The sequence below is a fragment of the Sporosalibacterium faouarense genome, assembly GCF_016765695.1.
Taxonomy (GTDB): Bacteria; Bacillota; Clostridia; order Tissierellales; family VENL01; genus Sporosalibacterium; species Sporosalibacterium faouarense.
Genome location: NZ_JAETGO010000017.1, coordinates 1 through 57,671 on the forward strand (window position 1 = coordinate 1; position 57,671 = coordinate 57,671).

General features: G+C 30.2%; 57 protein-coding genes and 1 riboswitch (1 of these 58 running past the window's edge). Of the genes, 43 read left to right on the forward strand and 14 right to left on the reverse strand.

Annotated features, from left to right (window positions below):
- Positions 1-157: 157 nt before the first annotated feature.
- Together JMO20_RS01775 and JMO20_RS01780 are read right to left on the reverse strand one after the other, a co-directional pair.
- Entirely contained in the window at positions 158-1,153 is a 996-nt protein-coding gene (locus JMO20_RS01775; protein ID WP_202707591.1) for an ATP-binding protein, read from the reverse strand.
- Positions 1,154-1,174: 21 nt separating this feature from the next.
- Positions 1,175-2,269, reverse strand: a complete 1,095-nt coding sequence (locus JMO20_RS01780) for a DnaD domain-containing protein (protein WP_202707593.1) — start codon at positions 2,267-2,269, stop codon at positions 1,175-1,177.
- A 212-nt stretch (positions 2,270-2,481) separates the two neighbouring features.
- Between JMO20_RS01780 and JMO20_RS01785 the strand changes: the two genes are divergently transcribed.
- Both JMO20_RS01785 and JMO20_RS01790 read left to right on the forward strand, forming a co-directional pair.
- The gene (locus tag JMO20_RS01785) at positions 2,482-3,201 is read left to right on the forward strand and encodes a gluzincin family metallopeptidase (protein WP_202707595.1); all 720 of its coding nucleotides are present in this window, start codon (positions 2,482-2,484) and stop codon (positions 3,199-3,201) included.
- A 274-nt stretch (positions 3,202-3,475) separates the two neighbouring features.
- Positions 3,476-4,954, forward strand: a complete 1,479-nt coding sequence (locus JMO20_RS01790) for a peptidoglycan DD-metalloendopeptidase family protein (protein WP_202707597.1) — start codon at positions 3,476-3,478, stop codon at positions 4,952-4,954.
- Between the two features lie 23 nt (positions 4,955-4,977).
- Here the strand turns inward: JMO20_RS01790 and JMO20_RS01795 are convergent, their stop codons facing one another.
- From JMO20_RS01795 to JMO20_RS01805, 3 genes are all read right to left on the reverse strand, one after another.
- Positions 4,978-5,841 carry an HDOD domain-containing protein gene (locus JMO20_RS01795; RefSeq protein ID WP_202707598.1) on the reverse strand — a complete coding sequence of 288 codons (864 nt, stop codon included), beginning with the start codon at positions 5,839-5,841 and terminating at the stop codon, positions 4,978-4,980.
- Positions 5,842-5,953: 112 nt separating this feature from the next.
- Positions 5,954-7,135, reverse strand: coding sequence for an HD-GYP domain-containing protein (locus JMO20_RS01800; protein ID WP_202707599.1), 1,182 nt, complete (start codon positions 7,133-7,135; stop codon positions 5,954-5,956).
- Positions 7,136-7,507: 372 nt separating this feature from the next.
- Positions 7,508-8,203 (reverse strand): S8 family serine peptidase, encoded by a 696-nt coding sequence (locus JMO20_RS01805; protein WP_202707824.1) that lies wholly within the window; start codon positions 8,201-8,203, stop codon positions 7,508-7,510.
- A gap of 494 nt (positions 8,204-8,697) precedes the next feature.
- On the opposite strand from JMO20_RS01805, the gene JMO20_RS01810 reads away from it, so the two are divergent.
- Positions 8,698-10,023 carry a methyl-accepting chemotaxis protein gene (locus JMO20_RS01810; RefSeq protein WP_202707600.1) on the forward strand — a complete coding sequence of 442 codons (1,326 nt, stop codon included), beginning with the start codon at positions 8,698-8,700 and terminating at the stop codon, positions 10,021-10,023.
- 244 nt (positions 10,024-10,267) lie between these two features.
- Here the strand turns inward: JMO20_RS01810 and JMO20_RS01815 are convergent, their stop codons facing one another.
- From JMO20_RS01815 to JMO20_RS01830, 4 genes are all read right to left on the reverse strand, one after another.
- Positions 10,268-11,401: a Ger(x)C family spore germination protein gene (locus tag JMO20_RS01815; protein WP_202707602.1), complete on the reverse strand. Its 1,134-nt coding sequence runs from the start codon at positions 11,399-11,401 to the stop codon at positions 10,268-10,270.
- Positions 11,398-12,480 (reverse strand): GerAB/ArcD/ProY family transporter, encoded by a 1,083-nt coding sequence (locus JMO20_RS01820; RefSeq protein ID WP_202707604.1) that lies wholly within the window; start codon positions 12,478-12,480, stop codon positions 11,398-11,400. The genes JMO20_RS01815 and JMO20_RS01820 overlap by 4 nt, the downstream gene beginning before the upstream one ends.
- A complete protein-coding gene (locus JMO20_RS01825; protein WP_202707606.1) occupies positions 12,477-14,021 on the reverse strand; it encodes a spore germination protein in 1,545 nt (514 codons plus the stop codon). The genes JMO20_RS01820 and JMO20_RS01825 overlap by 4 nt, the downstream gene beginning before the upstream one ends.
- 116 nt (positions 14,022-14,137) lie before the next feature.
- On the reverse strand, positions 14,138-15,328 hold the full coding sequence (locus tag JMO20_RS01830; protein WP_202707608.1) for an HD-GYP domain-containing protein: 1,191 nt from the start codon (positions 15,326-15,328) through the stop codon (positions 14,138-14,140).
- Positions 15,329-15,727: 399 nt separating this feature from the next.
- A riboswitch (cyclic di-AMP (ydaO/yuaA leader) is annotated at positions 15,728-15,855 on the forward strand.
- Between the two features lie 100 nt (positions 15,856-15,955).
- On the opposite strand from JMO20_RS01830, the gene JMO20_RS01835 reads away from it, so the two are divergent.
- From JMO20_RS01835 to JMO20_RS01865, 7 genes are read left to right on the forward strand one after another with little or no spacing between them, the layout of a single operon-like run.
- Positions 15,956-17,809 carry an ATP-binding protein gene (locus JMO20_RS01835; RefSeq protein WP_202707609.1) on the forward strand — a complete coding sequence of 618 codons (1,854 nt, stop codon included), beginning with the start codon at positions 15,956-15,958 and terminating at the stop codon, positions 17,807-17,809.
- Positions 17,810-17,821: 12 nt separating this feature from the next.
- The gene (locus JMO20_RS01840) at positions 17,822-18,193 is read left to right on the forward strand and encodes a response regulator (protein WP_202707610.1); all 372 of its coding nucleotides are present in this window, start codon (positions 17,822-17,824) and stop codon (positions 18,191-18,193) included.
- A gap of 1 nt (position 18,194) precedes the next feature.
- Positions 18,195-18,881 carry a response regulator gene (locus JMO20_RS01845; protein WP_202707611.1) on the forward strand — a complete coding sequence of 229 codons (687 nt, stop codon included), beginning with the start codon at positions 18,195-18,197 and terminating at the stop codon, positions 18,879-18,881.
- Positions 18,868-19,299, forward strand: coding sequence for a potassium channel family protein (locus JMO20_RS01850; protein WP_202707614.1), 432 nt, complete (start codon positions 18,868-18,870; stop codon positions 19,297-19,299). The genes JMO20_RS01845 and JMO20_RS01850 overlap by 14 nt, the downstream gene beginning before the upstream one ends.
- Before the next feature lies 1 nt (position 19,300).
- Positions 19,301-19,969 carry a potassium channel family protein gene (locus JMO20_RS01855; RefSeq protein WP_202707616.1) on the forward strand — a complete coding sequence of 223 codons (669 nt, stop codon included), beginning with the start codon at positions 19,301-19,303 and terminating at the stop codon, positions 19,967-19,969.
- Position 19,970: 1 nt separating this feature from the next.
- Entirely contained in the window at positions 19,971-21,452 is a 1,482-nt protein-coding gene (locus JMO20_RS01860; protein ID WP_202707618.1) for a TrkH family potassium uptake protein, read from the forward strand.
- Between the two features lie 26 nt (positions 21,453-21,478).
- Positions 21,479-21,619: a hypothetical protein gene (locus JMO20_RS01865; RefSeq protein WP_202707620.1), complete on the forward strand. Its 141-nt coding sequence runs from the start codon at positions 21,479-21,481 to the stop codon at positions 21,617-21,619.
- 123 nt (positions 21,620-21,742) lie between these two features.
- Here the strand turns inward: JMO20_RS01865 and JMO20_RS01870 are convergent, their stop codons facing one another.
- Positions 21,743-23,359 (reverse strand): recombinase family protein, encoded by a 1,617-nt coding sequence (locus JMO20_RS01870; RefSeq protein ID WP_202707622.1) that lies wholly within the window; start codon positions 23,357-23,359, stop codon positions 21,743-21,745.
- 304 nt (positions 23,360-23,663) lie between these two features.
- On the opposite strand from JMO20_RS01870, the gene JMO20_RS01875 reads away from it, so the two are divergent.
- The gene (locus JMO20_RS01875) at positions 23,664-24,944 is read left to right on the forward strand and encodes a hypothetical protein (protein ID WP_202707624.1); all 1,281 of its coding nucleotides are present in this window, start codon (positions 23,664-23,666) and stop codon (positions 24,942-24,944) included.
- 401 nt (positions 24,945-25,345) lie between these two features.
- Complete coding sequence (locus tag JMO20_RS01880) at positions 25,346-27,016, forward strand: GIY-YIG nuclease family protein (RefSeq protein ID WP_202707626.1); 1,671 nt, start codon at positions 25,346-25,348, stop codon at positions 27,014-27,016.
- Positions 27,017-27,281: 265 nt separating this feature from the next.
- Here the strand turns inward: JMO20_RS01880 and JMO20_RS01885 are convergent, their stop codons facing one another.
- The 3 genes from JMO20_RS01885 to JMO20_RS01895 form a co-directional block, all read right to left on the reverse strand.
- A complete protein-coding gene (locus JMO20_RS01885; RefSeq protein ID WP_202707628.1) occupies positions 27,282-28,694 on the reverse strand; it encodes a nuclease-related domain-containing protein in 1,413 nt (470 codons plus the stop codon).
- Positions 28,695-28,780: 86 nt separating this feature from the next.
- Positions 28,781-29,290 (reverse strand): ImmA/IrrE family metallo-endopeptidase, encoded by a 510-nt coding sequence (locus tag JMO20_RS01890; protein WP_202707630.1) that lies wholly within the window; start codon positions 29,288-29,290, stop codon positions 28,781-28,783.
- 69 nt (positions 29,291-29,359) lie between these two features.
- The gene (locus tag JMO20_RS01895) at positions 29,360-29,695 is read right to left on the reverse strand and encodes a helix-turn-helix domain-containing protein (protein WP_202707632.1); all 336 of its coding nucleotides are present in this window, start codon (positions 29,693-29,695) and stop codon (positions 29,360-29,362) included.
- 161 nt (positions 29,696-29,856) lie between these two features.
- Here JMO20_RS01895 and JMO20_RS01900 point away from each other — a divergent pair, with 161 nt between their 5' ends.
- The 27 genes from JMO20_RS01900 (at position 29,857) to JMO20_RS02025 (ending at position 53,945) form a co-directional block, all read left to right on the forward strand.
- Positions 29,857-30,090: a helix-turn-helix domain-containing protein gene (locus JMO20_RS01900; RefSeq protein ID WP_202707634.1), complete on the forward strand. Its 234-nt coding sequence runs from the start codon at positions 29,857-29,859 to the stop codon at positions 30,088-30,090.
- A 131-nt stretch (positions 30,091-30,221) separates the two neighbouring features.
- Complete coding sequence (locus JMO20_RS01905; protein ID WP_202707636.1) at positions 30,222-30,470, forward strand: hypothetical protein; 249 nt, start codon at positions 30,222-30,224, stop codon at positions 30,468-30,470.
- Positions 30,413-31,081, forward strand: a complete 669-nt coding sequence (locus JMO20_RS01910) for a hypothetical protein (RefSeq protein ID WP_202707638.1) — start codon at positions 30,413-30,415, stop codon at positions 31,079-31,081. The genes JMO20_RS01905 and JMO20_RS01910 overlap by 58 nt, the downstream gene beginning before the upstream one ends.
- A 57-nt stretch (positions 31,082-31,138) precedes the next feature.
- On the forward strand, positions 31,139-32,125 hold the full coding sequence (locus JMO20_RS01915) for a ParM/StbA family protein (protein WP_202707640.1): 987 nt from the start codon (positions 31,139-31,141) through the stop codon (positions 32,123-32,125).
- On the forward strand, positions 32,109-32,441 hold the full coding sequence (locus JMO20_RS01920; RefSeq protein WP_202707642.1) for a hypothetical protein: 333 nt from the start codon (positions 32,109-32,111) through the stop codon (positions 32,439-32,441). Before JMO20_RS01915 ends, JMO20_RS01920 begins: the two co-directional genes overlap by 17 nt.
- A gap of 128 nt (positions 32,442-32,569) precedes the next feature.
- Positions 32,570-33,493, forward strand: a complete 924-nt coding sequence (locus JMO20_RS01925; protein ID WP_202707644.1) for a hypothetical protein — start codon at positions 32,570-32,572, stop codon at positions 33,491-33,493.
- A 26-nt stretch (positions 33,494-33,519) separates the two neighbouring features.
- Positions 33,520-33,687 (forward strand): Spo0E family sporulation regulatory protein-aspartic acid phosphatase, encoded by a 168-nt coding sequence (locus JMO20_RS01930; RefSeq protein WP_202707649.1) that lies wholly within the window; start codon positions 33,520-33,522, stop codon positions 33,685-33,687.
- Positions 33,680-34,243, forward strand: coding sequence for a sigma factor-like helix-turn-helix DNA-binding protein (locus tag JMO20_RS01935; RefSeq protein ID WP_202707651.1), 564 nt, complete (start codon positions 33,680-33,682; stop codon positions 34,241-34,243). The genes JMO20_RS01930 and JMO20_RS01935 overlap by 8 nt, the downstream gene beginning before the upstream one ends.
- Before the next feature lie 99 nt (positions 34,244-34,342).
- A complete protein-coding gene (locus tag JMO20_RS01940) occupies positions 34,343-34,813 on the forward strand; it encodes a hypothetical protein (protein ID WP_202707653.1) in 471 nt (156 codons plus the stop codon).
- Positions 34,814-34,835: 22 nt separating this feature from the next.
- On the forward strand, positions 34,836-35,195 hold the full coding sequence (locus JMO20_RS01945) for a hypothetical protein (protein WP_202707655.1): 360 nt from the start codon (positions 34,836-34,838) through the stop codon (positions 35,193-35,195).
- Between the two features lie 7 nt (positions 35,196-35,202).
- On the forward strand, positions 35,203-36,624 hold the full coding sequence (locus tag JMO20_RS01950) for a hypothetical protein (RefSeq protein ID WP_202707657.1): 1,422 nt from the start codon (positions 35,203-35,205) through the stop codon (positions 36,622-36,624).
- Positions 36,625-36,636: 12 nt separating this feature from the next.
- Positions 36,637-36,768 (forward strand): hypothetical protein, encoded by a 132-nt coding sequence (locus tag JMO20_RS20245; RefSeq protein WP_279380035.1) that lies wholly within the window; start codon positions 36,637-36,639, stop codon positions 36,766-36,768.
- Positions 36,761-37,504 carry a P-loop NTPase family protein gene (locus JMO20_RS01955; protein WP_202707659.1) on the forward strand — a complete coding sequence of 248 codons (744 nt, stop codon included), beginning with the start codon at positions 36,761-36,763 and terminating at the stop codon, positions 37,502-37,504. The genes JMO20_RS20245 and JMO20_RS01955 overlap by 8 nt, the downstream gene beginning before the upstream one ends.
- Positions 37,505-37,516: 12 nt before the next feature.
- On the forward strand, positions 37,517-38,365 hold the full coding sequence (locus JMO20_RS01960) for a hypothetical protein (RefSeq protein ID WP_202707661.1): 849 nt from the start codon (positions 37,517-37,519) through the stop codon (positions 38,363-38,365).
- Positions 38,366-38,379: 14 nt separating this feature from the next.
- Entirely contained in the window at positions 38,380-38,595 is a 216-nt protein-coding gene (locus JMO20_RS01965) for a hypothetical protein (protein WP_202707663.1), read from the forward strand.
- 19 nt (positions 38,596-38,614) lie between these two features.
- Positions 38,615-39,421, forward strand: coding sequence for an AAA family ATPase (locus JMO20_RS01970; protein WP_202707665.1), 807 nt, complete (start codon positions 38,615-38,617; stop codon positions 39,419-39,421).
- Positions 39,422-39,437: 16 nt separating this feature from the next.
- Positions 39,438-41,408 carry a P-loop NTPase family protein gene (locus JMO20_RS01975; protein ID WP_202707668.1) on the forward strand — a complete coding sequence of 657 codons (1,971 nt, stop codon included), beginning with the start codon at positions 39,438-39,440 and terminating at the stop codon, positions 41,406-41,408.
- A gap of 3 nt (positions 41,409-41,411) precedes the next feature.
- A complete protein-coding gene (locus JMO20_RS01980) occupies positions 41,412-43,517 on the forward strand; it encodes a hypothetical protein (RefSeq protein WP_202707669.1) in 2,106 nt (701 codons plus the stop codon).
- 24 nt (positions 43,518-43,541) lie between these two features.
- Complete coding sequence (locus JMO20_RS01985) at positions 43,542-43,715, forward strand: hypothetical protein (RefSeq protein WP_202707670.1); 174 nt, start codon at positions 43,542-43,544, stop codon at positions 43,713-43,715.
- Between the two features lie 112 nt (positions 43,716-43,827).
- A complete protein-coding gene (locus JMO20_RS01990; protein WP_202707671.1) occupies positions 43,828-44,265 on the forward strand; it encodes a hypothetical protein in 438 nt (145 codons plus the stop codon).
- Between the two features lie 60 nt (positions 44,266-44,325).
- Positions 44,326-44,496, forward strand: a complete 171-nt coding sequence (locus tag JMO20_RS01995; RefSeq protein WP_202707672.1) for a hypothetical protein — start codon at positions 44,326-44,328, stop codon at positions 44,494-44,496.
- A 23-nt stretch (positions 44,497-44,519) separates the two neighbouring features.
- The gene (locus JMO20_RS02000) at positions 44,520-44,999 is read left to right on the forward strand and encodes a hypothetical protein (protein WP_202707674.1); all 480 of its coding nucleotides are present in this window, start codon (positions 44,520-44,522) and stop codon (positions 44,997-44,999) included.
- On the forward strand, positions 44,983-45,819 hold the full coding sequence (locus tag JMO20_RS02005; protein ID WP_202707675.1) for a hypothetical protein: 837 nt from the start codon (positions 44,983-44,985) through the stop codon (positions 45,817-45,819). Before JMO20_RS02000 ends, JMO20_RS02005 begins: the two co-directional genes overlap by 17 nt.
- A gap of 74 nt (positions 45,820-45,893) precedes the next feature.
- Entirely contained in the window at positions 45,894-46,124 is a 231-nt protein-coding gene (locus JMO20_RS02010; protein ID WP_202707677.1) for a hypothetical protein, read from the forward strand.
- Between the two features lie 19 nt (positions 46,125-46,143).
- The gene (locus tag JMO20_RS02015; RefSeq protein ID WP_202707678.1) at positions 46,144-47,337 is read left to right on the forward strand and encodes an S-layer homology domain-containing protein; all 1,194 of its coding nucleotides are present in this window, start codon (positions 46,144-46,146) and stop codon (positions 47,335-47,337) included.
- 46 nt (positions 47,338-47,383) lie between these two features.
- Positions 47,384-52,792, forward strand: coding sequence for an Athe_2463 domain-containing protein (locus JMO20_RS02020; RefSeq protein WP_202707679.1), 5,409 nt, complete (start codon positions 47,384-47,386; stop codon positions 52,790-52,792).
- 88 nt (positions 52,793-52,880) lie between these two features.
- Complete coding sequence (locus tag JMO20_RS02025) at positions 52,881-53,945, forward strand: sensor domain-containing diguanylate cyclase (RefSeq protein ID WP_202707681.1); 1,065 nt, start codon at positions 52,881-52,883, stop codon at positions 53,943-53,945.
- A 27-nt stretch (positions 53,946-53,972) separates the two neighbouring features.
- On the opposite strand, the gene JMO20_RS02030 is transcribed toward JMO20_RS02025, so the two are convergent.
- On the reverse strand, positions 53,973-54,566 hold the full coding sequence (locus JMO20_RS02030) for a CBO0543 family protein (protein WP_202707683.1): 594 nt from the start codon (positions 54,564-54,566) through the stop codon (positions 53,973-53,975).
- Positions 54,567-54,804: 238 nt separating this feature from the next.
- On the opposite strand from JMO20_RS02030, the gene JMO20_RS02035 reads away from it, so the two are divergent.
- The 4 genes from JMO20_RS02035 to JMO20_RS02050 all read left to right on the forward strand — a co-directional run.
- On the forward strand, positions 54,805-55,092 hold the full coding sequence (locus JMO20_RS02035; protein WP_202707685.1) for a hypothetical protein: 288 nt from the start codon (positions 54,805-54,807) through the stop codon (positions 55,090-55,092).
- 96 nt (positions 55,093-55,188) lie between these two features.
- Positions 55,189-57,000 carry a C39 family peptidase gene (locus JMO20_RS02040; RefSeq protein ID WP_202707687.1) on the forward strand — a complete coding sequence of 604 codons (1,812 nt, stop codon included), beginning with the start codon at positions 55,189-55,191 and terminating at the stop codon, positions 56,998-57,000.
- Positions 57,001-57,175: 175 nt separating this feature from the next.
- The gene (locus tag JMO20_RS02045; protein ID WP_202707689.1) at positions 57,176-57,451 is read left to right on the forward strand and encodes a hypothetical protein; all 276 of its coding nucleotides are present in this window, start codon (positions 57,176-57,178) and stop codon (positions 57,449-57,451) included.
- 39 nt (positions 57,452-57,490) lie between these two features.
- Positions 57,491-57,671, forward strand: the 5' portion of a protein-coding gene (locus tag JMO20_RS02050) for a hypothetical protein (protein WP_202707690.1). The gene runs 47 nt beyond the window's last position; 181 of the gene's 228 nt are visible here — the first part of the coding sequence; the start codon lies at positions 57,491-57,493; the stop codon falls past the right edge of the window.

The window sequence follows — 57,671 nt, forward strand, 5'->3', positions numbered from 1 at the left end:
TGGTAGAGCAACTGACTTGTAATCAGTAGGTTGGGGGTTCAAGTCCTCTCGCCAGCTCCATAATGAGAACAGCAGAGATTTTGAATATCTTTGTTGTTTTTTTATTTTTTCTAAAACACAAACCCTGTACATTTAAATCTAAATGCACAGGGTTTTATTATTCTTCATAAGGTTGCCATCTTAAATCTGGACCAAAAAATTTAAGAGGAGTAAACTTACTAAAGATTCTAGAGAAAATTCTCTCTGTATAGATATTTGCAATTTCTATTGGTGAAAGATTAGTAGAAATAATAGTTTTATTCCCTTTTATTAATCTTGAGTTCACAATATTAAAGATTTCTGTGTTAGTAAATGAATTTGTAAGCTCAGTTCCTAAATCATCAATAATTAGTAAGTCAGCTTCAAATAAAAGATTATAGTCCTCTTTACTAATCTTACCGTTATAGTCCTTGTTAAACCTATGACTCTCTACTATCTCTAGTATCTTGAAGGCCGTTTGATAGATTACTATTTTTCCTTTATCAAGTAAAGCTTTTGCAATACAGTTTGACATAAAAGTTTTACCTAATCCTGTTGTACCATAGAATAGCAGATTTTCATCATTATCCTGATCAAAGTTAAAACAGAATCCTTCACATATATTAAGAATTTCCATCATATTTTGTCTAGGAGTCAAATCTTCTTCATTAAAATGCTCAGGTGAAAATAGGGATATGTCAAAGTTTTGGAAATTTTCTTTTCTTAAGGTAGCTTGTAAATTTGACATTTTATAAGCTTCATTTATAAGAGCTTGCTTAAAGCAACTACATTTTTTCCCATTTTCTAAAAAACCTGTATCGTTACATTTGTTGCATTTATAATTGATATCTAAATATTCTAAAGGGATATTATTTTCTGTCATTAGAAAGGCTTTCTCTGCCTTAAGATTATCCATTTTATTTTTTATAATCTGGACATTTTTTTCATAGCTATCTGGATTTTTAAGAATTTCCTTAGAAATTAGAAAGCCCGTCCTAGATATTTCTTCATCAATTTCCTTTACTCTAGGAACCCTTAAATAAACTTCCTCTTGACGTTTTCTTTGTTGGTATTTGGCTATATTTCTATTCTCTTCATATTCCTTTAAAATTCTAGTTATGAATTTTTTATCCATAACTAACCTCCTCATTTTAAATTAGCGATTAGTATGTTTCTTTCTTATGTTCCTTGCAACTTTTTCTAAATCCTCTGCACTATAGCTCGATGTTCTTTGCTCAAAGTTATGGAACTTTGTGTGTACTTTTTTAGAACCATTATTTTTGCTAGATGCTGGTTTAGATATAAAATTCTTACTATTATTCGAACTTGGTCTATCTAATTTTTCAATATCATCCACACTGGAGATACCTTTGTCGTACCAAGCTTCTAAAATTTTATCAATATAATTAACATTTGGATTAGAAATATTCTTAGTGTTTTCGCAGGCTTTTAATACGACTTCTAATGTGAATTTCCATTTATCAAACCATTTATTTATTACTTTCATTTCACCTTCACTCAAAAGTCTATTTTTAAATCCAAGAGACTTCATGATACGTTCATATTTATAAAAGGATTCTTCCTTAGATTTATAGTGTTCTTCAAGAGCTTCTATATTAGTGATGTTCATATCGTACCAATTTCTAATGATTCCACCTACATATTGCACATTTCTCTTGCCCTTTTTTTCTACAGAATAAAAATATGCTTTAATGATAATATCAGGATTCATATTATAGTTCTGAATCCATTCTAGAATCTTCATCTTTTCATTAGGAGCTAAAGTTCTTCTAATAATATCATTAATAGTATTAAACATATCTTGTATTCCAGGTATATTATTAGCTTCGACAAGATCTTTTACTGAACATGAGTATGTATTAGGTTTTTCAGTTTTATCATGTGATGAAACTACCCTATAATTATTATTAATATATAATTGTTTAAGATTTAAAAACTCTACACTGTAGTCATATTCATTATTATTTTCTTTTTTGTGTTTCTTAATAATACCTTTATTTTCCCAAAAATCCCATGCATTAAGGACATCAGTAAGGGGGATATCTAGGTGCTTAGCAATAGTTAAGTTGTTTAAAGATATATTTTCATCTTTATCCATAGCATATTTATAGCCTAATAGATAAACTTTAACATAAGTTCCATCTGCCATAGGCATAAAATCATTAATAAAAATATTTTCAATAGGGGTATCCCCTAAGTCCATATCAGTAGTCTGTATAACAAAAGACAATATACTCACCTTCCATATAATACTTTATGTCTCATTACTTAAAAATGCAAATATTAGACAAAAATACTTACAATATATAAGTATTATATCATAAACAATTAATAAATTTATAATCTACATTAAGTTATATTTTAACATGTAAACAATATATTTAATACTATAGAAATTACCAATATATTTTTAAAAATAATAAATTAAGTAAGGAGATTTAAATGGATAGTATATACATTAAAATGATAAAGAAAATAATATTATTGTTTATTATCACAGTTTTACCTTTAACCATATATATATACATGGATAAAGAAGTAAAAGAAACATTAAAATTTAATATAATTGGCAATAATGATAGATATATAATTGAAGGAGAATTTATTGAAAAAGAGCAAAGTATAGATTTTATTCAAATCATTCAATATACTAATAGTAGTAATCATGAGTTAAAGAAGATATATGCTAAAAATAAATCAGAGCATGCTGAGGTAAGCAGTATACAAATTAACGATGAAGTGAGTAACTTTAAGATTATTGGTAAAGATAGAAATACTATATTAATAGTGCCAAAGAAAGAAATTGCTAAAGGAGAAACAATAACTCTCAACATTGAGTATAAGCTACATTTAAAGCAATATAATTCTAATAATAATGAAAAAAACAAAGAATATATCTTAGAAAATTGGTATCTAACAATGGCTGAATTAAATCAGAGTGGTTGGCAATTAGAATCTGATTATACTAATTCAAATATTGATAAATTAGGAAATTATAGTATAAAAATTATTTTACCAGTAAATTATAAGATAGATACTCAAGAAGGAATTAACAATTTAAGTAAAACAGCAAAAAATAATACAATTTATTATTTGCAGGCTTCAAATATAAATAAAATATTACTAAAAATAGTTGAAAAAAATCACAATGAAAGTAAATAAACATATTATTTACCACAAGGAAGGATTTTAAAAATCAATATAGAATTTCTATTATTGGATAGTTTAGTTAGATAAATAAAAAAAATCGAATAAAAGGAAAAGTAAGTTAATAAATATAAAGTATATGTAGACAGGCATTAAAGCACTAGAAAATTTTGGGTTGAACAATTAATCTAGTATGATATAATTTAGACAGGCTTTATTGCACTTTTATTACATATTAATAAAAACTACATAAAGTGAATTTTTATGAAACACGTAAGGAGGAACTTTTATGAATAACTCAGCTTTTAGCAGAGTTAAAGCTAAGGTGGTAAGATTTATTAATGAGGTTACTCGAGATGAAAATGGCAAGATAAAGTTTAATAAAAGAAATAAGATTATTATAGCATCTGTCATTGTCGCAGTCATTGTTGTGGTTTCTGGTTCTTTAGCGCTGAGAAATACACAAGTTATGAAAAATCTGGAGACACAATCATTAGAAGCAAATGCCTACAAAGTTTATTTTGGTGGGGTTGAAGTAGGTATAGTGCGAAATTCTCAAGAAGCAACACAGGTTCTTCAGGAAATACAAAAAGAACTAATTGAGAAAAATGACATGGATATAGCTATTGACCAAGACTTATCATTTGAAAGTGTTAATGTAGATGAAGAAGCATTAACATTAACTGAAAAATTGAAAAAAAACATTAAAAATAATATGACCTATGAGATTTATGCGAGTGCATTATATATTGATGGCAAAAGAATTGGAGCTATGGAGTCTGAAGAGCAGGCTGAGAAATTATTGGAAGAAGTTAAGGAAACCTATGTAGGAAGAGCTAGGGAAGAAGGCTCTGAAATTGAAGAAATATTAATCGTCGAGAATGTAGAGATTAAAAGGGAAAAAACTCCTATATCTTCAGTTTATGACTATCAAGAAATGTTGGATTTAGTCCAAAAAGGAACTACTGAAAAGAGAGTACATAAAGTAGCTAGAGGTGAGAGCTATTGGGGAATAGCTAATAAATACGATTTATCAGTTGATGATTTAGTATCAGCTAATCCAGATAAAGATAGCACATTAATTCATCCAGGAGATGAATTGAATTTAATAGTTCCTAAACCATATTTAACTGTTGAAACATATGAAAATCAGATATTTAGAGATAAGATAGATTTTAATAAAGAAGTTAAATATACATCATCCCTTTATAGCGATCAGAAGACAGTTCAAAAGGCAGGAGTGTATGGTGAAAAAGAAGTGTTTGCAAAAGTTATAAGGCATAATGGTGTCGAAGTTGAAAAAGAAGTTATGAAGGAAGTAGTAATATCTGACCCTAAGGTACAAGTAGAGCTTCAAGGTACAAAAGCATTACCGCCTAAAAAAGGTACAGGTATATTTATGAGGCCGACTAGAGGAACACTAACATCTAGATTTGGTGCTAGGTGGGGAAGAATGCATTATGGTGTTGATCTTGCATCTAGAATAGGTACTCCTATTAAAGCGGCTGATGGTGGAGTTGTTACTTTTGCAGGTTGGAAGGGAACCTACGGATATATGGTTGAAATAGACCATGGCGCTGGATTTACAACTAGATATGGACACTGTAGTAAAATATATGTAAAAGTAGGAGAAAAGGTATATAAAGATAAAACTATAGCAGCAGTGGGTAATACTGGAAGAAGTACAGGACCTCATGTTCATTTTGAAGTAAGAAAGCATGGAGTTCCTCAAAATCCATTGAATTATATAGGCAAACAATATAGATAAAAAAGCGGCTATAGCCGCTTTTTTTAATTTATGATTAAATAGTAACCTGATTTACTAACCTCATCTGGTAGTTTTTTTCCTATGTAATTAATAATATCTTCGCTTATACCTAAATCATTCATTATTCTTTTATTCATACGATGGTTTAAATTGACTCCTAAAAGCCTTTCATAATACATAGTGCTAATAACATCAGCAATACATACTAGTTTTAGTTCATCCGTTGTATTTTCTGATAAGAAAGGCATATGGTGGAACTCTACAATATCAGTGATGTCTCTACGAATATTCCATTTCCTACATAGCCATCCTCCAACTTCAGCATGGGTTATTCCGCCAAATATTGAGCGTTCCGCTATAACTTGGTGAATCCCTTTTTTTAATTTTTGGGTTACTTGGTCTAGACAGTTGGGAACACATGTATCTAGTAGAGCAACACCTATATCATGGATAAGTCCATAGGAGAAAAGCTTGTACTTATCAGCAGTTTTTAGATGAGAAGATAACATACTACTAGCTATTGCAGTTCCTAATACGTGTTTTAAATAGATATCCATCTTGAAGACTCTGTTTTCATTCGTCGGTGAATATGAAAAAAGCTCCATAGTAATGAAAAAAGTTAAAAGATTTTGAACTGTTTCCATTCCAAAAAAAACTATAGCATCCTTTATTGAAGTTAATTCTCGATTGGTTTTAAAATATCCTGTATTTAGATTTTTCATCATTAATTCATTCAACTTATCAATTTTGCTTATTTTTTCCACTAAAATATCAATATCAGAATCAATTGGATTATTTAAAATTTTAAAAATATCACTGATATCCTTACTAGGTTTAGGTACTAAGTCTGAGTTATCTAAAATATGTAATAATTCTTGTTTATCCAACCCATTCACCCCTTATAATTATATATTTTGTCTGTATGTAATTTAAAATAATTTGTAAAAATGAAGGTTAATATGTTTTAAAGAGCGTAAAGACTGAATCCACTCATTAAACCTAACTTATTTTTATAAGTGTGTCAAGTATATACTTGTGATAATACCCTTTATTTACCAGATTGTTTAGAATCTGAAATGCTTTGTCACAAGACATGCCTGGTCGATACACTCTATCCTCGATTAATGCTTGATATATGTCACAGATAGCTATTATCTGAGCCTCCTCAGTAAACTGTGAACCAGAAAGTCCTTCTGGATAACCAGTTCCTAAAAGGTTTTCGTGATGGTTAGGACCCCATTGAGAAATTTCTTCAAATCCTTTTATTTGTTGTAACATAAACTTTGAATAGTAGGCATGTTTCTTTATAATTAACATTTCTTCATTTGTCAATTTCCCTGGTTTTTCAAGTATATAATTAGGTATAGTTAGCTTTCCAATATCATGTAAATAACCAGATATTTTTATTTTTCTGCACTTTAAGTCATCATATCCTAATGCTTTAGCTATTTTAAAAGCTCTTTTAGAAATCATTTTTGAATGAGTAAGAGTAAACTCACTCTTTTTATCAATGATCATAGCAAAGGCTTCAGAAATTTGTTCTAGTTCATCTATATTGATTTTAACAGATTGTTTAGGTATCAAAGGCAATAATAGAGAATCTATATTGTACACACAAAGATCTAACCATAATTTATCTTTTTGTAATAGTTCTAGCAATATATCAACAAGACTATCGTTAAATTTCAAATTCTTTTCCTTTTCTAGCATGTCTCTAAAATCATTTCTATACTTAAAACTATCTTTAGTCTTATCATAATTTAATTCAACATAATCTGCTAATGATATAACTTGTGCTAGAAAAGGTATATTATCACCTTTTAGTCTTTCAACACCTAGTCCATCCCATCTCTCATGATGATACTTTATGGTGATTGCCACTTTTTTATCAACTGGTAAAGTTCTTACAATTTCATAGCCTACTTTGGTATGAATATCCTTTGCTATAGTCTCTCCTTTTATAAATTCTTCACTTCCATGTAGAAAAATTGAATGAGAAAGGCCTATATCATGAAGAATCGCAGCTTGAAAGGTTAAGTTTAGAAACTCTGGCTTGTTAAGCTTAAGGATGATTTGCATAGCGATGTATGCTACTCTCTTGGAATGCTGCAACTGATTACCTTCTGCTATATCTAGTAGGTATGAAAAGGATAACAATAGTGCATTCAAGTTAGTTTTCATTAATAATCCTCCTTTCATTAAATTTTTCAAAATTATAATGGAAAGATTCACCTAATATAATAGAGCAAAGAAAAAAACTAGGCTGTATGATTATAAAATACAATGCATATATAACTAATTCTCTAAATATATCTTAAAACCTCTATACTATGACAAGAAAAGATATTATATAAGAATGCAAAGCATAGGATCAACATAAAAATATTTTATATAAGTGATATAAATAAAAATAGTTTTTTACCTAAGGCACTGTTGAGTTGGAAATATAGAATTATCTTATTTGTTATATTTCAAGAAATGGGGTATTAGAGGGAATTTGTTGGTGTATAATAAGGAATTAGCGGCCAAAGTGGCCGCTTTTTTAGTTTGGGACTAGAATCTTTCGGTTAAAAGGAGTATAACTAGTATGATGATTATAAAGCTTTCCCCAAATACATTTGTAGTTGTAGGATGTTGTTGTGGTGAAGCCTCTTTTATTTGGGAATTGAAAAGTTTATCAAGGGAGATGATACCAGATCCTTGATTATTGTAATTATCATTTAGACTTAAGCAGTTATCCATTAAATTAGATTTTATCATCGCTGGAGTTAAATTATTTCGTTTACTATGAAGTAATGCAATTGTTCCAGCGACAAAAGGAGTAGCCATTGATGTTCCACTTTGTGAAACGTAGTCATCTAGCTTGCTATTAGATAATGACATTATATCAACACCTGGAGCCACAAGGTCAGGTTTTTTATAACCCGATTTAGTAGGTCCTCTACTAGAGAAAGGTGCAATTGCGTCATCATCTAATTCTGGAGTTTTATTATCATCTACAGCGCCTACAGTTATTACCTTAGGACTATTTCCTGGAGAAAGAATGGTTTTTTTTGAAGGCCCACTATTTCCAGCTGCTACTACCACAGTTATCCCTGCTTTAGCAGCTTCATCACAAGCTCTAACAAGAGGATCTGAGGATATGGGGTCAGTAACAGGTGTACCTAAGGATAAGTTAAGTACCTTAGTATTATACACATCTTTCGTTTCTATAACCCATTGGATGGCACTAACTATACTATATAAAATGCAATGCTAGGCATTTAACATTCAGTGTCTAGATTTTATGGGGAGAAGCTAGTCATTACTTGCTCATAAAGAAATGTATAGCTTTGTATCTGATACTAGAATCTTCTTTTGGTTTAGAAGAGAGAATGCATATATATATAATTACCAGAGAGTTATTATGATTATACTATACCATAAAAGTAATAGCATATTATTACTGATTTTATGCATTGATATCAAGAACTTGTATAAGTTATCTATTGAACTAAAGAAGTTAGTATGTTAACCTTTAAAAAGTAGAGTGTCCTGATCCTTATATTACAAACTCAGGTCTTCCCTAGTTTAAAATAATTAGTAGATAAACATAATCAAAGTGACATAGTTAAAGTAGGGAATCAACGATTAGAAAGATTTTATAGAAACTAATTTTAATTACTGAAAAAGTACTATGTGGTGTGAGGACTATGAAAATGGGTAACAAATAAATTAAATAGCATACTATAGGGGGTATTCTATTGAAAAATAACACAAAAAAAGTGAAAAGATCAATTGAAAAATCTTCAAGTCAGGTTAGTTGGATGAAAAGTATAAGAGCTAAGCTTATAATTTCTATGACTATTGCCATATTATTAAATGCTCCAATAGTAAATCTAATTAATAGTGGGATAAGCAAAGTTATAACAATCAATGAATCTTTTGGAGTATATGTAACATCAATATTAAATGTACTCGTAATATTTTTCATAACACTTTTTATAACTAATATTTTCATTATTAATCCAATAAATAAAATTATTAGCGCTATGAATGAAGCATCTAAGGGAAACTTAAAAGTAAAAGCTGAAATAAAAAGCAATGATGAGATTAAAGTATTAGCTAACAACTTTAATAAAATGGTTTTTAATATTAGTAAATTAGTTGAAGATACTACAATAATGGCTGATAGAACTGAAAAAACTTCAGGGTCTGTAACTAAATCCATTGAAAGAATCAGCAATTCAACTGAACAAATATCCGATATGATAGGAGAAATTGCAGATGGAGCTATTCGTCAAGCTAAAGACAGCGAAGATACATTAAATTCAACTGTTGGACTATCTAATAGTATAGAAAATATGTCAGAAAAAGTTAGCTCTACGGTTTATAATGCGAATGAAATGATGGATAAAAATGATATTGGATTAGAATCTTTAGACCATCTTGAAAGTAATTTTAACAAGTATATGGAAACAGCATCAAATATAGTATCAAGTATTGATGACTTATCTGTAAAATCAAACTCAATAGAATCAATTATTACTACGATAGATGAAATATCTGAGCAAACTAATCTTTTAGCACTAAACGCAGCCATTGAGGCTGCTAGGGCAGGCGAGGAAGGAAAAGGATTTGCAGTTGTAGCAGAAGAGGTTAGACAATTAGCAGAGCGTTCTTCTCTATCAACAAGCGAGATACAAGAGATCATTCAAAACATAACCAATGATATAGGTAATACTAATAAGATGACAAGAGAATCTATGAATCTAGTTAATAATGTAAAGGATTCATTAGTGAACTTAAAGAAGGTTTTTGATAATATCAGTACTAATACAAATGAAGTAGTGAAGAAAATACAGTCTTTGAATGGTGACATAAAAAATATAGTTGAAGTGAAAGAAACTGTTGTTAAATCTATTGAGAGTATAACAACGGTAAGTCAACAATCTTCTGCTACAACTGAACAAATAAAATCTACTTCAGAAGAAGAGGTTAATAGTTTACAAAAAGTATTAGAAAATATGGAAGACCTAGACAATATGGTCAATCAACTAAATAAATCAATTAATACTTTTAGAATATAATAATTACCAGTATTATTATAAAGATAAAGTATAAAAATTTTGAAAAAAGTAAAAGTCCTTTATTTTGAATGAGCATTTATATAAGAGATAAATCTGAGTATATTTAAGCTATAAGATTTCTTTTAGTTAATTTAAAAGAAGCTGTATCAGATAAGAATCAAAATACACCTCATGAAAATATAGTTCGGAATTTTACTCAGGATTCTCTTATATAAAACTAGAAAACTTAGGTTATAAGATTTGATTAATCAATACTTATCTTTGTAGATGAAGCTGACCTTAAGTTGACAATTATATTAATTTTAAATTCAGTGTTCGCATATTCTTCTTCCCAATTAATTTTATCCCAGTATTTCATGTGATTTGCTCTAACATATTTACCAATTCCAAATATATCTGAATTGTAATCTTTAGACTTTTTGATTAAAGATTCTAAATCTTTCAAGAGCTGTCTTTCTAGCTGTTTTTCAACCATTCTATATAAATCTTGGATATCTTGATTTCGCTTTATGTTTGAATACTCAGATATTCTAGCATTGAGCTTAATAGTTAAGAAGGCTTTAATATGAGAATCCTCGAGACTCACTTTGATCTTACTTGATTTATTGCTTGTTCTAATTGTAATATAAGTCTTTTCATCATTATTAACATCACCTCCAGGCACAGTGTAATATTCAGAAGTAAAGTCAGGTGAAATTAGTAAAGACAAAGCTCTAGTCTCTTCACCGTTTAATTCGCCTATAAAATTGTCATCATGAAAAACGCCCATTCCATTTACTTCTATAATATTATTATTTACCTTTGCTAATGGAAGAATAGGTGCATATCCAATTCCACGATATTTAAATATAAACTCATCTAAAGTAACGGGAATAAAGTTATTGGTTTTATTAATATCGAACATATTTGCTAGGTCAGGAATAGGAGCTACGTCTAAGGGATTGACTGATCCTATTATATCCTTTGCTTCTTTGTCTGAAATCAATAAATATAATTTTCTCTGTACATGTGGATTTCTTGAAAAATTATCGATTACCCTTTCAATATCAGATTTAGCTATATCTCTACTAATTATTACAACTTGAAGATGCCCTAAGAAAATTTCTTTCTTTAGTTCATTACCCATTTTTTGTAATGCATTTAGTATAGTATTACCTCTACGTGATATGACTCTACCCTCAGTAGTAAATGTACTAGAAGTTTGAAGTCCAGTTATCGGAACAGGTATTCTAGTTGTAACTACAAATTCACCATCTTCGTTTTTGTCAATGCCTAAACCTGTAATTATATAATAATTATCAATTTGCTTAAAATCCCAACAACCTGTGAAAATAAAAACTATAATAAGTATATAGGATAGAAAAATCAATTTTTTCATTTATTAGCACCTCTTAACTTTATTATAATTAATAATAATAGAGTGATAGAAGTTGATAGAATAATACCTGTATTTCCAGCTAAATTTAATAACTTAATTGTATCTTCATTATTTTGTGGGTACTGAGCCAATAAGTAAGTTATGACAAGATAAAAAGGTAATACTAAACGAGATAATCTCTTCGGTAAAATCTTTGTTAATAGGTAAAAACCACAATAATAGTATATAGAAATCGTGGTGAAAGCAGCAGTTAACCAGAGAGTTAAAAAAAATAATTCGACGCGTTCAAAAATAAAGAAGCGAATTTCAATAGTCTTAAACAAACTAATTACAGGGAAAACAAGTACTTTCACTTGGTCAATTCCAAAATAACCAATCGTAAATTCAACAAGTAATACATAAAGTAAACCAATGAAAATGATACTCTTGTAAATAGTAGGTTTAATATTAATTTTATCGCTTATAAATTTATTGAATATAAATAATGTTTCAATTCCTAATAAAGATAGTAATGACGCTTTAGTACTCCTAAAGAGATGTGAAAGATTAGTATGAAAGAAAGGACGTAAATTATACTCTTTTAGACTAGGAAAAGTAAAAAAAAGTACTAAAACTACTGATAAAACATTGAATATTAAAAAGACAGTACAAAATCTTCCTAAAGTTTCAATTTTTTTAAAACATATATAAGATGCAATTGTTAAGAGAGTTAATATAATTACCTTCATTGGAGTAAGGGGTAGCATCCAAATATTTACTACATCTGTTGTAAATCGAACCGTTGAAGAAGACACAAGAATAAAGTAAGAAATAAAAAGCAAACATACTATTATAGAAATGTACTTACCTAATACGTTTTTTGAAATTTCGTATATGTCACTATTAGGAAAATGATTTAGTAACTTCAATATAAAATACGATATTATAAGGATTAGAATTAAACCTAATAGCATTGGTAACCATGAAGTTGTGCTAGTTTCTTTAGCTAATACTCTAGGAAGTGTAATAAGTCCTATTCCAGTAGTAACTGTTATTAATATAGCTCTAATTTGAAAAATATTTATTCTTTTAACATTCATTTTCTCACCTTTTTCTCATTTTTAGTTCTATAGTAGCTATGTCTTTTAAAATCTAATATGAATGGTTGTCTAAATAGACTTTTCAAACTATTTTTTATACCTTCTTCGCTGAATGGAGCAAAATAAGGAACTCCAAATGATGTGAGGGAACAGCAATGTATAACTAGTAAAGTTACAGAAGCACCTAGTCCATATAGACCAAATATGCCAGCGCTTACAATAAAAAGAAATTTAATAATTCTAAGAGAAATTACTAAATCTACTGACGTAACAGTAAAAGAACCTATTGCAGACAAAGCCACTATGATTGTTAAAAAAGGACTAATTAAACCAGCATTGACAGCTGTTTGACCTACCACTAACCCTCCTACTATACTTATAGCAGGGCCTATAGGACTTGGTATTCGTAATCCAGCTTCTCTTAAAATTTCTAGTGTAATCTCCATAATTAATGCTTCAATTATTAATGGAAATGGGACAACGTATCGGACTTGTGAAAATGGGATAGCTAGTTTAGTTGGTAGCATATCTACATTTACTGAAGTAAGAGCAATATACATAGGAGTAGAAAAAACAGCAAGGAAAGCTCCTATATATCTAATAATTCTTGAAGCAATTGCACTATAAAATCTTTCATAAAAGTCATCTTGTACATGTAAAAAATCTATAAACACAGTAGGTAGTGTTATAGCAGTTGGACTATTATCAGATAAAAGTATCAACTTCCCTTGTAATAGACTTGATGCAGCACGATCAGGTTTTTCTGTAGGATACATTAAAGGAAAAACTGTAATAGGATTATCACTAACTAAATGAGCCAGAAAGGTTCCATCTTGAATTTCATCATAGTCAATTTGAGAAAGTCTTTCCTTAGCTTCATTAACAATTTTAGGATTTGCTATATCTCTAATATATAAAATAGCAGTATTTGTATTAGTTCTAGAACCAACAATTAAATTATCAACCTGAAGTGTTGTGCTTTTTATTCTTTTTCTAATGAGAGCAATATTAGTATTAATGTCTTCTATAAAAGCATCTCTAGGTCCCCTTAAATTCTTTTCTAGGTCTGAATCTGCAATATTTCTTGTATTAGATTCAATAAAGTTTAGTGCGTATGCAATCTTATAACCTTCAACCAAAACAACTACTAGTCCGTTAAGAATGAATTTTACTAACTCTTCATAATTATTGCTTCTTTCTATAGAAGTTGAAGCTAGATATTGTTGTGAAAATAAAGCTTCGATAGAGCTTTCTATATTAGTTTTAATAGACAAATACTCAGCTATGAATTCATTTAAAGATGTTTCGTGAACAAGCCCATTAATATATAATAAAGTGATTTTATTACTAGAGTTACTAATTTCTCTAAATTTAAAATCTTGACTGTTACCAAAAATCTCTTTTATTTTATGTACATTTTTAGACATGGACGAATCTATTGTTTCTTTAATTGAATAATTTTGAGACTTAGTGTTACTTTCATATGGGAAGTCATGCTTCTTATTCGTTAAACTAAACAAATGCTTCAATTTATTTAGCATAAAAACAACTCCTTGTAGATTTGTCATACTATTATTAGGTTATTTTTAGCTAAATAATAATTTTTATTACTTTAAAAAGAAAAAGATAGCATAATTTATATTTTACTATCCATATACTATGATATTTGATTAACTGCTATAAGAGCATCAAGTAAATTTTTATTATAATATCCCTTCTTTACTAACCTATTTAAGATTTGTAATGCTTTTTCATTAGTCATACCTTGCCTATATACTCTATCCTCAACTAGTGCCTGATAAATATCACAAATAGCTATTATTTGAGCTTCTTCTGTAAACTGGTTGCCCGAAAGACCTTCTGGATATCCAGTTCCTAATAGATTTTCATGGTGATTAGGTCCCCACTCAGAAATTTCTTCAAATCCTTTTATCTGTTGGAGTATAAACTTTGAGTAATATGGGTGTTTTTTTATGACTAACATTTCTTCGGTAGTTAATTTTCCAGGTTTATCAAGTATAGTATTTGGTACAGTCAATTTACCAATATCATGTAGATAGCCAGATATTCTCATCTTCTTACACTTTAACTCGCTATAGCCTAATGATTTTGCAACTTTAAAAGCTCTTTGAGATATCATTTTTGAATGTTCAAAAGTAAACTCACTTTTTCTATCAATAATCATAGCAAATGCCTCAGAGATTTGCTCTAGATCGTCTATACCAATTTCAACAGATTGGCTAGGTATTAAAGGTAATAATAAAGAATCAATATTGTACACACAAAGGTCTAGCCATAGTTTTTCTTTCTGTAATATTTCTAATAATTCATCAACAAGATTATCATTAAATTTAAATCCTTTTTCATTTTCTAATTTAATTCTAAATTTATTTCTATATTTAAAACTATCCTTAGTTTTATCATAGTTTAATTCAACGTAATCTGCTAATGCTATAACTTGTGCTAATAAAGGAATATCACTTCCTTTAAGCCCTTCAACTCCTAGTCCATCCCATCTTTCATGATGAAATCTTATAGTTTTAGCAACTTCATATTGTATCGGTAATGTTTTCGCAATATCATACCCAACTTTCGTATGAATGCTAGTAGATTTAGTTTCGCCTTTAAGAAACTCTTGCCTTCCATATAGGAATATAGAGTGTGTAAGTCCAATATCATGGAGGATTGATGATTGAAAGGCTAAGTTTAGGAGCGATTCTTTCTGCAGTTTAATAATAATTTTCATGGCGATATATGCTACTCTTTTTGAATGTTGTAAATGGTTGCCTTCGGCCATGTCAAGTAAAAGTGAAAAAGATAATAAAAACTCATTTAAATTAGTTTGCATTTTTACATTCCTCCTTAGCTTAATTAGTGCAAGATTAATATAAAGGGACCACAGATGAAAATTGAAATACAATGAAATCATTTTGTGAATCAATAAAGAAGTGTATTTATTCATTTCTCCACAAAATTCTTAAGTCCTCTAGTATAGTAAAATTAACTTCTAAAGTTTAGTTACTTGTAATAAATCCATATATCTCTGTAAGTTTACTTCATGCTGTAACTAAATCTGTTTAAAAATCCAGAGTAATTACAAAGAGCATTTTAGAGTAATATCAAGAAAATCTAGGAGAATAACAGATTTATATTTAAATTTGAGAGTATACTTAATAATATGTAAATATATTATGGTTGTAAATTGTTATATATGGGTATATAATAACTAATAATTTCATTAAGAAAAATAATTAAATCGCTTAATTCTAATAGAAGCGGGGGACCCATTTTTTTGGGGCGAATTCCGAAAGGATAGGATAACTCTTTCAATCCGAGCCCGACAGCTAACCTCGTAGGCGTTGAAGGAGAGAATCATGGTATGCTTTGCATTTGATTATTCTTTTTTTGGAATAATAGGACCATAGTTCTCTATGGTTCTTTTTGTGTTTTTGTATAACTGAAAGAGGGTGATGATTTGAAAAAAAGTATTAAATTTAAAATGTTAGGTATATTTATTTTAATTTTTTTAGTTCTAATATTAAATAGCATGTGGGCCATATTCAATTTTACTGGATTAAGCAACTCAATAGAATCAATTATGGAATCAAACTATAGGAGTGTTGTTGCAGCCCAAAATATGATAGTAGCATTAGAGCGTCAAGACAGTGCTGAGTTGTCATATATGTTTGCTAGTAACCAGTCGGCAGCAGATAATTTCCTCGAGAATCAAAAAACATTTTTTAAGTGGTTATCTAGAGCAGAGGATAATATAACTGAGTCTGGAGAAACTGAAATATTAGAAAATATTAACCAATTATACACTCAATATATACAAGAGTTCTACAAATTGACAGAAATTGAGAAGCAACAAGGAACTGCAGAAGCAAGAGATTATTACTATAACAACATACTGCCTTTATTCGAAGATAACAAAGGAGAATGTAGAAAGCTATTAAATCTTAATCAAAATACCATGTTAAATAGAAGAGATAAGGCACAACAAACTGCAAAAAAGGCATCTTTCTCAACATCAGTGGTATCATTACTTACAATAACTATTGGGTTAATATTAGCTATTTACTTAACGAGAAAAATAGTAAGACCTATTGAGAATCTTATTGATAAGATTAAAAATATTTCTGAAGGTGATTATAGTCAGCAGTTAGACATTACAGGAGCTGATGAGATAGGTGAACTGGCTAGAGAATTTAACACAATGACTGAAAAGCTAAAGTCTTATGAATTACTTAATATTAGAAAGCTTAAGAAAGAAAAACAAAAAGCTGAGGCTATTGTTGAGAGTATTAGTGATGGGATTATAGTAACTGATGAGAATAATAATATAATTCTAGTAAACAGAGCAGCAGAAAAAGCTTTGGATATTAAAGAGAAAGAAGTTTTATATAAGCACTTCCTTGAAGTAATAAAGCAGGATGATATATTTAATACCATTAATAAAGTAAAAAATGCAAAAGAAATAAGTGAATATAAAAAATACAAAGATATATCTATTTCACTTGATGAGGTAACTAAACATTATAGAATTAATGTTAAACCTATGTCTGATAAAGAAGGAGATAATGTTGGTGTTGTTACATTAATGCAAGATATAACCAAGCTAAGAGAAGTAGACCAGATGAAATCAGATTTTGTATCCACAGTATCCCATGAATTTAGGACCCCTTTAACCTCCATTAGTATGTCAGTAGAATTATTACTCGATAAGACACCTGGTGATATTAATGATGACCAACAGCAATTATTAGAGGCAATCAGGGAAGATGGAGAGAGACTAAAGAATCTGGTAAGTGACTTATTAGACCTATCAAGATTAGAATCGGGAAAGGTTCAAATGGATATTGGTTCTTATAGCATAAAGGAAATAGTTGATTATGCTGTTAAGCCATTCTTAAAACAGGCGAAGGATAAAAATACATCTATTGAAGTTAATGTTAAAGAAACCTTATCTAGAGCAAAGGCTGATTTTAATAAAGTTTCTTGGGTAGTGACTAATTTAGTTAGTAATGCGCTTAGATATACTCCAACTGATGGGACAGGTAAAATTGAAATTATAGCTAAAGAAACGGCAAATAAAATTTTAGTTTCTGTAACTGATAATGGTAGAGGTATCCCAGAAGATGACCAGAGTAAAATTTTCGATAAGTTTATCCAGGCTAAGGATGAGAATGGAGAAACGTCTGGTGGAACTGGATTAGGTCTAGCAATAAGTAAAGAAATTATAAATGCCCATGGAGGCGATATATGGGTTAAAAGTAAAATTGGGGAAGGAACAACGTTCTACTTTACTCTTTACACTGGTAATAAATAAGAGGGGGTTTACATGAGAAAAATACTTGTAGTAGAAGATGAAAAAAATATAATTTTACCTTTAAAGATGTTTTTACAAAAATCAGGATATGATGTTAGAATTGCCCGCAATGGTGTTGATGCAATTAATGAAGCACAAGAATTTATCCCTGATTTAATACTACTAGATATATTGTTGCCAAAAATGAATGGATATTTAGTGTGTCAATCATTAAAGGAAGAGCAAAAGACTAAACATATACCAGTTATTTTCATGAGTGCTAAGACTCAACAAGAGGATATTAAAAAGGCTCTTAGTGTTGGTGGAGAAGAGTACATTGTTAAGCCATTTACCAACGAGGAATTAAAGAAGATATTAAATAAATATTTGAAGGAGGATGAATAAAATGAGTAAAAAAATATTAGTTGTCGATGATGAAAAGAACATTAGGATGACCTTGAGTCAATGTTTAAAAGGTGAAAACTATGATGTTGAGCTAGCAGTCAATGGAGAAGAAGGACTAAATAAACTAGAAGGTAATGATTTTGATTTAGTACTTTTAGATATAAAAATGCCTGGACTAACAGGGATGGAAGTGTTAAAAAAATTAAGAGATAAAGGGAATAATATCAATGTAATCATGATGACCGCTTATGGAACCATAGAAAAAGCTGTTGAGGCAATGAAATTAGGGGCAATTGATTTCCTTAGCAAACCCTTTACTCCTGAAGAAATACGAAAGCTAGTAAATGATGTATTGGGCAGAGAGGCTTTAAATGAAGATGAATTAGAATCATTTAAAGATATTGTTGAATTCGCTAAGAAATGTATATTAACTAGAGATTATGAAAAAGCTGAAGAATACTTAAAGAAGTCTATTGCAGAAGACGCATCATCACCAATACCCCATAATCTCCTTGGAGTACTAGCAGAATATAAAGGGGATGTTCAAAGAGCTCAAAAACATTATAGAGCAGCCCTAGCCTTAGACCCAACCTATAAGACTGCTGATAAAAATTTAGAAAGGACTATACAAATGAGGTATACTACTAAGGGTATAAGCTTAGGAGGAAGCTTCGATGAAGAAGAATAAGGATGAATATATAATTATTGTTGGATGTGGAAGGCTAGGTGCAAATCTCGCTAGCCTTCTCTCTAAGGCAAGAAAAAGCATAGTAGTAATAGATAATGATAGGGATGCCTTTAATAGACTATCCGATGAATTTAGTGGATTCACAATTGAAGCTGATGCCACTGAAGAGGCAGCATTACTTGAAGCTAAAATTGAAAGGGCAGATGTTGTAGTAGCAACTACAAATGATGACAACACTAATATAATGATAGCTCAAATAGCTAAATCTATCTATAACGTTGATAAAGTGGTTGCTAGGTTATTTGAACCATCAAGGCAAAAAGTTTATGAGGAACTAGATATTGAGACCATATGTCCTACTGAATTATCGGCAATTGCCTTTAGAAATATTATTTTAGAAGGACAAGGGGAGGGCTAATATGAATATCATTATTGTAGGAGGAGGAAAAGAAGTTCACTTCTTAACGAGATCTTTTATCTCTAAAGGATACAATGTAACAATAATCAATAATAAAAAAGAACACTGTGAAAAGTTAGCACGAATGCATGAAAAAGCTTCAATAGTATATGGAGATGGAACAAAACCATATGTTTTAGAAGATGCAGGAGCTGCATATTCTAACATAGTGATAGCACTTACACCAAAAGACCCAGATAATCTTGTAATATGTCAATTATCTGAGAAAATATTTAAGATAAGAAAAACCTTTGCTGTAGTTAACGACCCTAAGAATATTGATGTTTTTAATCGTCTTGGTGTTGGAACAGTGATAAGTACATCAGATATCATATCGTCGTTAATTGAACAGAAGATATCTGTAGATGAAATAACCAATCTTATTCCAATTGAAGAAGGAAAAGTTGCAATTATGGAAGTTGAAATTAATAAAGACCATGATATATTAGGAAAGCAATTAGTTAATTCTAATCTACCAAAGGAAGCAATTGTTGGATGCATTATAAGAAATGGGAATGCAGTTATACCTAGAGGTGACACTGTCATATTAAACAAAGATAAACTTATAATATTATCTCTACCCAAGGTACAATCAGATGTATTGACGGCTATAAGGGGAAGGATTGATTAAGATGATCTATTTAGAACAATTAAGAGAACGCTATCAGCTGATAGTTGGATATGTTGGAATAATTTTGATAGGAGTAGGTATTGCACTGCTTTTGCCATTATTAATATTACCAGTGTATCAATCGGAAGTAAATCAAATATTTTATTTTTTAATTCCTTCAATATTAGCTATTATGAGCGGTTTGTTAATGAGACGGAGCAAGAAATATGCAAATGAAGAAACTTTAACCCTTCACGAAGGTGGAGTTATAGTTGTACTGTCTTGGCTATTGACTGTTGTAATTTCAGGACTTCCTTTTATATTATCAGGTCAGCTTAATTTTACTCAGGCTATGTTTGAGGCTGTGAGTGGGTGGACAACTACTGGACTGTCAGTTGTAGATGTAACTAAGACTCCAAATACTTTTCTGCTATGGAGAAGTATAATGCAGCTTTTTGGTGGGGCTGGTCTAGCAGTGGTAATGTTATCAGCAATCATTGGACCCCATGGATTGGGATTGTATAATGCAGAAGGTAGATCAGATAAGCTATTGCCCCATGTTGCTAAGTCCACAAAACTAATAATGATGATATATATGAGTTATGTTACTACTGGAGTTATTTTATATATTTTAGCTGGAATGCCTTGGTTTGACTCAATTAACCACTCCATAGCTGCATTATCTACTGGAGGCTTCTCAACTGTAACTGGTAGTATTGGAGAGTATGATAGCTTAGCAATTGAACTAATTACGATAGTATTAATGTTTTTAGGAACAATAAATTTTGCTGCACACTTTATACTACTGAAGGGACAAGTGAAGAATTTCTTCAAGGTTGGAGAGATAAGATTTATGTTCTTACTCTTAACTTTAGCAATACCTATAATTATATTTGTTAGTATGATTCCTCTTTATGAATCTATATCTAAAAGTATAAGAGTAGGATTGTTTGAAACGATTTCTGCCTTATCAACAACAGGATTCTCTACTGTGGGATATGGTGATTGGAATAGCTTTGGAGTATTCATTCTAATAATTTTTATGATTATAGGCGGTGGAGCAGGTTCTACAGCAGGTGGTATGAAGCAGTACAGAGTTTATATTATGATTAAATCATTAATATGGAACATAAAAAGCTACTTTCTACCCCAGAGGTCTGTTAGACAGGAATATGTAAATCGACCTGAAGGCAAATATTATGTTTCAAAAGACCATGTGTTTGAAATTGGGACGTTCACGACCATTTATTTTATAGTTTACGCCATAGGAGTTCTGATATTACTGGCTCATGGATATAACCTGCAAGATTCAATGTTTGAATTTGCATCAAGCTTAGGTACAGTTGGTTTATCAGTTGGAATAACGTCACCTAGTGCTCCAGTTATGGTGCTATGGACTGAAATTGTAGGTATGATGCTAGGAAGGCTTGAGTTTTTTGTAATATTCTTTGCAGGTATTAAAATATTTAAGGATCTAAGATTAATTTCTAAGAATAGAGCTTAGAGTAGTTAATAGTTAAGGGGGATTTTATGAGTAGGTTGAGAGAATTTGAGATAAAAAGAGGGAATATTTTATATAGAAGAAAAATAGAATTCAAATCATCTCTTCAAGAGTTTATATGGAAACTTAAGATGAAGATAAAGGGGTATACAATAAAGGAAATGAAATAACGTTTTGAGTTGATGTGAAGAAAGGACCTAACAATTAGATCCTTTCTTTTTGATTAAATATATCAGGATAAAATTTTAAATTTAAGTGAACTTTTAGTTATATATAAGATAAATACATTCAGCTTATTCTCCAAATACCTTAATCTCTAAATTTTCTCCATCCCAAAGTATTTGATCAACTATCATATTAAGCATTTTCTTTTTTTCATTATGTTCAAGTTCATCAGCATCTTCAGCAAAAGAAGTGAGTAAATGTTGTATCATATCAATATTTTTCTGCTGATATAAAGAGTTCTCCTTTTTTTCATCTGCGTTATTTATTATTTTCTTAAGGGACTTAATATCTTTATCAAGCTCTTCAATCTTTTTTATAATATATTTACTCGCAGTAGAGGCCTCGTTTTCACCTAGCTGTATAGTTAAATTACTGATAATTTTCTCTTTTTCATTTAATTGAGATATTAGTTCTTTAGTATTATCTTCATGAAGTTTTGTCTGGGATCTCGCATAGTCTCTATCCTGGTTCAGAGTATTGAAATATTCACCAGTATCCTTAGCAAGGCTTTTTATATGATTCACCACTAATTCGTCAAGTTGTTCTCCTTTTAAATTAGGAACCGAACATTTAGTACCCTTAGATTTCTCTTTTAACCTACATTTATAATAGTGAGGTCTTGTGCCATCACTTCTCTTAGTACCATAAAGAATACGAAATCTACTACCACAATTTTTGCATTTTAAGAGGGTATTTATTAATCCAACTTTACTAGTTCCTTCTCTAGGGGCCTGGAACTTATTTTGATTAAGCATTTCTTGTATTTTAATGAAATCAAATGAATCAATAATTCCTTTATGATTTCCCACTGCTACAATCCACTCAGATTTATCCCTTAGCTTATGACTCTTACCCTTTCGTTCAATGTTTTTATTATATGTCATTAGACCATGTTTACCATCGAATTCAGATTTATTTGAGGCTATGTCCATATTATGCCTTTTGCAATACTCATACATCATATCATCAGCCTTAACATATACCATATTTGTTAAAATGCCCTTAGCTGCAGTTATATCAAAAAACTTATTATTAACAGTGGTTATGTTATTCATAGTTGACCAGACTTCTATCTGATTCAAACTACCAAATTCTAAATATTTTCTAAAGACTTTTTTAACAATTTCTATTTCTTTAGGAACTTGTTTAAGCTTATACATAGTTTTTTTATTCATATTTGAATCGAAGTATGTAATTGGTTCGCTCTCATATCCTGTTGGTGTCTTACCCCCTAGCCATCTGCCTGATCTGGCTAAGCTAAGCATATTATCTCTAATACGTTCTGCAATAGTTTCTCTTTCCAGCTGAGCAAATACACTAGCAATGTAAAGCATCGCTCTTCCCATAGGGGTAGAAGTATCAAACTGCTCCTTCAGAGAGACAAAAGAGATATCATTTCTTTCTAGGGTTTCTATGGTGTCTGAGAAGTCTGATATGTTACGGCTAATCCTATCGAGTCTATAACATATTAAAACGTCAAATTTCCCGCTTTTAGCTGCTTTTAACATGCGTTGGTACTCAGGACGATCTGAATTGCTCCCTGAAAAGCCTTCATCTTCATATATGATAAAACTATCTACAGAGAAATGATTATTAGCATACTCCTTACACATATCTATTTGATTACGAGTTGATTCACCTTTACCTGTGAATCGAGATTTTCTAGAGTAAATTGCAATTTTCAAATTAATCACCTCAAGGATATTATATCAAAACAATTAGTATAAGTAACTAGAACTATTAGAGAGATTACCTCTTTTAACTTTTGAGAACACAGGTTATTCTCAAGCCAATAACTGAGAAGCAATTATAGAAAATTATATAGAAAACAATGAAGTCCTAATATCCTGCTGCAAGATGCACAAATATACATAAATATGGAAATTATGATATAATATAGGGAAGTGCATTGGATAAAAAAGATATTACTGACTGTGTTCGTGAACATAATGTATTTTTATATTTCGGCGACATAGTGATGGTAAGAAGATGCTAGTCAAAAAAATTATAGAGTGGGTGATGACTCTGAATTATGATTGGATTGTACATAAAGCTAGAAAAGAGTTAAATGAATTTCGAAAAGGAAGCTATATTATAACGGAAGAATTTATAAGAAATATTACTTCTATTTATACAAGCTATATGACAAAATTAATTAATATTCCTATAAGTGGAAATAGCTATTATGACCTTAAAAAGAAATATAATATTTGTAATTGTATAACAAAAAAAGATTTTGTTAAAAAACTTATTAGTATCAATCCATATTACTCCATGGTCTTAGTAACAAATTTTTATGAAGAAAAATTAGATAGAATAAAGATTTTAAATTATGAACTATTGTTTAATGAATATAAAGAAGTACTAATTACCGGAAAACTATCTATGTCTAACTTGCAATATATATCTCACTTTAAAGTACTAAATGTTTTAGATGAAAATAAAAAGAGTATTGATATTACTCACTCAACCTTTGATTTTAATATTAATAAAAAGGAACTTAATTTCAAATTGAAGTGCCATAATAAGTGTAAAAATAAGTTGATTAATCATAATCCGATTACTTTAGAAGTTGAGGTTTTTGGACTTAAGAAAGATAGCTTAACAAATATACTTGACTATGTCCATACAGCAATATACCATATGGAACAAGGAAATATTAAGTATGCTTTTTATGCTTTATATTCATCTTTTGATAATTTAGTCAAAATACTATATGATGGATATTTCGAGTTTCTAATTGATAATTATGAAAAGATTAAAAACTCTGCTGATAAAATTGGGAAGGATTTGCTTGACTTTAGTGAAGGAATGTATTGTGATGATTTTTGTTCATTTAAAGATAATTGTGAATATAAAGATGGGAGTAGTCAAGATAAAAAACAAGAACATTGTTACTATGTTCAGTTTATTGAAGATGAGCATAATAAGTTAATAAATCAAGAAATAATTAATTACAAAAAAGTTATTGATGATTATTTAAAAAAGGAAATTAGAGAATTCAGTAATAAACAGAGAAATTTGCAAACAAAATACAAGTTAGTGTTTGATAGAATTAATACTAATAGAAGTTATGATGAACTTGTTTTAAAATTAGATTACCTTTATAATTTTACTGATATTAGAAATAAAATCGCACATGGTGTTAGTGTTGAATTGAAAACACTTGATTTAGAAAATATGTTATATAATCTCTTAACTGTTATATTTGCATTTGCTCGTAGTTTTTCATCTGAAGAAGATATGTGGGAGTTTTTGTTTTCAGGATAGTGCTAAAATTTCTTCGTCTAACATTGGCTTGATTGAGATTGAGAAGAGCACTCAATGTTGCAAATCCTTAGACGTTATAAGACATGGCGATATAGATTAATATGTGTACATAGAAATAAAATAAATTAATTAATATCTGATAACCTTTAAAAATACATACTAAATCATAAAGATCATATAGAAACAGTCATGTGGTTGGAACGTAGAGTATAATAGATTTTTCAGGTTACCTGCTACTAGAGATGGAGAGATTGCTACTAATAAATATATAAAAAGTAGAATTTATACACAGAAAAGTGCTAATAAATCCGTATGTAAGTTTAATGAAATTCTAGTTTTAATTATCTATGTAATATGAGGATTTTGATAAAGAAATTGTAGGAAAGTGAAAGAGGGATGCTATGGATATTGATTTAATTAAGCATAAAGTTCAAACATTGATAAAAGTAAATCATAATGAAGTGACTAATAAATCAAAATATAATAAAATTTCAGGGATTTATATGATTTATATTGATGATTTTACAGATAAACATATTGTGCCAATTTATATTGGTCAAACAAGTGATATCCAGAGAAGGTATAAAGATCATTTAAAAGAGTTAATGGCATTAAATCGTTTAACAAAAAAATTCTATACAGCATATTTAGAAGATTTATTTTATGAAGGCAGATATAAAAGTTGTAAGGTATTTAAATATATGGTGGAACACAACTGTTCCCTAAACGATTTTCACATGATAATGTTAGAAGAATGTGATAAAAATTCTTTGCTAGACAAAGAGACTGAGCACATATCAGAGTTTAAAACTGAATTTGTTGGTTTTAATCAACTATCATCAGTCACGAGTTTATTGTCAAAGGATTATGAAAAAATGACTAATGAAGATAAGAATAATTTATCAGTTGCTGAGTTGAAGGAGATAAAAAAGTATATTAAGGATGGATATTGTAAGTTCAATTATTTTTACTGTTATGGTTTAATTAGCAAAAAAGTCAGAGATATAAGAATTGAAGAGTTAAGAAAAGATATCTATTATAGTTTTCATGGAGCAGATGAAAATAAAAAATATGATGTGGAGTATAACAATGTTCTTAATAATCCAGACTTGTACTGGGATAAAAGATTAGCAGAGAGGAAAAGTGCTGTTATTAAATATTTAACCCCTTATGAAGATTATGTTGATTTTCCTTTAAGAAACTTGAGTTGTGATATACATTTTCCAAGATTGAAGAAAAATGAATGTGGTGTTTATTTTGTAATATCAAACATGAATAGGTTTTATAATGACTATCAATATAGTGCAGAAATAGTAAAAATAGTTGTTTTATACACAGATGACGAAAAGAACATTTATCAAGAGTATTACATCAAGAATCAAGCCATAAATCAAATGTACTTCGAAAAGGATTATAAAAGAATGTACTGCTTCAGACCAGAACAGTTTCAAATAACACATAATTCTAATGATTTACACCTAATTACATTAACTACAGAACTTAAAACAGGAGTAAATGATTATGAGTTTGAAAAGAATCAACTTTGGGATTTAAAAGAAGCTATAGATAATATTATAAATAATGTGAATTTAAATATGAGTTTTAGGATGGAATCAAATCAATCTAAAAAAGTAATGGAATGGTGTCTTTCAAATGTGAGTTATATACAAAGGCAGATTCTTTATAATAAAATGGAAAAAAGAATTAGTTTTGAAGATAAAAAAATCTTATTTGTTCACAACGATATGTTTACCCAAAAATATTATAAAGAGCGATTTAAAAAAGAAGGAATAAAGACAAGAAGGTCAAATGACTATACTAGAGGAGTTCGCCTAGCAAGTAAAGGAACTTATGATTGCATTATATTCAAAATAAAAAGGAATAATGACCCTGCAATATCTGCGATTAAAAATTTGAGGGAAATTAATTCTAATATTCTTATCATCGCTTATGATAATAGACATTATAAATCAGATAAAAATATATTAGAAGTTGATAATGTGTTTATACTTAAATCTTCTATACCAAAAATAGAAGAACTTTTAGAAATTTTACTAAAACACTTCTCTTAATTTGAAGAAGTATCGAAACTGTGCTAAAGGCGTTATACAGGGTAAAGCCAATATATATATCTATTAAATATAATACTAGGAAGCCTATATGTTATAACGATAAATAACCTATCATATTAGAATTCTGTAACAATATGATATGAATAATGAAATTAAGCAAAGAACATTATAAAAAAGCTCCTCAGAGGAGAGTTTTTCACATTAGCAAATATTTATCTATAGTAAGGGCAATGAAAAACATATCATAAGTACTATACAATATTTATCAATAATCATCTATCTCGTTAGTAGTAAAGTTGTAATCAAAATAACCTAAGCCCCTATATGTATTTTCTCCATGAGTTATTATAGTGTGGGAATTAGCCACTTCGATTTCTAAAATATCTCCCTCAACATACTTTTCAATTAACTCACCATTTTGTTCTAAAATAACCTTCTTATCATTATAGAAGATGAATTTAGTACCTTCTTCATATAGTCCTGGTTTAAAAAGATGGCTACCATTATCTTCAATTGAAATGTAAGTTCCAGTCACACCTGTTCCAACGTCCTTTTTAAGCTTAACTTCAAAGGTCATTACTACATTATTGATGTTATCGACTTCATTTGATTGCTTTTCATTTTCATCATCTGAATTCAAGCTATTTGCAAGCTTGGCACTACTTTGAAGAATACTTGATTTTACATCTAAAAAAGTATTCCTAATAGTACCATAGTTACTGTAAATAAGAAGTATAACAAAGAAAGTGATAACAGCCTTTCTATTTATCACTGGCTTGAAAGCAAAACGTTTGTAAATTGGTGGTTTTTCATCATTTAGATAAAAATACCTTTCATTAGGTGTGACAGAAAACGCATGAGTATTTTCTCCATATGAAGTCTTGATTTTTGAAGCGGTATAGCCTTTAGAAATATACGTACTTCTAAGACTTCGAGCTTCATCAAAGGTACCTTTGATTCTCACAGCTCTAACATCTTCAAAATCAAAATTGTTATTCATCCATTCTAAATGATCAAGAGGTTGCGCATCACATATAGCTTTAGAAATATCATCACGAGTGGAATCAGAGATATTATTGGAACCAACTTGGTTTCTAATATATATAGCACCCGCCATTGCACCTCGCCTTGTTTCAAAGTTAGGATTTTTTGTATACTGATTAATTTTACCCTTTAGTAATATGATTACCCCGGTAAAATGATGTTTCACTTCATTATATTTAGAGCTTGACAGAACTCTTTTGAGATAAGTCTTAATTAAACTAAGGTGGCGTTCTTGCTGATAAATAGGATTAGCAACAGCTTTTCTTTTGCTATAATCATCAACATAATTCCAAGAATCTTTATCACAATGGTAGTTGCCCCTCCATGATTTAGTTTCTACAACAAATATCCCATTTCTGCCTATTACGAGATGATCAATTTGTATAAAATCATTTGGATTTACCTCAATACATACATTATTTATCACTGTATATTTTCTAGATAAAAATAGCAGCAAAAATAATCTTACCCTAAACTCTCCTAAATGACCTTGTATAATCTTTCGCATATATTTTAATCTTATCTTTAGATTTCTATCCCTATCTGTACTAACTTCTCTTTGCTTATTTATTCTTCTTATAAACTTCTTAAAATGCCTCTTGGTTTTATAATTTTGAAATTCAATCCTAGCCATAATACCACCCACTCCATGAAAAAATAAAACTACTTTAGAATATACCATTTTTGCATAATATTTCTCACATAGGTAAAAAAATATAGTTAATTAAATCTATTCGCTACATAAACATTCGGCCAATTACTAAGCACTAAAGATTGATTGTATCCAATATCAATTACCTGATACTTATGTGATAGAAGTTCAAGTCTTTTATATAATATTTCAGTAGGGACTTGAAGCTTGTTAGCTATATCAGAAAAAGAACAACTTCCTGCACTTAAAACATCCTTAAGTTGTTGTATAGGAATCAAAAACCTTACTGCCCATTTCATGGCCATTAACTCCGCTTTATTCAATTTCAATCTATCTCTATAATGAAAAAAAGGTCCAACAAATTCACCAGTAGTAGTAAAATGATGGCCTAATTCTTCAGCAAGAACAATTAATAGTTGCTCTTCATTGTTTTCTATAGATCTATCAATACCAATAATAGCAGGCATGTCCATATTTTTAACGTACATACCAAGAACATTATTGGGTAAATTACCATAATCGATAATAATTCCTTGTTCATCACAAAGGTCAAACAAAATTTTTAGTTTACTCCTCATTATGTAATACCTCCATTAAGTATAAAGTATATGTTCAACTGAGGCAGAAGATTGATAGAATAGGTTACATTATTTCTTATATTTATGTCGAAGGTACTTTAAATACTCCTCAAGTTCTTTTTGAGCTTCTTCAGGAAGATCATCTGCATATCCATCTGTTCTATGTAGAGCCATAGTTTTAACTTTATCATTTAGGTTTCTAATATCTGATTTGCCTAATAAGTAGTCGATAGATACATTAAAAAAATCTGAAAACTGCTCTAACAAGTCTATTTCAGGAATCTGTTTATTCTGTTCATATCTAGAAATAGAACTTTTATTCAAATAAAATTTTACAGCCAATTTTTCTTGAGTTAAGTTCTTTTCCTTTCGAAGTTCTTTAAAGCGTTCTCCAAAAGTAGCCATTTTATCACCGTCCTATTAACTAATATTATACATAAAGTTGCTTCCTAAGTAATAAACATTGCGTTTCGAGAAACTTTTTTTCTGAAAAACGTTGACAAGTTGCGTTAAAAGTATATAATATAAATAAAAGTTGATGTAAAAACAACTAAAGGAGGTTTGTTATGTTACCTAGGGAACTAAAATCAATACGGATAAAAATGGGATATACGCAGAAAACTCTAGCAGAGAAGTTAAACATGAGTGAAACTTCATACTCTAAGAGAGAAAACGGCATAATCATTTTTAGTGTATGTGAAGTAAAAAAGCTAAAAGAAATACTAGAGTTAGACGATGAAGACATACTAAGAATTTTTTTTGATGACAGTGTTGCTTTTGATGCAACTTACCACAACTAAAGTCTTATGATTAATTATTAAATTCTATATATTTAATTAATCACCTTTATATTTTCATTACTACATAATATGAATCACATATCATAGTACAAACCATAAGTTGCATAGATTGAAGCAAAGGGGGAATGCACATGCAAAAAATAAATGTTATCGTAACTATACCAAATCAAAAAGCTCTTGAAAAAAGGGTGGCAAAGGCAGCTGCATATGCTAAAAAGTGCTTAATAAACAGATTGCCAGAAGAAAAACGATACCAAGCATATGTGCATTTAATTGAACATGAAAGGAGAAAGATAAATAAGGAAACAAGGGGAGAAGATGAATGGAGTTTGGATGCTGTTCACGATTTAGGAAATGCTCAGAAGAGGGCTTCTGTATAACTGATATTTCTGAGCTAAGAAACAATTGCTTATATAGAAAAAGACTAAAGCAAGGATATAATTTTTATTCCGAGGAACACAAGAAAAACAAATTTTATTTAGTTATAAACAATAGGCAATTCTATATTGGGAAAAGAAGCAGTTATGGGAGCTATACATATTCCTTAGACTATAATCAGAAACAAGAATTGCTTAAACAATTAGATGAAATTAATATATACCATACAGAAAAACAAGTTTTTAACAGATGTAAGGTAGAAAAAACTACTGAAACAGATAGAGCATACTGCATTGTAGTTATAACTATAGATGGTATAAAATATAATGTTCAAAATTTTAATATTCGAGCAATAAAAAAGAGTACAGCTTCGGAAATTAAGAGATATTTTATTAACAAAGGAATTGCAGCATATATTGAAAGAATAGGAAAAAAGGCTGCATCTATAAAAAAATACAAAATGAAAAAAGTAGGGACTTCAAAAAATACAAAAGAAGACTCTAAAAGAAAAGAAGAAAATTTATCCCAAGATATATTTAAAGAGCAGATATCTATATTTGACTTGAAAAACATTAACTTTCAACATACTACAGATATGAGACATCTCAATTAATGTAAGTAAAGACAACAGTAATAACTTTAATAACTAAAAAAAATGGGAGGGGATTTCATGCTACATATTTTCAGTGTAGATCCAGGTAAAAGAATTACTAAGTTTGCTTGGCTTAGTGAAGATGGCGAAATAAAAGTGGACAGCTTTCCTACTAAATATACTGAGATAAATGAATTAAATGATTCAGATATAGTAGGAGAAGATAGTTTTTTAGTAAAATATAATGAACAAAAGCTTGTAGTGGGAGCACAAGGAGAATTAGATTCATTAGACAAAAGGACTAAGAAGAATAGCTTACATAAAATAGCTGCTTTTACAGCTGTAACTAGAATGCTTAAGGATAAGAAACCATCTGATGAAGATGAAATAGTATTAATCAATACAATACCAGGGACAAGCTATAAATCTAAAGAACTAAAAAAACAATATATAGATTTTTATCTAGAAGAAAAAGAACAATTAATTAGCGTAAATGATAAGGATTTTAGTTTTACTATTAAAGACACTTGTTTCCTACCAGAAGGAATTGGTTTTAAATTTAAGTATCCTGAGTTTTGCAAAGCAGGTAAGGTATGTGTAGTAGATATAGGTGGATTTAACATTGGGATCACAGTGTACAATAATGGAGCTATAGAAAGAATAATTTCATTGGATTTAGGTGGTATTGAATTAGAAAACGACACTATAGAGTTACTGGAGGCAAAACTTGATCAAGGAATTGATAAGAAAAACATATTGAAGTATTTGGGAAATGGTTATGTAGAAGATTGGGGTATTGAGGTAGAAGGTTCTAGAGAGATAATTAAGAACTCAAAGTGCAACTACATCGAGAAGTTCATTAAAGAAGCTGCAAATAAGAAAGTATATTTTAAAGATATGGATAAAATTAATTTCATTGGAGGCACATCTTTATCATTAACAGAAGAAATAAAAGCACATAAAAACCTAAGTAACGTCAGTGAAGTATTCAAAGATGGTAAATATATAACAGTAATAGGAAATCTATTGTATGGGGTAAGGAAGTATAATGGAAGATCAATCTAATATTAAGAAGAAACTAATCAGTATCAATATTAAAGAATATAAGGATGTTTTCAATGCAATAGAAAAAGAAAATAAGAATAATAATGGTTCAATATTTGTATGTGAAGCGGTTAGATTCTTTTTAAATAATAATCCAAGATTTAAAGCAGACGAATATAGAATAAGGGAAATAGTTAAAGAAGAATTGTTGACTTTACTTAATAGTGGAACAATTAATGTAGTAAATAATCATAAAGATAATATTCATGACATTATAAATAATGGTGATTTTGAAGATGCATTTGCAGAGTTTGAAAAGTTTGATCAGGATGAATGATAAAGTTTCATATATCTAAATATATCTACAGATATACAAAAGGCCAAACATTATATATCTAAATATATCTACAGATATATTCATAATAAAGAAAGTTAAATAGCTCCTATAAAAGTGAGGTGAAATAAGTGAGTTATGAAATCAGAAGAAGTGGGAAAAGAAGCAGAAAACAACTTACTTTCAGCGATACCTATGGTGTATTAGATAATATAAGGGAATATGACTTTGATCTTGTAAGTTTCTATGTAACATTTACCCAGTTTATTGATAGGAGCTTATATAAACAAGGAGCAAATAGATTAATATTTAAAAATAATCCTGCATTATATAAAGCATTTAATATTTCTAATAACAAATTTTATAGATTGCTAAGAAAGGCTTATGAATGTGGACTGGTAGATATAAAAAAGGGAGCAAGTAATAAGAATATCTATGTATTGAATGACGATATTCCCTTAGAACCACTAAAGAAATATCGAGAATGGGAAAATAGATTTGATGCAAATGAAGAATTTGAAGAAGATACCCAGTCATCGCAAAATGCGACGACCGAAAATGAGCCATCGCAATCTGCGATGACGCAAACTGCGACGTCGCAATTTGCGACGACATATAATAGTTCTAATATTTATAATAATTCTAATATTTATAAATCAGTCTATCAGTCAGAAGAAGATAAAAGTATTTCAAATAATGAAAGCGAGATTGACAAGATAGAATTAAACAAATTTAATCAAATTATTAAAAATTGTGAATTACACTTGCTAGACAAATCAAAAAGGGTGTCTATAGAAAAGGCACTACGACTTTTATATTTTAGTGATAAGAGATTGCAAATTGGGGATAACTACATTCCTCGAGAAATGGTTAGAAAAGATATGAAAAGGATAACTTTACCAGTAATAGAGTATGCACTAAAGAAGTTTGAAAATGCTTGCAGGACTAGGCAAATTAGCAGTACTATGGGATATTTGAAAGTATGTATATATAATTCCATTGCAGAAATGGATTTAGATATTGAAAGTGAACTTTTACATAAAGGTATATTATAATTACCAACATAAGGGGGACAAGGAAGATGAGTAAATTAGAAGATATGAGACATAATCTACACTTGGAAATAACTGATAATAACAATGAATTAATTAATGATAAAGTACTTGAACAAAGTCAGAAATTAGACAAGCTGGTAGTAAAGGAGCAAAGAACTCGATTGAATAGAATTAGGAGGTATAAAAATGACTAAATGGAATTCATGGGCTAAAAATCATAAAGAGTATAAGAAAAGCTTAGGCAAGCTTAGTAACTTTATAGAAGTAGAAAAGAATGAACCTAAGAATAATTCTAGAGACGTTAACTTGGAAATAGCTAGGTCAATGAAAAGTGGACTTAAAGAAGCTGAAAAGGCAGTCAAGAATAAAGCTATATATGAGTTCAATAGCCTAGATGAAGAAGAGATTAAAGATCTAAACCTAACTGATAGACAAAGGGAAATAGCTATTTTAAGGCAAAGTTTATCCTATGAAGAAATAGCAGACAAGCTTAAAATGAAACGGGGTGCAGTATATGATATATATACACAAGTGCTCAAAAAGTTTGACAAATATAAAAATGATAAGGAAGTATACTTACTTAGCAATCAACAGAAGGAGATATATAAGCTTTGTAATCAAGGAAAGACTAAAAAGGAAATTGCTAATAGTTTAAACACAACACCAAGTGCTATTAAAACACAACTTAATAGAATCAAGAGAAAACTAATGAAGGAGGGTAACAAAATTACATGCATTAGAATGGGGTAGAGGTGTGCCCAATAAGGGAAAGTCTTAGAAGCAAAGGTTATTAAAAACCTTATGCTTTATTTTTTTACCAAAAATTAAGTATTTATGGAGGGATAGATTGTGAAGAATAAAAAATTAATTATGATATTAATGGCAACTTTTGTAGTATTAACTAACATGACAAGTGTTGCGTTTGCTGATGGAGGAGTAATAGGTCAAATAGGTAATAGGTGGAAAATACCTTGGGACGATGTATTTAATATAGTAAGTCCAGCTTTATTCTTCGTTATGCTTGGTATAGGAATATTAGGTGTAATTATTATAGTTGGAACTTTAGTTGTCATTGGAATATGGACATTAAATTCAATTAGGGGTAAAGACAGTTGGAACAAAAAGAAAATTGGGGTAGTTGTAACTGCAGTTGTGGTAGGACTACTAATGACTGGTACTGGATGGATAAAGATCTTCGGATTTATTGATTCGACAGTTGTAAAGCCTGGTGAAAATACAATAAACAAACAAGAAGAAAATAATAATGAAAATAATGATAGTTCATCTAGAAGGGCTCTATATGAGAGTATTAATATATAGCTAAGGAACTAAGGAGTGAGTTATGGGAAAATATCTAACCCCTAAAGCAGGAATCATTAATTGGGATGCATTAGATGGCTTCTTTCAAATAGGAGCAACAGTCATAACTATATTAGGAGTATTTATCATACTAGGAGCATTGATTTTTCTAGGAATTAGAACTGTGGGATTGTTAATAGGCAAAGGTGGAGGAATTGATAAAAAAAGCATACAAATACTGACTATTGGAATTATTGCAGGAATTCTACTGGCCAGTCCTGGATGGTTAAAACTACTAGGCTTTATAGATAAAGGTATAATCAGGCCAGCTTTTAATGAAAAACCTTATGAAAAAAGAATGGATGATAAGTATGAAGATATAGAAGATGACTTCATATATTAAATGGGAGGTGAAGAAGATTAGTAAAAGTGAAGAAAAAACTATAGAAGAGATTCTCAAAAAAGAATTTAGAATACTTATTGCTACTTCCCAAGATGACAAATATAAACTATTAGAACAGAATATCTCAGGATTAAAAGAAGCTAAAATAATTGGCAGAGCTACAAACCAGGATGAAATGATAAGTTCGTTAAATAATAATGAGATAGACATAGTAATATTAACAACAGATCTAAAGTGTAAAGAAAATCTTATGTATATAACAAATGAAATTCCTCAATATATAAGGATAATAGCAATTGACACAATTAAAATCAATTATTTGATTTATGGCAAGATGGAAGTAAACGGAGTAGAATTTATTAATCTTGATGAGATTGAGGATATAAAGAGTATAATACAAAACAAGACCGAAGATGAAGATGAGGAAAAGGATAAGAAGACCAAGAAATCTAGCATGAAAGAAAAAAGTAAATCTAAAAACAATAAGATTCAAAAACTAAAACTGAGTAATTCGGGTATCATTAAAAGGCAGCTAAAAAATGTGTCAGGGTTATTTAAGGATAATAATACTCAGGAAACTAAGGAAGTAAAGATTACTCCTCAGGTTCAAATGAAAGAAGTTATTAGGAAGCTAGAAACAACTAGACATCATGTAATAGAGAAAATACACATTCAAAAGGATATTATTGCTCCAAAGGATTACCAAAAGGTTGTAGCAGTTGTTGGTGATAGAGAAGTAGGAAAAACATTTATTACTTCCACACTTCTTAGAGAACTTGAGGAAAGGAAAAAGATAGTATCAGGAGTTGATTTTACAAGTAATCGAGGACTTTATCACTTTTTTAAATCTGAAGAAGATGAAGATGGATTAAACAAATTGATAAATGGAGTAAATGACCCCTGGCTAGAAAGTCCTAATTTAGCAATATATACATCGAATCCTGAAATAGAAGTCCCTAAAGTAAAGGGTGGGGATTTTTTTCATGTAATTGAAAATATTAAGCGTGAAAATAATATTGTATTAGTTGATTTTAAGAGACCAGAAAGTGAAGAAGAACTAAATCTTTTTAAAGAGTACCTTATGATTTGCGACCAGGTACTCTTTATTTTAAATCCTGATCCTTTAAAAATATTAGAACAAATTAAGCTGTTTGTTGAAGTATTAGAAGTAACTAGTATTTTTAAGCTTAACGTAGTAATAAACAACTATACAAAGAGTGGATTAGGAAAGAGTCAAATCAGAAATAAACTCCAGGAAGTATCAATGGAACCTATAAGAGAAATGTTTATGATTGAGTTAAATAAGAAGGATATAGAGTACACACGGAAAGGGTTAACGAAAGAAAAGTTTAAATTTTCAGGACTTAGTAGAGAAACGAAGAAAACCATAAAAGATATTAGCAGTAGCATATACCCGAAGAATAATTAAGGATGTGATGAAATGGAAGTCGTAATTCCAATAGTTATTAGTATGGCCATAGGATTGTTAATACTTGTAAATCCTATAAATGAGGAAGATGATGAGGTATATATAACTAATGCTTTGAGAAAGAAGGGAGATTTAAATGGGTAAAGTTGTTCTTTTTACTGGAGCTCCAAAAACAGGAAGCACCTTCTTAGCTAAATATGCAGCAAAAATAATTTCTAAGGACAATAAGAGAATAGCTGTAGTAGATATCTCTAAGAATAAAGGAATATATCACAATATTTGTTTTGGAAGGGACCAGGACACGATTGGTTTACTTGAGCTTCTAAATGGCAATGGGAATAAAAGAGCATTGCCATATGGAGAAAATATAGATATATTCACAGTTACTTCAAAGGTGATCTTAGATTTAGTACCATCGGTATTATTAAAAAGGGTTGAAGAAATCAGAGAAGAGTATGACCTAGTTATAATTGATTCAGATTTAGAAACATCAAAGTCATTAATAAGCTGCAGCGTAAAAACAATAGATGAGTTATATCTTATCCAGGACCTTCATGAAGAGAATGCAGCTCAAATGGAGATTTTTTTAAATAAAATTAAGGATAGATTAAAGGAAAATGAAATTAATGCAACTATAGTCTGCAATAAGTCCATATACTGTAAGGTCAAATTTGAATATTTTGAGAAGTACTTTAACACCCTTGGAGAAGTAAAAGCAGTACTTATACCTTTTGAAGAGAGAAATATGATAGTGGATTTAAATAACAAGAGTACTGGTCATATAAAAACAAATAAGTTTACCAACAATCTTAAAAAAGCTTTATATGGGTTATGCAGTAATATAACAAACGTCAACTCTAAGGTAAAAAACATTGTTTAGGGAGGTGGTTAAGTGTTAAAAGGACCTGCAATGAATACACCAAGGATGAGGGATATAAAAAAGATAAACTGGATTCAAAGATTTATTGGAGGAGCACCTATTCTCCTAGTCTTGGTAGGGTTAACCTCGTACTTAGTATTTATTAAGATTCCAGATGTTAGAGAACAAACTAAGCTAAATACCATAAATGAATTAAAAAATATCGAAAAGGAAAAGCAAGTTGAAGTACTTACCTTAAGTGATAATGTTAATCAAGGAGAGCTAGTAAGAAATATAGTTAGTAAAAGGGCCATGAGCTTAGATGAAATTCCTGATAATGCAATTAAAAGTATACAAGATTTAAATAATAAGGTTATTCGCTTTGATGCTCAAAAGAAAACCATTTTAACACCTGATATGTTAGTAGATAAGGATGAAAAAGTAACAAATGATATGAGAAGACAAGAATATAGCCAAATCAAATTACCTAGAGATATTCAAAAGGGAGATATTGTTGATATAAGATACAAGGATAACCAAAGGGATAAAGTGGTTATTTCCCATAAAAGGGTTGAAGATATTGAGGGAGGATTAGCAATAAATATAAGTGAGATTGAAAGACAATTCATAAATGCAGCTGATATAGAAAGCAGGATAAATAGTGGAGAGCTTTATGTAACAGTATACCTAGATCCTGAAAATCAAGAACCTGCTGCCATTACATATTCTCCAAAAAAAGAAATTATTGAAGCAATGAGAAGAGATCCAAATATCAATGAAAAATCCTTAGAGACTATAGTAGAAGTATTAAATGAAATAAAGATTGAAATTAAGCCAAATGATAGCGAAAATTTTGAAAAAAAGAACAAGGTAGACAGTTAAAGGAGGACTTGGGAATGGAAGATCTATTAGATGAAATTGAAATGGACATAGAATCTTTAAAAGATAATTTTATGGAAGTTAAAGAGAAGTTAGAAGAAACAAGCAAGTATATTAAAGATAAAATTGAAGTCTTAGAACATGCTAAAGATGATGATTGTTTAACAGAAGGTGGTGAAGCAATACTAGAAGAACTAAAATATATTTGTGAGTTACTAGGGATAGAAGATTAGCCAATGAGGAGGAATAATTTTGAAAAATGGGAAGGTCATTTCCTTTTGGAGTCCAGTTCATGGGCAAGGGAAAATAACCACAAATGCTTGTCTAATCTCGACATACTTAAGCCTTATAGAAGATGAAAAACAAGTGCTTTCTATGGATAGCCAGTTTATATATTCAAGAATGCAGGAGTTGTTAAAAGAAGATGCTGAGGATGGAACAAGTCAAATTTATACCTTTGTCCACAGTAGGAATCTAGATTCTGAAAAGCTTAGGATTTTTACAAGTGGAGTAATAGAAAATAGACTATATCTTCTAGGTTCTACTAAGCAGAGTTTAGTCGGGGAGAAAGTAACTGAACACTTAAAAGATATTATAAAGTGTGCAAGGGAAAGTTATGATTATGTAATAATCGATACAAATTCAGGTACTTTTAATAAGAACACTAAAAAGGTACTGGAAAATTCAGACTTAGTTATAGTAAATCTTCCCCAGGAAGGCCATATATTAGATAAGTTTTTTGGTGGAAAAGAGAGATTTTATCATGAAGCTTTAGATAAAACAAAGTATATATGTGTTATAGGTAATTATCATCCATATAAGCATTTTAATCTTAAAAAGATAAAGAGATGGTATGGAATTAAGGAGATATATAAGATTCCCAATAATGAAGAACTTCATAAATCTATTAGTGATCAAAGACTAGTTGAGTGGATGATAAGTAACTACAACATAGATAAAAAGGACGATAATAGAGAGTTCATAAACAGTATTAGTGAAATAGTAGACAGAATAAGGGAATCTGATAATAAAAGAAGAAGTGGATTCTCATTTTTATAGTAAAGGTGGTGTAAAGGTGATTCTAAACAGTTTACAGGGCAAAGGAAAAGAGCATAAAATTAGATATTCCCATCTATATAATTTTAAAAGCTTAAAGAAATTTGTTGATTTATATATAAGTGAATACTTAACACAGGAAGTGCTGGCTAAAGGGAAAACAGAAGAAGAATATCAAAAAGTTAAAAAGAGAAAGGATTTTCTAAAAGAGTACTTAGACGAATGTGCTTACGGAGACCCTAAAGAAAGGGACTATGTTAAAACATATATAAGACAACTAATTACTTCAAGTAATAGGGACGATGGAATAATCGTACAGGGCTATCCTGAAGATTACATAGTTACACCTGAGAATATAAATAAATTCTTACAACTTAATAAGGACAAGCTCACAGTCGAAAATGCATGGAAGGTTATACTTAGTACCTTTAGGAAGAAAAATGGCAGGAAAGGACTTTCTCGCTTGTTAGAAAGGTATAATTTCAACAGACTTAGGGTAGATGATTTCGATGAAGAAATGTTCTATATTAATACAGATGACATTAAGGAAGTATACAATTCCGAGAATCCTAAAATAGAATATGAGGACCACTTAGATATATTAGTACAAAAGATATATGAAGACTATAAGGGAAATGGAGTAATAGATGAGCTTTTATATCAGGATATAGATGAAGTAGCTATAGGGGTTACAGGATTGGTTGATGATATAATGCCAGTTTCAAGTAGACTTAGGGACAAAGAAATCAAAAAAGCCTATGATTCTATTGTTGTAACCTATAATGGTAATCCAATTCATTTTAAGTTTTTATCTCTAGGGTCTTGGGAAGAGCTAGAAAGAATAAATAGACAACTTGTAAAATATGAGCAAAACAATCAATTTTCAAGAAAAGATGGATATCTCCTTGGATTTGGAAAGGATGGTTCTAGAAGGACAGCAGCTAGAGAACCCTTTGGCGAATGTAGAGCTGCATGGGTGAGAATGTTTTGTATTGAAGAAGATGAAAATGAAGACCTGGTTAAGGGAATGGATAAGGATAAACCATTAAAAGGATGGGAAAAAGTAATAAGAAGGGAAAGGTTGCTTATAAGGGGTGGCGCTTCTCTTCCTATTTCAGGTCCACAAGGAGTAGGTAAAACCACAAAGATGGTATCACTTCTTAAATATGCCTATCCTTTTTACTCCGTTAGAATTATAGAGGCAGTATTTGAAGCTCATTTAAGGAGAAGATATCCAAATAGGAATATATTCTCTGTTCAAGAGACTAACGATATTGATTCAACAGAAGCATATAACTTTACTCTAAGAACTTCAGGAAATATTAATCTAATAGGTGAAGTTAGAAAAGATAAGATGACAGCAGAGATAATTAAATCAGGAAACAGGGGTAGTGAGTTTACAATTTTCACTTATCACCCAAATAATCCTGATGTATTACCAATAGAACTTGCAAATTCACTTTTAACATTAGGAATATATAAAAGTCTGAAAGAGGCTTTAGCAGTTGTTTTTAGAACAATTCAGTGTTGTATTCAAGTAGATAAAGATTTAGATGGTAATAGATATTATAATCTATATGAATTTATTCCAAGTTCAATACCTATAGATAATAGATATCAGGAATTAAAGGGTTATGATAGGGTTGAAGCCTTTATGGACACTTTTTATACTGCAGCTTTAAATTTAACTGACAATAGCCTTTATAAAACAGTACCTATAGTAGAATATGATGATATCAAAGGATATACAGTTAAAAACACCATATCTGATAGCTTATATAACAGGCTTAAAAAGGGAATGAGGAAGAAGGATGACAGAATAGAACTAATGAAAGTATTTAGGCCTGAAGAGTATATTAAGGTGGTACTAGAAGATGATAAGCTTGATAAAACAGCTGAAAATATTGAGAATATAATAATAAACCATAACATAGATTCCTTTGAAGATATAAAGGTTAAGTCACTAGAACTAAGTAAGATATGGAGGTGACCCATGACTTTAGAATATATATATAAAGCAATGATGGTGGTTGGTCCAGTCTTAATAGTTCTACCAATAATGATATTAATAGCCAGGAGAATAGGAATAGTATTAAGTATTCCTTTTTTTAATGAGAAAAAACGAAAGGATTTAAAGAGTAGAGTTTACTTGCTGATCAGAAAGGTACCTTTTAGTGGCCAATACTTTAAAAATGTTAAGAAAAGACTTTATTTTAGCCATTATATGGACATAGCTTCTTTAGAAAGAAAAACAATAGATGTAGTATTTATATCGAGCATTTGGGCAATTGTAGTTTTCATATTACTTCTAATTCCATTTAAAAATCCAATACTATCTATAATAGTTGCAGTTGCAGTATTTAGGCTAAGGATTGAGAAGAAAATTGGAGATGACTATGAACTTTTAGGAGACCTTACTGAAGGAATAAAGGACTTAAATCACAATTATATAGCAGAAAATAAAGCTATGGAAAAAGCCTTTGAAGAAACTATAAAAGTAGCTCCAAGGAGAATAGCACTTCATTTTCAAAGAATTCTTGAAATTATTAAAAAACCTAGTAAAGAAGCTGATAGGGAAGTGAAGAGATATTATGAAGAATGTCAAAATAAGTATTTGAGATTAATTGCAGGATATTCATTATTAACTTCAGAATATGGAGATATTGAAACAAATGAGGGAAGTCTCTTTCAGAAGAATATGTTTTATATAATTAGAGAAATTCAAAATGAATATAGACAAAGGAAGAATCTTAAAAATAAGACTTTTGGAGAAAGTTTTTTCATTATTGCTCCAATAATAGCACTTCCACTACTAAAAAAATATATGATAATGGTTGTAGAACAATTTAACATACCAATAAAGGGGTTAAGTGAATTCTACAATGGTAGTTTAGGATATATAGATATGCTTACATGTGTGACAATTAGTGGTGTTTGCTTCTTAATATATACAGAGCTGATGAAAAGTAATGAAGTAAAAAGAATTAAACTATCACAACAAGCTTGGGAAGAAAAGTTTATTAGAATAAAACCAATAGGATATCTGGTTAAAAAGCTCACTCCTGAAAAAAGAAGTAAAAAACATCAAAGGATTAAGAATTTAATGATTAAGAGTGGGAAGCTTGAAAAATTGGAATGGTTTTATTTTAGAAAGTTAATTCTCTTTATTACTAGTTTTGTTCTAATACTGTCGATTGTTCAAGGTTCAAAGATTCTTAATAAGTATCAAGTATTACAAGACCTAGATTATGGACTATCAAATAAGTATATATATCAAAACATGATAAGGGTACAAAGAAATTTAAGTAGACAAGAAAAGGAGAATTTAATAGAAGAGGATAAGGAGTTAATAAATATCTTAAATCATAATAAAGATAAACTTCCTGAAAAAAACTTAAGAGAATATATAATTGAGATTCTAGAAGCTAGAAACCTTAAGGTTCCAGTTTCAGTTGAGATGACAGCTGAAAGAATCTTGATGAAATATAGAGTATTAAGTAATACAAATACTTTCTATACCATACTAGAAGTGTTGTTTATAGTGCTTCTTTCACTTCTTATATATAATTTTCCTAATATTAAAATGAGTTTATCAGCTAAAATCAATAGAGAGACTGTAATGTATGATGAGACAATGGGGTTCTATACAATAGCTATCTTACTTATGCACCACAAAAGCGCGACTACAGAAATGGTTATACAGTGGCTTGCTTGGTTTGCTGATATATTCTATAAGCCACTATATGAAATAAAGAATAGATTTGCTGATAAAGATAGGGGAGGTGTTAAGGCATTAAGGGAGCTTAAAGAAGAAGTTGACTATAAACCTTTTAAAAGATTACTAGATTCTCTCATAATTGCAGAAGATAGATTACCACTATATCAAGCATTTACAGGAATTGAACAGGATCAAAGATTTAATGAAAGGACTAGGGAAGATAATTCAGAGCTCTTAATCAGTATTAAAAGTGGTATTATAACAAGACTTGGATGGATTAGTTTAGGAGCAACTAGTTTTCTATACTTTGTAATACCTATAGTATGGTCTATATTTAGTATGCTTATGGATACATATGGAGCGATTCAACCATATTGGTAAAAAAATACGGAAGGGAATGAGAAGATGCAAATAGATCCGTTTGAAAAAAAGAAAAAAGTAAAAGAAAGTAACCCCAAAAGTATATTAGACTACACAGAAGACGTAGTTGAAAATAATGAAAAGGAAGAAATAGAAATATTTAAAGTTAACTCCAAAGATTATAAGATGAAAGAATTTAATAATAAAAAAGATAATTAAATATGCAAATGGCAATCCCCATGATAAAACCTACGGAAAACTCCCCCTTTTCGTGGGTTTTATCTATATAAATAAATTTAAATACAAAAAATAAAATTAGGAGGAATGTAAAATGGCAGATGTAGGTGCAAAAGTAGACAAGGGAGTTGGATTGTTAGTAACATTAGCTATTACAGGAGTAGTATTAATTATTGTTGGGATTATTTTAAATATGCTCTTCGATGGACAAAGCAAGTTAGGTAGTTATGCAAAGACAATAGATTCATATGATTATATAGGTTATGATGACAAATACGTTAGTGGTGATAGTGTGATATCTGCAATAAAAAATGCGAAGAATCCTTCACCAAATAAGTTAACTGTCACTGTAACTACTCTTGCAGGGAGCTCAACAAGCTATGGTTATGATGATGAAGCTGACACTACTTACGCAGGGTACTCAGAGAGTGACCCTGGAGATACTGATTTTATAAATCCAAATGGTACTTTTAAAGCTAGCTTAGTAAAAAATAATGATGTAGTCACAGGCATACGATTCCAGCAAGAATGACAATTTTAGGAGCAGATTCTATCTGCTCCTAATTAAATATTCTAGATTGGAGGTAATAAATTGAAAAGATATTTATTTTTAGTAAAATACGTAGGAAAAAGTAATAACTACTTTACAAAAGATAAGATATATAAAGTGATTCACGTTGATGAGGATGGAGATTACGTATTAATAGATGATTTTTATAATGAAATGCTTCATTATAAAAGTAAATTTGTAAAAGTGGAATAAACTTCAAAATAGGAAGTGATTTGATGGATAGTGTTTCAAAGCTATTTAGCATAATGGGAATTGTATTTATAGTTATTTTAATTCTATTATTAATATTTTTTATACTGAAAATTGAGCAGGACCAGGTTATCAAAGATGCAACCAAAGACTTTAATGAAAGAGTAAGATTTGAAGGATATATCACAAGGGATATGTATGAAAATTATATGGAAAGGATCTCTATAAAACCTTTAGAAATTCGATTTAGACATATTAAATATAAAATAGATAGCTCAAATAGAGAAGTATTAACTATATACACACAAAGAGAGATAATTGATGAGATATATAATAATCCAAATAAAATATATAAGCTTGAAAAACATGATGAGTTTATAGTCCAGGTTAAAGAGTTGCAACCATCAATATTTGAAGGAGTCATGCAGATACTAACTAAATCATTAGCAAAACCCCATATTATTGTTTCAAAGGGGGGCGTAGTACATAATGAATCATATAGATAAAGAACTTATATTCACAGCAATTGTATCCATTGCAGTTATAACTTTATTAGCATGGATACTTAGATATACAACAAATGACACTGTAGATATGTATGAGTACGCTTTAACACAAGCAACTAGTGATGCTACTTTGGTAGTTAGAGAAGATAGAAATGAAGATGGTTCTAACTCAAATTATGGAGGATTTGAAAAGGGAGAAGAGAAGATAAATATTGACTATAAGGGAGCATTAAAGAGCTTTTATAACACCATTTTCTATAACTTAGGTATTTCAACAAACATAGAAGCGAAAAATGCTTTTAGGAGTCATATCCCCATTAAGGGAGTAGTTGGTTATGACAATATAGTTATTTGTACGTACAATGATATTTGGTTGCCACCAGAGAGTTATTCATACTTTGATAAAGATAGAGATTTAATATATAGATTTACTTTAGGTGAAGTTGTATATGTATACGACATAAATACTGGAACCGATACAAAAGAAACGCTTGATTCACTAATTCAGATAACAACTGATATGACAAACAAGCAACTAAAAAATTATGTAGTTATGGAAACGATTAATAAAGCACTAACAAAAGCAGCTTCTTCAGAGTTGAACTATACATCGTTGAATTTAATGAAAGGAGTGGTATTTAATCTAGTTCATTTTGATCATGAAGTAATTGGTGGAAGAGACATATACAATTCTGAAGGAAATATAATTGATAGTCCTGGATTCTTTGCTATGATAGATGGAATTGCAGTTGGACTAAATAGTGAAAGGATTAGGTTAGCTTCATTTGGAGGAGCAAAGATGGAAGTAATTAACAAATAATAGCATGACTGGGTTGACAATGGGCGCACAATGGAATATACTGTAAATATAAATATATATTGGAGGAGAAGTATATGAATAACAACAAAATTAAAACAAAATTGGCAACTCAGGGATTCACTGAAGAAGAAATAAAGGAAATACTTGCAGAAGAAGGAACTGCTAGAGTTTCATTTAGAGCTTCAGGAGTATTAAAAAAGTCCTTTGAATTGGCAGTTGAAAAAGACATACGATTTACTACTGCGACAGATGCTTATCTATATCTTATGAGAAGATATATCCAGGAAGCTATGGAAGAAAAATAAAACATGGGAGTGGTTAAAAATGAAAAAAATTACATCTATCATCTTAATTATAGCTATCATCTTTTCTTCAGTTGTAACATTTGCAGATGGAAATACAAATAAGTTAAGTGATATCGAAGGCCATTGGGCTAAGTATTATGTAACTAATCTAATAGATAAAGAAGTTATAGATGGATATCCAGATGGAACCTTTAGACCTAACAATCCAGTAAGAGTGGATGAATTTTTAAAACTAACTTTAGTTGCTATGGGTCATAGATTAGAGCAAGGGAATGTCTATTGGGCTCAGCCATATATTGATAAAGCAATAGAACTAAAGCTTATATCTGAAGGAGAAATCGGAGATTATCAAGCATATATTAAGCGTGAAGAAATGGCAAGTATTATAGTTAATGCAGCTTCATTAACTGAACCAAAACCTAATCCAAACGCTGAAAATTATATAAAGTCAGGGATTAAGGATTACTATAAGATAAGTGATGAGTATAAGCAAAGTGTGTTAGATTCATATAATATGGGCTTTATAACAGGGAAAGACGATGGAAATTTTGATTCACAAGGAACTGCAACCAGGGGTGAAGCTTCAACTATAATAAATAGACTATTAGATAAGGAAATTAGACAGGCCTTTGAAATGGATGAAATAGAAAGTGTTGAAGTTCTTAATCTAATGACAGGAGAAATGATGGAAGTATATCCTCCCGTGGTTGATGGAGAAGAAGTTACTGAAATTATAGATGCAATAAAGGCTTTAAAAGAAAGCTTTAAATTAACGGATGGATATAATTACATTGAATATAATCCTTATGAACACGTTGTAACAACATCATCCTATGAAAATGAAGAAATGTCACATAATACATCATCTAATCCTATGGCTCAACTTATGAATCAACAAATGATAATACAAATCAGGACACTGGATTGGGGACAAGTGGAAGAACCACGTCAAACTAAAAATCTAACATATCAGTTTATGTTTGTTAAAAAGGATGAAGTGTTTGACTATCATAGAAAAGTTATAGAAAGTATGTTTTTACATCTATTTGAAGATGATTACGAAGAAGCCATGAAGTATTTAGATGAAGCCTTTGGAAGACCCCAAGGGGAATTTGAAAAAAGAGTATATCAATTAAATGATAGATATATGTATATATACATTTTTACAGATGGAAGGATAGACACATATATTAGTATCAAAAATCCAAAGTAAGGAATTAACTAAAGAGAAGTAAATACTAAGAAAGGAGGAATATACTTTGAATAAGAGCAATAGAGCATTAACTATACTCCTTATGATAACAATGTTAGTGCAAGTGATATATTTTCCACCTAAGATTGTAAATGGAGAAGAATATAGTTATGGAGATCCTTTAGTTTATGAAGGAATAAGTTATTTGATTTCCTTTGATAGCATTAAGGATGAGCTGCCAATGGGAATAACCGAAACAAATGCAAATGGTTTAAAGCTTAATACAGAGATATGGGTAGATCATCATAAAGCTGTATATGGATGGTTTGATATAGATAGAAGTAGTGGAATGGAAAGTCCTAAATACCAGGATATAAACTCAGGAGTAAATGATAAGAAAACCACTACCCTAAATCCTAAAGGTGCATATTTTAGGGATGATGAAGGAAATCCAGTTGAATGGAGATGGTGGGGATTTTCCTTTGATGGAAATCCATATATAAACTTCTTTTTTCCTCCCGATTCCACAAGTGGCAGACCTAATGAAAACAAGAAATGGTACTACAATGTGTGGGACGTAAAGGATGAAGATAAAATAAGTGTGTTCAATACTGGAGCAATATTTAAAGGTAATGTTTACGCTAAAAAATGGATTAATGACTCTATAGATTGGGAAATAAAAAATGGGATATTTGCATTAAATAACGAATCAGTACCTAAAGAACATTTTGATGGAATGGAAAAGTATAGATATATAAATGTTCTTAGTCCTCCCACTACAGAATATTCTGGAGATGGAATAATGAGACATCGGGATAGTTCGGGAAAGGTATGGTATCAAACCTTCTCAATAAACCCTATTAAGGAAAAGGAAGAGCCTGATAAGATTAGTAATATAGAGATTAAAGAAAAGAATAATCTATTACTATCAGAGCTCATGGGAGCAATTACAATCGAGGTAACTGTAACAGCTAAATTAGAAGATGAGTTCTGTTTTGACAATATTTCTTTAGAAGAAAAATATACAGGACCTAAATATGATGAATATGAAAGATCAGTTTACTATCACAGGAAGAACATTGAGGAATGGGATATAACCTTAATAGATAAAAACCATAGTAAAATGGTCAATGAAGTGGAAGATATGAGTACTGGAAATATGGTTAAGAAGAAATTTGAAATAGTTTATACCAGGGAGGAATTAGAGAGTAATAGCTCCTTAGATTTTGAAGCAAATACCTTTATAAGCTATGATAATGGATTCGTTGGAAGTCCAGTGAAAGCTACTAACAATGCTACAGTTACAGTTGAAGAAGGGAACGGATTCAAGTCTCTATTCACAATCAACAATGATATAACAGTAAGCGAGGATGCTCCCCTTGTACCTTCTAAAATTAATTATATGAATGCTAGTGTGGGAGATATAGCAAGTTATAACATAGAAATAGTAAACGAAACGACAAAGGAAATGACTTCTGTATCGGGAAGTACAGTTGATAATGACTCAGTTAATCAAGCCTTCTTTGATATGGCAAACCCGTATATAGAAAATTATTACAACTATGTTGATGAAGAAAATGGAAATGATCACTACTTTACTGTTAGACAGACTGTAGAAAGTCCTAGGGGCAGACAAGACATATACGAGGAAACAGTGAAAATATCAGTAGATTCATATATTCCTATAGTAGTACCTCCAGATGTTAGTCTACCTAAAAGAGCCTTTGATATAGTTGAATATAAACCTAGAGATAATACAGATATGACAGATGTTGTAGACAAAAAGGTATTCGTAGATGGACAAGCAGTAGATTATAATGAGTTTTTTAGTGGAAGTTATACCTTTGGAGCTTCAGATAAAGATAAAATAGTCCAGGTTAAAATATTATATACAAGTGTTGATGATGTAACGTCTAAATTTATATCCTATGTAAGGGTACTATCAACTAAACCGAAGGTGCAGTTTAAATTAGATGGTTACTTTAAGGAGAATAGGAAGCTAACACTAGATAACACCTCAGATAATGCTAATGATCCTTATCTAATTTCTAATTACCCTATTAGCTATTCATGGAGCTATGGAGCTATAGGTGATAGTAATGATTCAGATAGAAGGATGAAGGATATTTCAGTTCTATACAAAGAGCTTCTATATAAGGAACCAGGAACCTATACAATAACGTTGGAAGGAAGTAATTCTTTAGGAAGAGTAGCAGATCCCTATGTACTTGAATTTTCTATACAAGAAGATACGACTCCAGCTATAATAATGAACTTGTGGAATAACGTTCTGGCCAGAGATGAAGTTTTAAATATGAGCTATGAAGCAGTTAGTATAGAAGGAGATATAATAAGCACTAACAGACTTGAAATTTGGTATGACAGTGGCAATGACGGAACCTTTGATCAATTAATAAATACATTTGAAGATCCGACATTATTTAAGGATTATAGTCCACCAAAGTTAGGATCATATAAAATGGTGAGCTATGTAGAAGAAGATTTTGGGCAAGAAACTATACCAGAGTTTATTACTGAAGATGACAAAGTTAGTGAAACTAAGGAAAGATTATTCTATGTACAAAACCTTAGACCTATGACTCAGCTATATGTTGATATACCACAGGATTTTCCTGAAGTAGACATATATTTCATGAATGATAAAAACTTAGCTAGAAATACAAACGATAATATCAGGAATGAAAGAATAGACTATGAAAATGAGCTAAGAAAGAATAATATACTACCTAAAATAGAAGTGTGGGATATGCACACTTATATGTACTCTAAAACAGCTTATTCTTCAAGAAGTACAGGGACCAGGTATCCTTCTTCATCTAAATCATACTCTTCAGGAGGTTATTCAGGTACTTTAAGTAGATATAAGGTAGTTGACAATGGTGAAAATGTAGATTTTGGTAAATATGTAACTAAGACAGATAGTAAAACTGCTACTGGTACAAAAAGAACTACATCTTGGAGTAAGTATGATGCAGATGGAAAAATGACAAGTTCATCCGGATCCAGTAGCACATCGTCCATTTCTTATAGTAGTGGAGGATATACAGGTACTTTACACAAAAATGGATATTCCTTTGATGGAGAGTCAAAAACTACTTATTCTGATGGCAGCTATAAAATAACTAGAAGATATACTGGATATTATTCAGGAACTGTAACTAAGACCTACCAAGTATGGGAGAGTGATTGGCGTTGGGTATCAGATTATAGGGGCTACTATTCAGGAACTGTAAGAAAATATGTAACACAACCCTATAGTAATCCCTTCAGAACATTATCTGATAAATACATTGTGTATGTTTCAGATGATTATATAAACCAAATGTCAAACCTTACAATGGTTAGAGAAAAATCGGATGCAAAATTAATTTTAGTAGGTTCAGAAGCGATAAAAAATCAAGTAGAGTATGATTACTTTATTCCTATATCGAATGATATTGGAGACTTCATGCCTCAAATAATGAATATAGTAACAACTGCAAATCCTTATGAGTTAGGGTACAAGATTATAAAGGGAGAAGCATTTACGATTAATTATGCAGATATAGATGAAGAAGGAGATCCAATTATAGAAAGGAAGTTTCAATATATACATGATGAAAATTACTATGACAATAGTGAGGGGATAGCTAGTGTTGCTTACTCGATATTTGATGAAACTCAATACTCGAACACTGAGATTACTTCTTTTAACAAAGTGGGTAAATATGAGGTCTATAGAAGGATTAAAGATGAGCCTATAGACATACCAAGCATGGGATTATATTCAAATGAACCTAAGCTTACTATATATGTACACAGAAAGCCTATAGCAAATGCAACTTTAGACTGGGATTATGATAACTCAACAAGCACATATAAGACCACATGGGTAGATAAATCCTATGACCTTGACCATGAGTTTAGTCGTCCAGATAAAGGCATAATAGAAAGAAAAATTATGTATAGAAGAAATAGTGGAGAGTGGAAGTATAAGATTCCTGATAATCTTATACCAGGTAATTATGAGCTCAGGTATTATGTTAAAGACCTAGAAGGCGTATGGTCTGAACCATATAGCATGGACTTCACATTGGCCTCAGCTCCACCGATACAATTTAGTGCGTCTGCAAGAGCTCTAGATAACAACTTTAGTTTAGCAAGCATTCCTGCCAGTGAGTATTTAGAACTATATAATATTTGGACCAGGTATCCATATTCATTAAAGTTACAAACTGCTTTATATGATGGAGGAACTAGAGTAAGCCCAATTAAAACTATTAATTACTATACAGGAACTAAAAATGATAACGATATAGATTGGGATAATATAGATTATGAAGTCCCTGCTACACTTTCTGATAAAAGTTATACATTAAAATTAACTGCAGTTGATGCAAATAATAGTAGTAAGGAGAAAGAATTAAATTATAATGTAACACTATCTACTCCAGTAGATTTATTAGTTACCTATATGCCTGAAGAATACATAACTGAAGAAGAAAATATTATGGAAGTTGAAACATCTAAATATGTTGAGGAAGTGGAAGTTACTCTATTTAAAGGGACTCCATATGAAGTAACAGAGTATATGAATCTTGAAGATAGTCAAACTAAAAAGACTTGGAACCATTCATATATTCCATCATCATCTATCCCTGAAGGAAATTATATGGCTTCAGTTACTGCAACAACATTTAATGGAAATACTGAATCAATAGATATGAACTTTAAGCTTGAGAACGTTAAGTTATTTGATTTTAAGGTAATCAAAGTAACTGATTGGGATTTTGAATCTATATGGAAGAATACAGGACTTGAAATCGGAGTAGGGAACTTGGCCATAGATGAGACAGACCATCCTGAAGGAAAATTAATGAAACGAGGATATGCATTCTACTTCAGTGTTTCATCGAAGGGACTGGATGGTCCTAATGATACTATACGGATAAGACCAAAGTTTTATGATATGAATACAGGCAATGAACTAGACATGTATTATGCAACCCATAAGGATGCATATGTATTGGCTACAAGTGACTATGGAGATAGGGACGAGAACGATAATATAAGGATATTTTACACTGGAGATTTAAATGATGATGAACTACTTGGATATCACAATGAAATTTTTCTACCTAAGAGTTTAAGAACCATTAATGGGCAAGAACAGACATGGATAGGAAGATATGGAATTCCTTCAACAGCTATTTTCGTTGAGAAAGGAAAAGAACCTTGGATTGAAGAAAATAGGATTTTAAATCCAGTCAAAGTTAATTTTGATATAGATGCATTTAAGAATGGAGCAAAGAAGCTAGATTATATTGATAGCGGTCAGTGGGAAAAAGAAAGAAGAGATAATAATGGGTTAATAATGGACCTAATAAAATATAACAAATATAGTCCAGGAGATGTAATAGTTATTGATCCTAGTTTATCGATAGATGACGATTATGAAGTAACACCAATTTGGTAATGAAAGGTGGTCCTTCCTGAAAGGGAAGGATCATCTTTTATTTATTATATAAATCAAAGAAAGGAGTGATTATTTGATTTATTCTCTAATGGCTTTAACATTAATATTTACAAGTCTTATAGGATGGCAGCTATATAGAGTTAATAAGTTTAAGAATGAAATACAAGATTTAAATAGATATAAGATTATAAAGGATGTTATGGAAGTAAGTAGTAGAGAAAAAAATATAATTAAAGGACTTAGGGATATAAACTCAGTGATACTTGAAGAACTTCAAATGGATTATAGTTCCTTTTTTATTTACAACGAGGATACAGATGAAATAAGTCTTAAAGAAACAAATTTAATTAATGAAAGGCTAAACAGAGAATTAACTGACATAAAAGAATATAGGGCAGAGTATGAAGATACTCCAAGGGACTTTAGGGAAGTCTTTGAAGAAAATAAATATATAATCCTATTTTCTGAAGTTGATTTAGAATATCCAACTGCAGGAGAAAGGGGAATTAAAAGTTCTATACTCATCCCACTTATATTTAATTCAAAAGCCATAGGATATTGGCTTATAGAAGATTGCAGTACTAAATATTCAAAGGAAATTGATAAGGAGCAATTAGTTATACTTGCTGACCAATTAGCTGCAGTAATAGCTAGTGGGCTATATACATATTTAGATCCTTTGCTAAATATTCCAAAGAGAGATTTTTTATTAGAATTTATTGAAGATAGTATGCAAAATAAGGATAAGACATCGGTTGTGTTTGCTGATATAGACCACTTTAAAAGTGTTAATGATAACTATGGTCACAATATTGGGGACCAGGTACTTAAAATTGTAGCACAATTATTTCAACAAAGTATTAGAACTACTGATATGGTAGGACGATATGGAGGAGAAGAAATAGTCTTTTGTCTTCCAGATATAAACAAAGAAGATGCAGTTAATAGGATAGAAGATATTAGAAGGAATTTAGAAAGGGCAGAGTTAGAATTAAGTGATGAAACTATTATAAAGATAACTGCAAGCTTTGGTGTGGTTACATATCCTGATGAATTTAGTGGAAAAGTACCGCCTGAAGAAATATTAAAAAAGGCTGATGAAAGAGTATATATTGCAAAAGAACAAGGAAGGAATAGAGTAGTTTATAGATAGATGGGGATCATGAATATACAAGCTATATTAAGAGAATAAAACAAAACCTAAATAAACCCCTCCTAAAAATATAGTAACTATAAGTATAAAGTGGATTATAAACCAACCTATTCTATTGTATCTAATACTATTATAATCAATAGGGTTTCGTAGACTGTCAGGTATAATAAAGGTGCTTATCCATTCAAAACCAATTAAAAATAACCACCACCAAGTATATGAATCCCAAAAATCCCACTTTACATTATATTCTATTAGATTAGTATATTGCAGTGCTAAAGTTTCGAAAAGCATACCAATATGAACTAATACCCAATAGAAAGGAATTTTCCAAAGAAAGGGTTTAGGTGCATAGTTTACTCCAACTAAGACAATGAAGGGGAACATAGTTAAAACAACATCAAAAGGCATAATTGCAAATGAAGAAAACAATCTATAGGGAAAAGAATAAAATCCTAGCCTAACAAAGATGTAACAAAGAATATTTCCACTAATAGCAGTTAAAAGATAAAGGAGGCCGTATCTTCTCCAATCTTTTCTTACTATTAGATAGGAGCCAATTAAAGAAAAAGCGATAGAAAATAAAGTAAGATAGGTCTCAATATTAGACTGTAAATTCAATTTATGTACCCCCGATCATATTAAGTTAAGGTAATAATATTATTATTAAGAAATTACATCTTAATGATAATTATAAGCAGTTGATGTTTTTTTATACTAGTTGAATTATGGTGTTCTTTAATATTGTTCTAAATAAGTATTTAAGCTATACTTAAATCTAGTAATCTAAAAAATGATACCTTGAAATCTATTTATTTATGATATAATTGATTTATGAATATTATAGGGAGGAAATATTGTGGATGAAAAAGTACTTGCCTTGTTAGAGAAAATGTATATAGAAATGCAGGAAATGAAAACAGGTTTAAAAACAGAAATGCAAGAAATGAAAACTGAGCTGAGAACAGAAATGCAACAAGGATTTGTTAAACTTGAGCATAAGATAGATGAAAATCATAAAGCACTTTACGATGGATATAAACAAAGTATTGAAGGCATAAATGAAACAAGAGAAAAATTAGATAAATTAACTGATAAAGTAGATAATCAAGAAATTAAGCTACAAGTACTGAGGACTGTAAAATAAATCATGGATATTTATTATTTAAAACGATAGAAAGAAGCTTCATAGTATGAATATGAGGCTTCTTTTTTATTTTTTTCTAAAAAGGGGGTGTAATTAATGCTTAAGAAATTAGGGAAGTTAAAGTGGGTAATTTCAATAGTATCTTCACTAGCTCCAGTGGTGCTGGGAGTGATTCTTTTAGCAGCTCCTATAGCTGGATTATATAAAGCTAAATCATATTTTATGAATCTTTTCTTTGGAAATGACAAGGAGGAAGAAGGTATAGTCTTAAGTCTGGATATAGAACCAAAGAAGCTTGAAGAAATATTAGCTAAGGTAGATAGGAAAGCATATGAAGAACTTAACTTACCAATATCACTAGACGAAATCAATAGCTTCCTAGACAGAGAAAAGAGTACATATTCCGATAATACTTTTTATTATAAAAAAGTTAGAGTCAGAGATGTAAGAAAGTACGATAGAAAGGATAACAGGACTATAAGACATAGTAATAAAATGTTAGGCTATGAGCCTTTAAAACAAGATTTTAAGGAGTTAGAGTACGAATATAGACTTCCTTGGCAGATAATATATGGAGCAAACTTCTATAAAAGTGAAGATGTAACTGAAGGTACAATGAAAGCTTTAATGCCTAAGTTTGTATATGTTTATCCTTACTCTAATCATAGTATTCCTTTTCCCAAGTCTAAAACTGCTGATGAGCAAACAGGATATGATGCTGAGAGTAAAACAGCTAAAAATCATATTATCAAGATAGATAAGTCCCTTACGATCCCATATGATGAAGAACACTCAAGATTTCTAGATGAAGATAATATGTATCTAGATAGTGAAGATAGTGACTATGGGAGGTTTGAAGAAGTAACAGAGACCAGGATAAAAAGAGAAGTAAGTATAAAAGAGACTAGTAGTGAAACAGGGAATACCACTACAAAGGAAAAAAGCAGGACAACAACTAAATATATTGAAAAGACATACCCTAAATTCAAATTACAAGGAGTAGATACTCCACTTAAGACATTAAAGTTTATTTATGAAAGGAAGCAAATGTTAAATGAGCTATATGACTATGATTACGATAGAGATAAGGTACTAGATGATAATGGAAATATTATTGAAATAACAACAAGAACATGGAGATATAGAAGTTTTGACAAAATAGTTTTAAAAGACATTATAGAGACAGACAATTCAACTAGATTTGCAAACTTTTTAGAAGAGATAGAAATAGGCGTAGATGGAGCTAATGAATTTAAAAACATTGTATCTTTATTTCCAGCTGGTTATTATGTGGCAGCAGATATACAAGGGAGTTATATTAATCAGTACCTGGATGGAGAGAGTTGGTTAACTGATATAAATGGATATTCATTTGGGTTTTTAGAAGATATAGTAATAGAGCCTTCTGAGTTATTATTACCTATACCAAGGTTTTCTCAAATAGACAAGAGATGGGCTAACTTACCCTATGGGGATTCTACTATAGGCAGAGCTGGGTGTGGACCAACGAGTGCATCGATGGTTTTGACAGGTTTATTAGATAAGGTTATTTCTCCTGTTGAAGCTGTTAAGTTTGCAATTGACAATAGATGTAAAGTAGAATCAGGAACCTCATGGAATTACTTCTCTCTTATAGGTAAGCACTATAACATCGATGTACAGCAACTAGATCCTAAAAACTATAGAATGGTTTTAGAAGAGCTAAAGAAGGGGAATCCAGTAATAGCTAGTATGGGGCCAGGACATTTTACCTCAGCAGGCCACTATATAGTTTTAACTGGAATAGATGAGGATAATTTGATTATAGTTAATGATTCCTATGACCCATTAGGTATAAAAAATAGAAGTTGGGATTTTAAGATAATTTTAAGTGAAGCTAAACAATTCTTTGTATTTAAAAAGACTTAAAATCACAACGGACCCCTACTTCAAAAGCAGGAGTCCTATATATAAATGGGCCTTTGGCCTTCCTGGGGGGATAGGAAGATTGATTGTCAATTATATAGTAACAAATAAATATGATGAAAATATGAACATCATATTAATAAATAATAACATTTAGAAATGAGGAGGATTTACTAATATGACACTTAAAGAATTTAAAGAAGCAAAATGTGATAAATTACTGAAGTATGGTGCAAATAAAGACTATCTATGGCTTACTGAATGTACAACTGTAGAAGACTTTATAAGCATGTATGGACGTGACCTTGCTGAAGATTTAGAACTATTAGAGTATAAATACGTTCTATATTATCATGAAAGTGGCAGTGTTAATGCCATAGGAGGCTTTAACAATCAGGAAGAATTTGAAAAAGCTTGTGAGTATGTAGGGAATTATTTAGATGCTCCATATTAAGAAAAAAGACTTTAATAGTTGTAAGGGAGGAACTAATGGATGAATTATATTGAGATAGACCATAGTAAAGTAGATGGATATGATAAAATGTCCAGAAAAGCTAAGGAAATATTTAATGCTGTATATAAGAAACATAATTCTAGTATTGGTATGGATAGTAAAGGACAATGGGTTCCAACTAAGGTTAAAGAACACAGCAGTTTATTAAAAGTTCACTTTA

What these genes read in the sequence shown, in the direction of transcription:
- JMO20_RS01775 (WP_202707591.1), bottom strand. Translation starts at nt 1,153, where the DNA reads ATGGATAAAAAATTCATAACTAGAATTTTAAAGGAATATGAAGAGAAT.
- JMO20_RS01845 (WP_202707611.1), top strand. Translation starts at nt 18,195, where the DNA reads ATGAGTAAAAAAATATTAGTTGTCGATGATGAAAAGAACATTAGGATG.
- JMO20_RS01850 (WP_202707614.1), top strand. Translation starts at nt 18,868, where the DNA reads ATGAAGAAGAATAAGGATGAATATATAATTATTGTTGGATGTGGAAGG.
- JMO20_RS02045 (WP_202707689.1), top strand. Translation starts at nt 57,176, where the DNA reads ATGACACTTAAAGAATTTAAAGAAGCAAAATGTGATAAATTACTGAAG.
- JMO20_RS02025 (WP_202707681.1), top strand. Translation starts at nt 52,881, where the DNA reads ATGGCTTTAACATTAATATTTACAAGTCTTATAGGATGGCAGCTATAT.
- JMO20_RS01860 (WP_202707618.1), top strand. Translation starts at nt 19,971, where the DNA reads ATGATCTATTTAGAACAATTAAGAGAACGCTATCAGCTGATAGTTGGA.
- JMO20_RS01910 (WP_202707638.1), top strand. Translation starts at nt 30,413, where the DNA reads ATGGAGTTTGGATGCTGTTCACGATTTAGGAAATGCTCAGAAGAGGGC.
- JMO20_RS01890 (WP_202707630.1), bottom strand. Translation starts at nt 29,290, where the DNA reads ATGAGGAGTAAACTAAAAATTTTGTTTGACCTTTGTGATGAACAAGGA.
- JMO20_RS20245 (WP_279380035.1), top strand. Translation starts at nt 36,637, where the DNA reads ATGGAAGTCGTAATTCCAATAGTTATTAGTATGGCCATAGGATTGTTA.
- JMO20_RS01900 (WP_202707634.1), top strand. Translation starts at nt 29,857, where the DNA reads ATGTTACCTAGGGAACTAAAATCAATACGGATAAAAATGGGATATACG.
- JMO20_RS01930 (WP_202707649.1), top strand. Translation starts at nt 33,520, where the DNA reads ATGAGTAAATTAGAAGATATGAGACATAATCTACACTTGGAAATAACT.
- JMO20_RS01945 (WP_202707655.1), top strand. Translation starts at nt 34,836, where the DNA reads ATGGGAAAATATCTAACCCCTAAAGCAGGAATCATTAATTGGGATGCA.
- JMO20_RS01965 (WP_202707663.1), top strand. Translation starts at nt 38,380, where the DNA reads ATGGAAGATCTATTAGATGAAATTGAAATGGACATAGAATCTTTAAAA.
- JMO20_RS01875 (WP_202707624.1), top strand. Translation starts at nt 23,664, where the DNA reads ATGCTAGTCAAAAAAATTATAGAGTGGGTGATGACTCTGAATTATGAT.
- JMO20_RS02040 (WP_202707687.1), top strand. Translation starts at nt 55,189, where the DNA reads ATGCTTAAGAAATTAGGGAAGTTAAAGTGGGTAATTTCAATAGTATCT.
- JMO20_RS01955 (WP_202707659.1), top strand. Translation starts at nt 36,761, where the DNA reads ATGGGTAAAGTTGTTCTTTTTACTGGAGCTCCAAAAACAGGAAGCACC.
- JMO20_RS01800 (WP_202707599.1), bottom strand. Translation starts at nt 7,135, where the DNA reads ATGAAAACTAACTTGAATGCACTATTGTTATCCTTTTCATACCTACTA.
- JMO20_RS01985 (WP_202707670.1), top strand. Translation starts at nt 43,542, where the DNA reads ATGCAAATAGATCCGTTTGAAAAAAAGAAAAAAGTAAAAGAAAGTAAC.
- JMO20_RS02015 (WP_202707678.1), top strand. Translation starts at nt 46,144, where the DNA reads ATGAAAAAAATTACATCTATCATCTTAATTATAGCTATCATCTTTTCT.
- JMO20_RS02000 (WP_202707674.1), top strand. Translation starts at nt 44,520, where the DNA reads ATGGATAGTGTTTCAAAGCTATTTAGCATAATGGGAATTGTATTTATA.
- JMO20_RS01830 (WP_202707608.1), bottom strand. Translation starts at nt 15,328, where the DNA reads ATGCAAACTAATTTAAATGAGTTTTTATTATCTTTTTCACTTTTACTT.
- JMO20_RS01815 (WP_202707602.1), bottom strand. Translation starts at nt 11,401, where the DNA reads ATGAAAAAATTGATTTTTCTATCCTATATACTTATTATAGTTTTTATT.
- JMO20_RS01885 (WP_202707628.1), bottom strand. Translation starts at nt 28,694, where the DNA reads ATGGCTAGGATTGAATTTCAAAATTATAAAACCAAGAGGCATTTTAAG.
- JMO20_RS01920 (WP_202707642.1), top strand. Translation starts at nt 32,109, where the DNA reads ATGGAAGATCAATCTAATATTAAGAAGAAACTAATCAGTATCAATATT.
- JMO20_RS01895 (WP_202707632.1), bottom strand. Translation starts at nt 29,695, where the DNA reads ATGGCTACTTTTGGAGAACGCTTTAAAGAACTTCGAAAGGAAAAGAAC.
- JMO20_RS01880 (WP_202707626.1), top strand. Translation starts at nt 25,346, where the DNA reads ATGGATATTGATTTAATTAAGCATAAAGTTCAAACATTGATAAAAGTA.
- JMO20_RS01915 (WP_202707640.1), top strand. Translation starts at nt 31,139, where the DNA reads ATGCTACATATTTTCAGTGTAGATCCAGGTAAAAGAATTACTAAGTTT.
- JMO20_RS01990 (WP_202707671.1), top strand. Translation starts at nt 43,828, where the DNA reads ATGGCAGATGTAGGTGCAAAAGTAGACAAGGGAGTTGGATTGTTAGTA.
- JMO20_RS01785 (WP_202707595.1), top strand. Translation starts at nt 2,482, where the DNA reads ATGGATAGTATATACATTAAAATGATAAAGAAAATAATATTATTGTTT.
- JMO20_RS01865 (WP_202707620.1), top strand. Translation starts at nt 21,479, where the DNA reads ATGAGTAGGTTGAGAGAATTTGAGATAAAAAGAGGGAATATTTTATAT.
- JMO20_RS01855 (WP_202707616.1), top strand. Translation starts at nt 19,301, where the DNA reads ATGAATATCATTATTGTAGGAGGAGGAAAAGAAGTTCACTTCTTAACG.
- JMO20_RS01790 (WP_202707597.1), top strand. Translation starts at nt 3,476, where the DNA reads ATGAATAACTCAGCTTTTAGCAGAGTTAAAGCTAAGGTGGTAAGATTT.
- JMO20_RS01935 (WP_202707651.1), top strand. Translation starts at nt 33,680, where the DNA reads ATGACTAAATGGAATTCATGGGCTAAAAATCATAAAGAGTATAAGAAA.
- JMO20_RS02005 (WP_202707675.1), top strand. Translation starts at nt 44,983, where the DNA reads ATGAATCATATAGATAAAGAACTTATATTCACAGCAATTGTATCCATT.
- JMO20_RS01840 (WP_202707610.1), top strand. Translation starts at nt 17,822, where the DNA reads ATGAGAAAAATACTTGTAGTAGAAGATGAAAAAAATATAATTTTACCT.
- JMO20_RS01905 (WP_202707636.1), top strand. Translation starts at nt 30,222, where the DNA reads ATGCAAAAAATAAATGTTATCGTAACTATACCAAATCAAAAAGCTCTT.
- JMO20_RS01980 (WP_202707669.1), top strand. Translation starts at nt 41,412, where the DNA reads ATGACTTTAGAATATATATATAAAGCAATGATGGTGGTTGGTCCAGTC.
- JMO20_RS01825 (WP_202707606.1), bottom strand. Translation starts at nt 14,021, where the DNA reads ATGCTAAATAAATTGAAGCATTTGTTTAGTTTAACGAATAAGAAGCAT.
- JMO20_RS02010 (WP_202707677.1), top strand. Translation starts at nt 45,894, where the DNA reads ATGAATAACAACAAAATTAAAACAAAATTGGCAACTCAGGGATTCACT.
- JMO20_RS01820 (WP_202707604.1), bottom strand. Translation starts at nt 12,480, where the DNA reads ATGAATGTTAAAAGAATAAATATTTTTCAAATTAGAGCTATATTAATA.